This is a genomic window from Undibacterium sp. Ji22W, from assembly GCF_049340305.1.
GTDB lineage: Bacteria > Pseudomonadota > Gammaproteobacteria > Burkholderiales > Burkholderiaceae_D > Undibacterium.
Genome location: NZ_JBMPOU010000002.1, coordinates 1,032,549 through 1,090,219, shown reverse-complemented (window position 1 = coordinate 1,090,219; position 57,671 = coordinate 1,032,549). Strand labels below are relative to the sequence as shown.

Annotated in this window: 55 protein-coding genes (2 of these 55 cut by a window edge); 22 read left to right on the top strand and 33 right to left on the bottom strand. The window is 45.8% G+C overall.

Translation table 11 applies throughout. From position 1 onward, the window contains the following. From ACO0KW_RS11425 to ACO0KW_RS11405, 5 genes are all read right to left on the bottom strand, one after another. Positions 1-876 carry the 5' portion of a tryptophan halogenase family protein gene (locus ACO0KW_RS11425; protein WP_423053198.1) on the bottom strand. The gene continues 690 nt to the left of window position 1, outside the view, so 876 of the gene's 1,566 nt are visible here — the first part of the coding sequence; it begins with the start codon at positions 874-876; the stop codon falls past the left edge of the window. 9 nt (positions 877-885) lie between these two features. Beyond that, entirely contained in the window at positions 886-1,986 is a 1,101-nt protein-coding gene (locus ACO0KW_RS11420) for an ABC transporter ATP-binding protein (protein WP_423053197.1), read from the bottom strand. Between the two features lie 93 nt (positions 1,987-2,079). Further along, the gene (locus ACO0KW_RS11415; protein WP_423053196.1) at positions 2,080-2,994 is read right to left on the bottom strand and encodes a carbohydrate ABC transporter permease; all 915 of its coding nucleotides are present in this window, start codon (positions 2,992-2,994) and stop codon (positions 2,080-2,082) included. Then, positions 2,994-3,869, bottom strand: coding sequence for a carbohydrate ABC transporter permease (locus ACO0KW_RS11410; protein ID WP_423053195.1), 876 nt, complete (start codon positions 3,867-3,869; stop codon positions 2,994-2,996). Before ACO0KW_RS11410 ends, ACO0KW_RS11415 begins: the two co-directional genes overlap by 1 nt. A 15-nt stretch (positions 3,870-3,884) precedes the next feature. After that, positions 3,885-5,177, bottom strand: a complete 1,293-nt coding sequence (locus tag ACO0KW_RS11405) for an ABC transporter substrate-binding protein (protein WP_423053194.1) — start codon at positions 5,175-5,177, stop codon at positions 3,885-3,887. A gap of 412 nt (positions 5,178-5,589) precedes the next feature. On the opposite strand from ACO0KW_RS11405, the gene ACO0KW_RS11400 reads away from it, so the two are divergent. Together ACO0KW_RS11400 and ACO0KW_RS11395 are read left to right on the top strand one after the other, a co-directional pair. Further along, the gene (locus tag ACO0KW_RS11400; RefSeq protein ID WP_423053193.1) at positions 5,590-6,552 is read left to right on the top strand and encodes a glycoside hydrolase family 16 protein; all 963 of its coding nucleotides are present in this window, start codon (positions 5,590-5,592) and stop codon (positions 6,550-6,552) included. A gap of 22 nt (positions 6,553-6,574) precedes the next feature. Beyond that, a complete protein-coding gene (locus ACO0KW_RS11395; protein ID WP_423053192.1) occupies positions 6,575-7,336 on the top strand; it encodes a DUF6445 family protein in 762 nt (253 codons plus the stop codon). 559 nt (positions 7,337-7,895) lie between these two features. On the opposite strand, the gene nhaR is transcribed toward ACO0KW_RS11395, so the two are convergent. From nhaR to ACO0KW_RS11280, 23 genes are all read right to left on the bottom strand, one after another. After that, entirely contained in the window at positions 7,896-8,795 is a 900-nt protein-coding gene (gene nhaR / locus ACO0KW_RS11390) for a transcriptional activator NhaR (protein WP_423053191.1), read from the bottom strand. 68 nt (positions 8,796-8,863) lie between these two features. Then, positions 8,864-9,442, bottom strand: coding sequence for a DUF2062 domain-containing protein (locus ACO0KW_RS11385; protein ID WP_423053190.1), 579 nt, complete (start codon positions 9,440-9,442; stop codon positions 8,864-8,866). A gap of 87 nt (positions 9,443-9,529) precedes the next feature. Then, entirely contained in the window at positions 9,530-10,045 is a 516-nt protein-coding gene (locus tag ACO0KW_RS11380) for a TerB family tellurite resistance protein (RefSeq protein ID WP_423053189.1), read from the bottom strand. 65 nt (positions 10,046-10,110) lie between these two features. Beyond that, positions 10,111-10,476, bottom strand: a complete 366-nt coding sequence (locus tag ACO0KW_RS11375; RefSeq protein ID WP_423053188.1) for an HPF/RaiA family ribosome-associated protein — start codon at positions 10,474-10,476, stop codon at positions 10,111-10,113. A 313-nt stretch (positions 10,477-10,789) separates the two neighbouring features. Next, positions 10,790-12,304 (bottom strand): tryptophan halogenase family protein, encoded by a 1,515-nt coding sequence (locus ACO0KW_RS11370; RefSeq protein WP_423053187.1) that lies wholly within the window; start codon positions 12,302-12,304, stop codon positions 10,790-10,792. Positions 12,305-12,444: 140 nt separating this feature from the next. Next, positions 12,445-15,147, bottom strand: coding sequence for a TonB-dependent receptor (locus ACO0KW_RS11365; protein WP_423053186.1), 2,703 nt, complete (start codon positions 15,145-15,147; stop codon positions 12,445-12,447). A gap of 1,152 nt (positions 15,148-16,299) precedes the next feature. Continuing rightward, positions 16,300-17,109, bottom strand: coding sequence for a PPK2 family polyphosphate kinase (locus ACO0KW_RS11360; protein WP_423053185.1), 810 nt, complete (start codon positions 17,107-17,109; stop codon positions 16,300-16,302). Between the two features lie 20 nt (positions 17,110-17,129). After that, entirely contained in the window at positions 17,130-17,558 is a 429-nt protein-coding gene (locus ACO0KW_RS11355; RefSeq protein ID WP_423053184.1) for a CoA-binding protein, read from the bottom strand. Positions 17,559-17,677: 119 nt separating this feature from the next. Further along, positions 17,678-18,100, bottom strand: a complete 423-nt coding sequence (locus ACO0KW_RS11350) for a F0F1 ATP synthase subunit epsilon (RefSeq protein ID WP_314858594.1) — start codon at positions 18,098-18,100, stop codon at positions 17,678-17,680. A 122-nt stretch (positions 18,101-18,222) separates the two neighbouring features. After that, the gene (gene atpD / locus ACO0KW_RS11345) at positions 18,223-19,626 is read right to left on the bottom strand and encodes a F0F1 ATP synthase subunit beta (RefSeq protein WP_315472396.1); all 1,404 of its coding nucleotides are present in this window, start codon (positions 19,624-19,626) and stop codon (positions 18,223-18,225) included. 30 nt (positions 19,627-19,656) lie between these two features. Beyond that, complete coding sequence (gene atpG, locus ACO0KW_RS11340; protein ID WP_186922772.1) at positions 19,657-20,526, bottom strand: F0F1 ATP synthase subunit gamma; 870 nt, start codon at positions 20,524-20,526, stop codon at positions 19,657-19,659. Between the two features lie 39 nt (positions 20,527-20,565). Next, complete coding sequence (gene atpA / locus ACO0KW_RS11335) at positions 20,566-22,107, bottom strand: F0F1 ATP synthase subunit alpha (protein ID WP_315472397.1); 1,542 nt, start codon at positions 22,105-22,107, stop codon at positions 20,566-20,568. A gap of 48 nt (positions 22,108-22,155) precedes the next feature. Continuing rightward, positions 22,156-22,689 carry a F0F1 ATP synthase subunit delta gene (locus ACO0KW_RS11330; RefSeq protein WP_423053183.1) on the bottom strand — a complete coding sequence of 178 codons (534 nt, stop codon included), beginning with the start codon at positions 22,687-22,689 and terminating at the stop codon, positions 22,156-22,158. Between the two features lie 2 nt (positions 22,690-22,691). Continuing rightward, the gene (locus tag ACO0KW_RS11325; RefSeq protein ID WP_423053182.1) at positions 22,692-23,162 is read right to left on the bottom strand and encodes a F0F1 ATP synthase subunit B; all 471 of its coding nucleotides are present in this window, start codon (positions 23,160-23,162) and stop codon (positions 22,692-22,694) included. Positions 23,163-23,239: 77 nt separating this feature from the next. After that, positions 23,240-23,482 carry a F0F1 ATP synthase subunit C gene (gene atpE / locus ACO0KW_RS11320; protein WP_186917574.1) on the bottom strand — a complete coding sequence of 81 codons (243 nt, stop codon included), beginning with the start codon at positions 23,480-23,482 and terminating at the stop codon, positions 23,240-23,242. Between the two features lie 117 nt (positions 23,483-23,599). Continuing rightward, positions 23,600-24,424: a F0F1 ATP synthase subunit A gene (gene atpB, locus ACO0KW_RS11315; protein WP_423053181.1), complete on the bottom strand. Its 825-nt coding sequence runs from the start codon at positions 24,422-24,424 to the stop codon at positions 23,600-23,602. Between the two features lie 2 nt (positions 24,425-24,426). Continuing rightward, the gene (locus ACO0KW_RS11310) at positions 24,427-24,765 is read right to left on the bottom strand and encodes an ATP synthase subunit I (RefSeq protein ID WP_423053180.1); all 339 of its coding nucleotides are present in this window, start codon (positions 24,763-24,765) and stop codon (positions 24,427-24,429) included. Between the two features lie 344 nt (positions 24,766-25,109). Further along, a complete protein-coding gene (locus ACO0KW_RS11305) occupies positions 25,110-26,003 on the bottom strand; it encodes a ParB/RepB/Spo0J family partition protein (protein ID WP_186941567.1) in 894 nt (297 codons plus the stop codon). A 7-nt stretch (positions 26,004-26,010) separates the two neighbouring features. Then, positions 26,011-26,790 carry a ParA family protein gene (locus tag ACO0KW_RS11300; RefSeq protein ID WP_423053179.1) on the bottom strand — a complete coding sequence of 260 codons (780 nt, stop codon included), beginning with the start codon at positions 26,788-26,790 and terminating at the stop codon, positions 26,011-26,013. 62 nt (positions 26,791-26,852) lie between these two features. Beyond that, the gene (gene rsmG / locus ACO0KW_RS11295; RefSeq protein WP_423053178.1) at positions 26,853-27,509 is read right to left on the bottom strand and encodes a 16S rRNA (guanine(527)-N(7))-methyltransferase RsmG; all 657 of its coding nucleotides are present in this window, start codon (positions 27,507-27,509) and stop codon (positions 26,853-26,855) included. 3 nt (positions 27,510-27,512) lie between these two features. Then, complete coding sequence (gene mnmG, locus ACO0KW_RS11290) at positions 27,513-29,471, bottom strand: tRNA uridine-5-carboxymethylaminomethyl(34) synthesis enzyme MnmG (protein WP_423053177.1); 1,959 nt, start codon at positions 29,469-29,471, stop codon at positions 27,513-27,515. A 145-nt stretch (positions 29,472-29,616) separates the two neighbouring features. Then, entirely contained in the window at positions 29,617-30,282 is a 666-nt protein-coding gene (locus ACO0KW_RS11285; RefSeq protein ID WP_423053176.1) for a hypothetical protein, read from the bottom strand. A gap of 48 nt (positions 30,283-30,330) precedes the next feature. Further along, positions 30,331-31,092, bottom strand: coding sequence for a TSUP family transporter (locus ACO0KW_RS11280; RefSeq protein ID WP_423053175.1), 762 nt, complete (start codon positions 31,090-31,092; stop codon positions 30,331-30,333). Positions 31,093-31,442: 350 nt separating this feature from the next. Here ACO0KW_RS11280 and ACO0KW_RS11275 point away from each other — a divergent pair, with 350 nt between their 5' ends. Beyond that, on the top strand, positions 31,443-34,334 hold the full coding sequence (locus ACO0KW_RS11275; RefSeq protein WP_423053174.1) for a TonB-dependent receptor domain-containing protein: 2,892 nt from the start codon (positions 31,443-31,445) through the stop codon (positions 34,332-34,334). Positions 34,335-34,501: 167 nt separating this feature from the next. Then, entirely contained in the window at positions 34,502-35,230 is a 729-nt protein-coding gene (locus ACO0KW_RS11270; RefSeq protein ID WP_423053173.1) for a chitinase, read from the top strand. Positions 35,231-35,317: 87 nt separating this feature from the next. Here the strand turns inward: ACO0KW_RS11270 and ACO0KW_RS11265 are convergent, their stop codons facing one another. Continuing rightward, entirely contained in the window at positions 35,318-36,817 is a 1,500-nt protein-coding gene (locus ACO0KW_RS11265) for a CoA-acylating methylmalonate-semialdehyde dehydrogenase (protein ID WP_423053467.1), read from the bottom strand. A gap of 144 nt (positions 36,818-36,961) precedes the next feature. On the opposite strand from ACO0KW_RS11265, the gene ACO0KW_RS11260 reads away from it, so the two are divergent. The 5 genes from ACO0KW_RS11260 to ACO0KW_RS11240 all read left to right on the top strand — a co-directional run bounded on the left by ACO0KW_RS11260 (position 36,962) and on the right by ACO0KW_RS11240 (position 40,825). After that, positions 36,962-37,219, top strand: a complete 258-nt coding sequence (locus ACO0KW_RS11260; protein WP_423053172.1) for a hypothetical protein — start codon at positions 36,962-36,964, stop codon at positions 37,217-37,219. A 61-nt stretch (positions 37,220-37,280) separates the two neighbouring features. Next, entirely contained in the window at positions 37,281-38,129 is an 849-nt protein-coding gene (locus tag ACO0KW_RS11255) for an FKBP-type peptidyl-prolyl cis-trans isomerase (RefSeq protein ID WP_423053171.1), read from the top strand. 25 nt (positions 38,130-38,154) lie between these two features. Continuing rightward, entirely contained in the window at positions 38,155-38,709 is a 555-nt protein-coding gene (locus ACO0KW_RS11250) for a YgjP-like metallopeptidase domain-containing protein (RefSeq protein ID WP_423053170.1), read from the top strand. A 49-nt stretch (positions 38,710-38,758) separates the two neighbouring features. Next, positions 38,759-40,228: a glycerol kinase GlpK gene (gene glpK, locus ACO0KW_RS11245; RefSeq protein WP_423053169.1), complete on the top strand. Its 1,470-nt coding sequence runs from the start codon at positions 38,759-38,761 to the stop codon at positions 40,226-40,228. A gap of 57 nt (positions 40,229-40,285) precedes the next feature. Continuing rightward, complete coding sequence (locus ACO0KW_RS11240; RefSeq protein WP_423053168.1) at positions 40,286-40,825, top strand: SRPBCC family protein; 540 nt, start codon at positions 40,286-40,288, stop codon at positions 40,823-40,825. A 78-nt stretch (positions 40,826-40,903) separates the two neighbouring features. Here ACO0KW_RS11240 and putP read toward each other — a convergent pair whose 3' ends face one another. Then, positions 40,904-42,385 (bottom strand): sodium/proline symporter PutP, encoded by a 1,482-nt coding sequence (putP, locus tag ACO0KW_RS11235; RefSeq protein ID WP_423053167.1) that lies wholly within the window; start codon positions 42,383-42,385, stop codon positions 40,904-40,906. Positions 42,386-42,895: 510 nt separating this feature from the next. Between putP and ACO0KW_RS11230 the strand changes: the two genes are divergently transcribed. From ACO0KW_RS11230 to ACO0KW_RS11220, 3 genes are all read left to right on the top strand, one after another. Further along, the gene (locus ACO0KW_RS11230) at positions 42,896-43,519 is read left to right on the top strand and encodes a hypothetical protein (RefSeq protein ID WP_423053166.1); all 624 of its coding nucleotides are present in this window, start codon (positions 42,896-42,898) and stop codon (positions 43,517-43,519) included. A gap of 108 nt (positions 43,520-43,627) precedes the next feature. Beyond that, positions 43,628-44,869 carry a DUF3419 family protein gene (locus tag ACO0KW_RS11225; RefSeq protein WP_423053165.1) on the top strand — a complete coding sequence of 414 codons (1,242 nt, stop codon included), beginning with the start codon at positions 43,628-43,630 and terminating at the stop codon, positions 44,867-44,869. 298 nt (positions 44,870-45,167) lie between these two features. Further along, positions 45,168-45,941: a 5'-methylthioadenosine/adenosylhomocysteine nucleosidase gene (locus ACO0KW_RS11220; protein ID WP_423053164.1), complete on the top strand. Its 774-nt coding sequence runs from the start codon at positions 45,168-45,170 to the stop codon at positions 45,939-45,941. A gap of 316 nt (positions 45,942-46,257) precedes the next feature. Here ACO0KW_RS11220 and ACO0KW_RS11215 read toward each other — a convergent pair whose 3' ends face one another. From ACO0KW_RS11215 to ACO0KW_RS11205, 3 genes are read right to left on the bottom strand one after another with little or no spacing between them, the layout of a single operon-like run. After that, on the bottom strand, positions 46,258-47,085 hold the full coding sequence (locus ACO0KW_RS11215) for a LytR/AlgR family response regulator transcription factor (protein ID WP_423053163.1): 828 nt from the start codon (positions 47,083-47,085) through the stop codon (positions 46,258-46,260). Between the two features lie 56 nt (positions 47,086-47,141). Next, positions 47,142-48,020: a sensor histidine kinase gene (locus ACO0KW_RS11210; protein ID WP_423053162.1), complete on the bottom strand. Its 879-nt coding sequence runs from the start codon at positions 48,018-48,020 to the stop codon at positions 47,142-47,144. 1 nt (position 48,021) lies between these two features. After that, complete coding sequence (locus ACO0KW_RS11205; protein WP_423053161.1) at positions 48,022-48,435, bottom strand: hypothetical protein; 414 nt, start codon at positions 48,433-48,435, stop codon at positions 48,022-48,024. Between the two features lie 356 nt (positions 48,436-48,791). Here ACO0KW_RS11205 and ACO0KW_RS11200 point away from each other — a divergent pair, with 356 nt between their 5' ends. The 10 genes from ACO0KW_RS11200 to ACO0KW_RS11155 all read left to right on the top strand — a co-directional run. Continuing rightward, the gene (locus tag ACO0KW_RS11200) at positions 48,792-49,325 is read left to right on the top strand and encodes a hypothetical protein (RefSeq protein ID WP_423053160.1); all 534 of its coding nucleotides are present in this window, start codon (positions 48,792-48,794) and stop codon (positions 49,323-49,325) included. 72 nt (positions 49,326-49,397) lie between these two features. Further along, positions 49,398-49,730: a DUF1840 domain-containing protein gene (locus ACO0KW_RS11195; RefSeq protein ID WP_423053159.1), complete on the top strand. Its 333-nt coding sequence runs from the start codon at positions 49,398-49,400 to the stop codon at positions 49,728-49,730. Between the two features lie 4 nt (positions 49,731-49,734). Then, on the top strand, positions 49,735-50,631 hold the full coding sequence (locus tag ACO0KW_RS11190) for a lysophospholipase (protein WP_423053158.1): 897 nt from the start codon (positions 49,735-49,737) through the stop codon (positions 50,629-50,631). Positions 50,632-50,689: 58 nt separating this feature from the next. After that, positions 50,690-52,120, top strand: a complete 1,431-nt coding sequence (rsmB, locus tag ACO0KW_RS11185; protein WP_423053157.1) for a 16S rRNA (cytosine(967)-C(5))-methyltransferase RsmB — start codon at positions 50,690-50,692, stop codon at positions 52,118-52,120. 308 nt (positions 52,121-52,428) lie between these two features. After that, positions 52,429-52,953, top strand: a complete 525-nt coding sequence (locus ACO0KW_RS11180) for a DUF4390 domain-containing protein (protein WP_423053156.1) — start codon at positions 52,429-52,431, stop codon at positions 52,951-52,953. Positions 52,954-52,994: 41 nt separating this feature from the next. Further along, a complete protein-coding gene (locus ACO0KW_RS11175) occupies positions 52,995-55,313 on the top strand; it encodes an ATP-binding protein (protein ID WP_423053155.1) in 2,319 nt (772 codons plus the stop codon). Between the two features lie 88 nt (positions 55,314-55,401). Then, the gene (locus ACO0KW_RS11170; RefSeq protein ID WP_423053154.1) at positions 55,402-56,124 is read left to right on the top strand and encodes a response regulator; all 723 of its coding nucleotides are present in this window, start codon (positions 55,402-55,404) and stop codon (positions 56,122-56,124) included. Then, a complete protein-coding gene (locus ACO0KW_RS11165; RefSeq protein WP_423053153.1) occupies positions 56,105-56,494 on the top strand; it encodes a GTPase in 390 nt (129 codons plus the stop codon). Before ACO0KW_RS11170 ends, ACO0KW_RS11165 begins: the two co-directional genes overlap by 20 nt. 129 nt (positions 56,495-56,623) lie before the next feature. Further along, positions 56,624-56,881 (top strand): BTH_I0359 family protein, encoded by a 258-nt coding sequence (locus tag ACO0KW_RS11160; protein WP_423053152.1) that lies wholly within the window; start codon positions 56,624-56,626, stop codon positions 56,879-56,881. Between the two features lie 372 nt (positions 56,882-57,253). After that, positions 57,254-57,671, top strand: the start of a protein-coding gene (locus tag ACO0KW_RS11155) for a M20 aminoacylase family protein (RefSeq protein WP_423053151.1). 776 nt of this gene lie beyond the right edge of the window; 418 of the gene's 1,194 nt are visible here — the first part of the coding sequence; the start codon lies at positions 57,254-57,256; its stop codon lies beyond the right edge, outside the window.

The window sequence follows — 57,671 nt, the reverse complement described above, 5'->3', positions numbered from 1 at the left end:
GCAAAACACATGGCCATTGCCAGTTCTGTGTTGCAGCGGAATCCGCCATTGCCAGCCAGCTTGATGCGCGGTTGAGCGGGTATAGGGTAGCAGCGGCCCGCTCGAAGCACAAGGCACCGCAATCGCGCTATCCGCAGGGAGCCAATGACTCCAATCTTCAAAGCCTGTGTGCAGCGTTTTTTCTATCAATAGTGCCGACAAGCCTGAACAATCAATGAACAAATCGCCGTCGATATGTTCACCGTTTTCCATCTGTAGGCTGGCGATGTGACCGTTCGCCGGATTCGTCTTCACTTCGACGATACGCCCTTCGGTGCGCAGTACGCCCTGACGCTCAGCGATGCCACGCAAATAGCGTGCATACAAACCAGCATCAAAGTGAAACGCATACGAAATATCTGACAGTGGCGAATTCGGCATGTCTTTCGGTGGACGCATAAACTTCGCCTGACGCGGTGCCACGGTATTGATAGAAAATGCTTCGAGATCGGGCGCTTTACCGGCCTGATACATCTTCAGCCAATATTGATAAAATTTAGCAACCACTTGGTCGCGACCAATCTGCCCAAAGCCGTGAATATAAGAGTCGCCCTGCTTTCCCCAATTCACAAACTCGATGCCCAGCTTAAAAGTCGCTTGAGTTGCACGTATGAATTCGTCTTCGTCTAAATTCAATAATTGATTAAAGGCGCGGATGCTAGGAATCGTCGCTTCACCGACGCCGATCGTCGAAATTTGATCCGATTCGACTAAGCGCACACGTTTTCCCTGCGGCAGCATGCGTGACAGCGCCGCGGCCGTCATCCAGCCTGCAGTGCCGCCACCAACGATGACGATTTCTCGCACGGCTTTGTCTGTTTCAGAAACGATATTCATAGGCTTAGCTTATAGTCGTTGTTCGGTTTTCGGATCAAACAAGGAAATCTTGCGGGTATCAATGCTGTACAACACGGTCTGACCGATGGCAAACGGGCGTTGCTCATTCACGATGCAAGAAATTGTCTGCGCTCCGGCTTGTAGCCACACCACTTGATGATTACCCATCGGTTCAACCAAGACCACCGAACCAACAAATTGACCATCTTCGCGAATTTGTATCTGTTCTGGGCGTACGCCCAGCGTTACTTCCGAACTTGCTTCCGAATTTCCTTCCGTATTCGTTCCTGTGGAATCAGGCCGCGGTAAAGAAAAGGTATAAGCCGATAAATCCATATTCAAGGAATTCGAAATAAAGCGTTTTTGCGCATCCAATTGACCACCGATGAAGTTCATTGCTGGCGCACCTAAAAAACCAGCGACAAACAAATTAACCGGACGTTCATACACACATTCTGGCGTACCGATTTGTTGAATTTTTCCGCCTTGCATGACGACGATGCGCGTCGCTAAGGTCATCGCTTCCACTTGATCATGCGTCACATAAATCATGGTGGACTGCAATTGTTGATGCAAAAGTTTAAGCTCGCGCCGTAAATTGGTACGGAGTTTGGCATCCAAATTAGAGAGGGGTTCGTCAAACAAAAATACTTCAGCTTCGCGCACCAAAGCCCGCCCGATAGCCACACGTTGACGCTGTCCACCCGAGAGTGCAGCCGGTTTGCGTTTCAGTAAAGGCGTCAGATGCAACATCTCGGCCACCTTCTGAATACGGCGCGCGATTTCATCTTTAGGTGTGCCATTGATACGCAAGCCAAACGACATGTTTTTTTCCACCGTCATGGTGGGATACAGCGCATAGGATTGAAACACCATCCCGATTTGCCGCTCGCTGGGATCAGCCCAGGTCATATCTTGCCCGGCAATTTCGACCGTGCCTGCGCTAACATCAATCAAGCCTGCAATGGCGTGCAACAAAGTCGATTTGCCACAACCAGAAGGGCCGAGCAACACCAGGAACTCACCCGCTTCGACCGCGAGGTTGAGTTCGGAAATGATCTGATTTCCGCCCAGATTGATGCCCAAGTTTTGCAAACTAACATTCGCCACGCTGTTTCCTCTGATTCTCTCAATTTTTGCTACGACTTCACTGTGTTTGATCTGGCGATCAGGCCATTTCTTTCAATACTTATCCCTCAATTCCTAACCTTTAACTGCACCTGCTGCAATACCCCGTACAAACCAGCGTCCTGATACGAAGTACAAAGTCAGCGGCACTAACGAGGTCAAGATGGTCGCTGCCATATTCACGTTATACAAACGGGTGCCGGTGGTCGTATTAATGACATTATTCAGTTGCACTGTCATCGGCAGATGCTCGCGCCCAGCAAACACTAGGCCGAGAATGTAATCGTTCCACACGCCAGTCAATTGCATAATCGCAGCGACGACGATAATCGGGGCCGACATCGGCAATACCAGCTGCACAAAGATGCGTACAAAACCACCACCATCTATCCGCGCAGCTTGAAATAATTCATGCGGAATCGTGCTGTAATAATTGCGAAATAAGAGGGTCATCACCGGCATACTAAACACCGTATGCACCAACACAATACCGGGTAGCGAACTGTACAAATCCACACTGGCCAGTATCCGCACCAAGGGGAAAATCATCACCTGCACCGGAATGAACGCGCCGACCATCAACATCCCAAACAAAATATTCGCGCCACGAGGCCGCCAGAAAGACAAGGCATACCCATTCAATGCGCCAAGAAAAATCGGAATAATGGTGCTCGGCACAGCAATCGCCACGGAATTCATAAAACCGCCGCGTATGCCTTCACATGCGATACCAGTACAGGCGCTGCTCCATGCCGTAATCCACGGTTCTATGGTGAATTGCATCGGTAAGGCGAAAATATTACCCAGCCGGATTTCATCCATGCTTTTCACGGATGTGACCAACATGATGTAGAGCGGCAGCAAAAAGAAGATTGCGGCGCTCATCAAGAAAGCATAAATACCCAGTCGCGCCGGCGTTTTAAATTTTCGTCCGCGCGATGATTTCGCGGAGTTCTTTTGCGATGCCTCTTGGCGCAGGGGAATTGACATCAATGCTTCCTCCGGCTACGGGCATACACGTATGGCGCCAAGATCACGATCACCGGGACTAATAGCATCACCGCTCCGGCGGAGGCCAGCGCGATATTGGCGCGGCCAAATAAATGGTCCATGATAAATTTGGCAGGGACTTCACTGGCCGTCCCGGGACCGCCTTGGGTCATCGCGACCACAGAATCGAAAAGCTTGATCGAAGCCGTTGAAAGCAACAAAAAAACCGTCGCGATGGCTGGTGCTAGCATAGGAATGACAATAGACACATAGACGCGCCAGACAGGAATACCGTCCAAGCGCGCAGCTTTCCAGATCTCTTCATCAATACCGCGTAGAGCTGCGAGTAACAGTGCCATCACCAATCCAGCGGTTTGCCAAACCGTGGCAATCACAATCGTGTAGATCACCTTATCTTGATCGATAATCCAATCAAAAGTGAAGTCGGGAAATCCCATTTGTCGGACTGCATATTCAATGCCTATGCCGGGCGTGAGCATCCATTGCCAAATCAAACCGGTCGCCACGAACGACATCGCATACGGGTACAGAAATACCGTGCGTAACACCCCTTCCGCCATGACTTTCTGATCGATAAAGACGGCAAGTAAAAATCCCAGCAGCATACTAATCAAAATGAAGAGAACAGTGTAAATCGCGATATTTTCTATCGACAGCATCCAGCGGTCGTTTTCGAACAATTTTACGTATTGCGCAATGCCGACAAAAGTATCGGTTGGCATCGTGCGAGAATTAGAGAATGAGACCTTAATTGACCACAAGGTCGCGCCTAAATAGGCGACCAAGGTCACCAACGCCATTGGCACAATAGCGGCGATGGGTGACAAGCGGCGAGTCAGGCGTTTAAGTTTCATTCCCGCGAAATCCTTTTAGTCCTTGAGAGCATTGGCGATACTTTTTTGCACTTTTTCTACCGGCACACGCGTATTCCAAAACGCGGTCAAGATGTCTTGTAAGGCACCGTTTTGATCCGGCGTTAAAAAGATTTCGCTGATACCGACTTGACGTGATTTATCTTTCATAATCGCAACACCGGCTTGTGCGCAAATATCCATGCTAGAAGTATCAACGTCACTGCGGATCGGAATCGATCCTTTCAGTTTGTTAAAATCTAGCTGCGTGTTTGGTGCCAGCAGAACTTTTGCGAGCAACTTTTGCGCTTGCACCGTGCCCGGATTATTCGTGCGTGGAAAGACGAAGGCATCGCCCTGAATCAGATATGGCGTATTCGGCGTCAATCCCGCGATACACCCAAAATCTTTACCCGCCACTTGTTTTGCTGCAGCGAATTCACCTTTGACCCAGTCACCCATGATCTGCACACCGGCTTTGCCACTGATCAGGAGTGCCGTGGCATCGTTCCAATTGCGCCCCGGTGAACCCGGATCGATATAGCTTTGCATGCGCTTAAACGCCATCAACACTTTTTTGAAAGCCTCGGAGTTAATCGCTTTTTGGTCGCGATCGCGGATCACGCTCAGGTACAGATCTTTGCCACCGACATTCGTCAGCATCGCTTGAAACACGATCGTTTCTTGCCAAGCTTGGCCGCCATGTGCGAGCGGAATGATGCCGACTGCTTTGAGCTTATCCATTGCAGCAAACATCTCATCCATGCTGGTAGGTTCTTTGGCGATGCCGGCTTTTTTGAAGGCTGCCTTGGAATACCAAAACCAAGTTTGCATGTGGATATTGACTGGCACTGCGTAGTAATGTCCTTTGATACGAATCACATTGAGGACAGGCTCGGGCAGAATTTTTTCCCAGCCTTCGCTCTTGGCGACATCATCGACATTATTCAACATGTCTTGTTCGACCAGATCGAGAAATTGTTTGGTGGTGTTAAATTGCGCTGCGGTCGGCGGATTGCTGCCAACGATGCGATTGATCGCGACCGCACGCGCCTGATCGGCTCCGGCGATCGCGGTGTCAACCCAGATCCCACCTGCTTTACGATAATTGTCGGCGATCAACTTGGCCGCGGCAGATTCACTATTCGAAGTCCACCAATGAATCACTTCGGCTTTTTCGGCGGGCAGCGGTTTAGCAGCCTGCGGCGCGGCCTTCACTGGTCCTGCCGCATGACTTAAGGGGCTAGCCGCCCACGTCGCCAAGCTTAGTGCTAGTCCTAGCGCGCGTCTTGTGCTCGGTAGTAATAACATTTTGTCTCCTATCAATGCAGATACTTTGTCTGCACTATACATTTTCATAGCCCAGCTTACGATTGCGAATGTTTCTCCGCATATCATCAGCCTTGTGTTTTTTTGAAGCGCCTAAGAGCCGGACGTCTTGAACGCCCACACATTGGAAACGTTCCCAAATTCAATGCACTATAGCATTCTTCATTTTTTACTGTCAAACAATTCGATACTGCAATAACACTTCAGCTCGCATCTGCAATGCACCGCTTTCGCTGCATCAGAATTGTGTGTTTCGAACAGCCTGAAGTGGGTTTTCAGTTGACATTCAAAAATGAATAATGCCATACTTCGCAACAAATTGGAAACGATTCCACATTTTTCCACTTGGATGCAACAAAAGTCTAAAAATCAACCCAGTCACGGAGATATCTGCATGCACTTTCTCGATGCCCTACGTAGCACATCCCAAACCACGCTGATTGCTGTTGTGCACAAGTGTTCGCAGTATAGCCGCGTATTTGTTGCGGTCAGTGTGCTGAGTACCGTTAGCGCCTGCGGTGGCGGTGCAGCGAGTGCAACCGCATCGCCAAGCACTCCAGTCAGCAGCGGCAATTCGACGCCCGTGGTCAGCGCTCCTGCTTTACCTAGCGCTGGCATACCTGCTAACTGGAAACTGGTTTGGTCCGATGAATTTGATCATGCCGGATTGCCTGACGCATCGAAATGGATGTTTGACACCGAGCGCAATAAAGCAGGTTGGTACAACAACGAAGCGCAATACTACGCGAAAGACCGTCTAGAAAATGCGCAGGTGGGAAACGGCCTCCTCACAATTACGGCACGCAAGGAGCAACTCAGCTCCGCGCCAGATTTTGGTGGCCAAGCCTATACGTCAGCACGTTTGTTGACACGCGGCAAAGCCAGCTGGACCTATGGCTATTTCGAAATTCGCGCGAAACTACCGTGCGGGCTCGGTACCTGGCCAGCCATCTGGACCTTAGGCAGCAAAGGCGTGTGGCCTGATGACGGCGAGATTGACATCATGGAACACGTCGGTAAAAACAAGGGAAAAATCTTGGGCAGCGCTTATTCTGCGTTCTACAACTGGCCAAGCGGTACCGGCAACACTAAAGAAACCGTCGTCAATGATGCCTGCGATACTTTCCATATCTACCAACTTTTTTGGAATCAAGAACAAGTCGCCATCGGCGTCGATAACAAGTATTACTTCCAGTTCGTGAATCCCAAAAATGGTGATTACAAAAAATGGCCGTTCGACCAGCCGCAATATCTGATTTTAAATTTAGCCATCGGTGGTGACCTCGGCGGGACTGTGGATGACAGCATTTTTCCCAGCAAATTTGACATCGATTATGTGCGTGTCTATCAACAATAATTCAACAATAATGTCACCGCATATGACTCTATCCCTTGGTGATGCGGCAGCTTATGTCGTCAACAATCCATCCACCCTATTTAATCCGCATGCGGTAGTACAACGCCTGCCCTTATTTGATGGGCATTATTGTTTGGTGATTGATGATTTTTTACGCGAGCCGCAGGCACTCGTCGACTTTGCGCAACGGCATCGTCCCGCATTTCGCTACGACAGCGATAACTATTTTCCGGGCGTGGAAATCAATATGGGACGCCAGTTTGCGCTCGCGTTGGAACAATTTTTCATGTTGCAATTGCGACCGTATTTCCAGGCCCGACGCCAACTCGGCGTTGCTTGTCGTATGTCGATGACGACCTTGCAGCCTCCCCAGCTGCACCCCTTACAGCGGCTCTGCCATCGCGATGCGGAAAGTTCTTCTCCGGGTCTAGGCATCGCCGCAGCGGTAGTTTATTTGTTTGACCGCCCCGAGCTAGGCGGCACCAGTTTTTATCAACCCAAGTTCAGCGTCGACGAGACACGTCAATTGCTCACGGAACTACAACACGCCTCGGCCCAGGTCTGCAACGAGAAACTACAAGCACAACCCGCCTATCTACACACCAGTAATGCCTATTTTGACTTGATGCACACGATAGAAGCCAAATGGAATCGCGCTCTGTTCTATGAGGGAACAATTTTTCACGCCGCACAAATTGCGCAGCCGGAACTATTAGAAGATGATCCAGCGACCGCTCGCCTTGCTTTGAATGGTTTTTTGAAGTTTAAGAAGCAGGCATTTTGATCATTGATCATGCAGCCTGCTACCAGACTATTTGCTTCGATTTATCCACTGATCTAAAAATCGATATTTCATGAACAGCAAGCCAGCACTCAGCAGAGATGCAAAAAATAATAGCGAGAACGGGGTTCCTGTGCTACGCCATAGATAAGTGATCGCGATGAATCCCAGTAACCACGCCAGCCCATATCTGACTGCAGCACGTTCCCGAAAAAATTGGAGACGCTCGAATCTAGATTCAAAGATAATCGCAAACACAAACATTAATGCGCTACATTCGGCTATGTGGATCATTTACTTAACATAATAGACTCATGCTCAACTCTGGAATACCTTACCGCTCATATGCGGTTATCCGCTAAGCGTAGGCGAATTACCTGCCTCGAATTGCGCTGAGGCGACCACACTTACACTCAAAAACGCAACACGAATATGGCGCGCGATGACGCTCAAAGGACACTTGTACATGAAGTCTCTCAGAATAGCTCAAAGTGACATACAAGAAAATAATGCAAGTACATTTGCTCCAAGAAAGCTTGACAAGTTCCTTCGACGTCTAGTCTTATGCAAAGATGTCGTGCTTGGCTGCCTGGCTAATTGCAAGGATAGCGGGGTCATTCAGGCGACGCTCTATCGTAATCAGGTAAATTTCCTCAACAATGTTGGGAACATCGCCAATGGCCACGACATTATGTTGTGAACAGATTTCCTTCTTCATTGCAGTCGGCGCTAGAAAGAAGCCAGCGCCAGCACGACCAAAGGCTTTCATTAATGCGCCATCGTCAAACTCACCAACGATGATAGGATGCAATTCCCACTCTTCCATCCAACGTAGAATCTTGGCTTGCACCGCAACATCTTCACCAGGTATTAAGAAGGGTGCATGTTGCAAGCATGCTGGAAAACTACCCTTGTATTTCTTTGCTAATGTCGATGTTCCAAACACGGTTAAGCCACATTTCCCAAGCAAGTGGTTGTAAGCGCGAATACTGGTCTGAGTTCCCATCGGTCTATCGGCAATAATGACATCCAACCGATGCAAGGCCAATTCAGCCAACAAGAGATCAAGGCGGCCTTCGCGGCAGTTTAAGCGAACCGGCTCTTCTAGTTCGATCGCAGGCTGCAGTAAGCGGTAAGCAATGACCTTGGGGACAGTATCGGCGATACCCACACGAAATGTGCGACGACGCGCTTGTAAGTGATCACGTAAGGCATCCAGTAGCTGGTCGCCAGAATTGAAAATATCGTCGGCATAAACCAAGATACGCCGACCGGCATCAGTCAACTCGATATTACGGCCATTTTTTTTGAATAACTCCACACCAAGACTATGCTCGAATTCGTTGATCTGACCACTGACCGCATGTGCAGTCAAATGCAGCTTTTCAGCCGCCTTAGTGATGCTACCGGTCTTGGCGACCGTCCAATAATATCGGAGGTGCTTGAAGTTCAATGCTGGCAAGTTGGAATCCTCTATCTTTAACTTTACGCTACGACCATGTGTAACTAATGCGCTGGGTATTTTTTATTCTACATGATGGCTTTGTTTATCTGTGTGATTCGATTGCGCCTTTGCACTCGCACGCAGCGCAAACTCCAAAAGCGACAACCTCGCCAGATCAACTGCACCCAGCAATAACTAATTGCCGCCAAAGATAGCGATAGAATCAACATACCCAACAGCCATGGCGTGCCAAGGGAAGCCACCCAGGCTGACCATGCGTGCAGACTCTCAGTAAGCTGGGTCCAGTCTGTCACCGGCATCGCTGGTAGTTCATGCCACTGTGAGGCTCCATTTAGACTCTGCCCGATCCCATAGGCCAACATGTAGATAGGCACAATCGTAATAGGATTCGTGAGAAACGTCCCAATTAGCGCCATAGGCAAATTCACTCGTAGCAAGCAGGCCAAAGTCACTGCCGCGATCATCTGCAAAGGGCCTGGAATCATACCGCACAAGACACCCACCGCTAAACCTATGGCCACCGGCTCGCGCGCAACATCCCACAGACCCGGTCGATCAAGCCGATTGGTAAAGCGGCGACTAATCGGAATGCGTTCTATCGTCTCCCGACTTGGGAGCACCCTTCTTAAGAATTTTTTTGGCATACGTTTCACTTCACAACAACTGCATTTCACCACTCACATTGGCCATCCGGCCTCATCGAGCAATCTCATCTAAGATCGCTACAAAGTTTAATAGTGCGTTTCTATAATTGAGGCTTTGTTCACCGAGGAGTAATCTCGACAATGCGCTTGCCGAGATGATGGAGGATTGTCAAAAGTCGCCAAATTAGCTTCAAGAAGTTTGTCGCTAATCGACACCAAATCTAGTGTCCAACATTGCAATGCGCGTTCGATCAACACTGCTTCACCATCACTCAACCTATCGTCTGCGTCGACGATGGCGACCATAATGCGCAATAGCTGCTTACGTAATTGCGGATCTTTGATTTCATCGAGAATACTGTCTATGGCTGAATTGGAAATCTCAATTTGTCCATAATGAGCACCATCAGCACACTGCAGCATGTCCTCACAAAGGTGGTGCACTATCTTTTCGAATTCATCGTCACTCAATCCTAAACGTTGGACGATGCCGTAACGACTAACGACGTCCAATTCTGATTGGTCCAGGCCGCCATCGACCAACATTGATAAGGCGACGATACGCGCCATCGATTCAGGACTATTTACACGGTAAGTTCTCATAACATGTCTCTCATCAATAAAATGGTATTTTCTTGTAGGCATCAGTGCTCGTGCTACTTTAAGCTTTACTTAGAAATCAAGTCCTCCTCGTCGTCATAGGCCAAATGATGCACTTTGACGTGGGCATGTTCTTTGATACGACCTATGCGCTTCGCAAGCAATTGCTCAGCTCGATTAATTGCTTTATCGATCGCGATATACAAGTCAGCTTCGGTGTCTTGAATCACTATTTGCTGTTTTTTCGCCATAGGTATTTGAATCAAACAACGCTTGTCCTCACCACCACGCGGGCCGTTTATATCTGAAAGGCGGACTTTGATTGTTTTCACATCATCCATTGCCCAGTCGGTGGCAAATTTGAGACGACGGTAGGTGTGTTCACGGAGGCCTTCAGTCAACTCAAAACCTCGTGCCTGTATATCGATGTTCATTACGTTTCTCCATTTGTTTAGGTAGTGGACTTAGTGTAAGGACGAGTGGAGTTAGATTCAAATCGATTATTTGAATCTCATTGCTCGAAAAAATCGATGCTTTATTGAATTAGAAAAACGCCCACGGCGAACATTGAGATCAAACTAGTGTCATCCCTGCGTAGGCAGGGGTCAGTCATCTTTAAGTTTTTATGCCAAGATATTCCCGCCCCCGACTCAAACATTTGAAGGCGGGCTCTTCGCTAGAATGACAAAACACGAGAAAGGGCTAAACCGGACGGCATTGCCGTCCCAAGCGAAGCATTTAGAATGATTAGGCGATTTTTCTTGTCGCGCAGTTGGTGCGAATATAGTCCAAATGCGTAGGCATAGCATCCACACACTTACGGATCACGGCCTGCGTATTGTGCAAGAAGCCGGCGATTTCCTCTTTGCTGCGTTGGTCAACCACCGGATTGTAACGGCGTGGTCGCATACCTTGCCCGTGCATGACTTGTAACCAACTGTCTTCGGGAAATAGCTCTTCGTTCTCGCGCAAAATGCGTCCATGGCTGGCGAAGAGGTCCAGTTTGATTTGCAGACTTTCTGGCACATCCATTTCACGGCAATAGCGCCAAAATTCTGAATCGTCACGTTGATTCACTTTGTAATGCAAAATTAAGAAGTCGCGTATCTGTGCATACTCTTTGTCAGTCAGACGATTGTAGTTATCAATATCAACCTGATCGAAATCCTTATCTGGGAAGAAGGTGATCAAACGCATCAAACCCGTTTTGACCATGTGAATGCTGGTCGATTCGAGTGGCTCCATGAATCCGCCTGATAAACCAATCGCGATACAGTTTTTGTTCCAAGCTTTTTTACGTTTACCAGTGATGAACTTGATTTGACGCGGTTCTGCCAGCGCTTTGCCGTCCAAATTATTCATCAGGATATTTTGCGCAGTGTCGTAGTCCATAAACTTACTGGAAAAGACGTGACCGTTACCGATCCGATGCTGCAAGGGAATGCGCCACTGCCAACCCGCGCTGTGGGCGGTGGAACGCGTATGTGCTTGTGCCGAGCCAGCCAGTTCACATGGTACGGCGATAGCAGTATCACAGGGCAACCAATGCGACCAATCATCGTAGCCGGTCTGTAATGCTTTCTCAATCAATAGCCCGACCATGCCAGAGCAATCAATAAAGAAATCGCCGTGGATTTTTTCGCCATTTTCCATGAGCAGTGCATCGATATAGCCATCACTCTCGCGCAGCAAGGTTTGTACGATGCGGCCTTCAGTACGTTTAACGCCACGTTGTTCAGCGTAGGTGCGTAAATATTTGGCGTAAAGCCCCGCATCAAAATGATAGGCATACGATAAATCGGATAATGGTGAGTTGGGTAAATCTGGGCGCCCTACGCTGAATTTTCCTAGCGTGCTGGCGACCGTATTGATGGAGTATGGCTCAAGTCCACCTGCCATGCCTAGCTGATTAAGTTTGAGCCAATAATGATAAAAGTTAGCGGTAGGCTGATCGCGTCCCACCGAGCCGAAACCATGAAAATATTTACTATTGTTGATGCCCCAGTTAACGAACTCAATACCAAGCTTAAAAGTACCTTGCGTATTTCGGATGAAATCATTTTCATCTATTCCAAGATGCATATTGAAATTACGAATACTGGGTATGGTCGCCTCCCCTACACCGATGGTGGAGATTTGATCTGACTCCACCAAACGATAGTTGTATCCGTTCGGCAGTAATTGCGCTAAAGCCGCAGCGCTCATCCAACCAGCGGTACCGCCTCCAACGATCACGATATCTTTTATACGACGATCTGTCATTTGATTTCCAAGATTTATGTTTTGTTCTGATGCAGCATGGATGACATTGTCAGGCAGGATGAAAAAAGAGTCTATGACGTGTAATCACTCCGATCACACCTCATAGACTCAAACACCCCAGGAATACTCAATAAGGTTTATTAGTAATTGAAGCCAAAGCGGATGCCGAACATGCGCGGTTCTACTGGAGCCGAGTTCATTTGCGCCCCAACCCCGGCACCTCGCCAGTACACGGCTTTGCTGTCGCTCGCATTACGGACAAACAATTCTGCGTGCCATTGATCTTCCGGTGCATCTAGGCGTACCGAGGCATCGACCAGCGCATACGCTTTTTGATAACGACCGATGTGTTTAAACTCATCGTTACGCACGTCGAAGTAAGCCTTATCGCGCCAATTCGACTTGATGTACGGCGTTATGCTGTAACCGCTAGGTAAGTCAAACTTCTGTGAGAAATGCAACATGAATGTACGTTTCGGCGCATTTGGCAAGCTGTTATTAGTGACGTCGTACAAGCGTTTGCCATTATCTGGTCCTAAACCAGCGTAAGGCGCAGGGCATGGTGCATCACCGAACTCAACCCGTGCATCACAGTTGTAATCGTCACTGTAGGAACCGTAGTCATGAATCTTGGTATCCAACAAAGTGAATGCACCGCCAATTTTCGCGCCAGGCCATGGTTTGTAATCCCATTCGACTTCTAAGCCGCGGATCTTGGTGTTACCGACGTTAATCGTACGCCAAGTTTCATAGACGTCGCACTTAGGTTGATCGGAAGTACAAGGTACAGGCGTGATGTATTTGCTGACAAAATAGGTATTAGTTAACTGCTGATCCTTATAGTTCATCGCAAAGGCAACCGCGGACAAACTCAAGGTATTGTCCAGGAATTTTCCTTTGTAGCCCAATTCAAAGTTGGTCACCAACTCTGGTTTGTAAGGCAGGAAAGTTTCTGTATTAGGCTTACCATCCGCACACTTACGCTGCACTGGATCAGTTGCACTACCACCGCAGGCTAAAGTACGATCACCGAAACCACCTGCTTTGTAACCTGTCGCCAATGCGGCGTAGGCCATTTGGTTTTCATTGATCTGCGTTTGCAAACCTAAGCGCCATGTCATCTTGCGCCATGAATCGGTGTGATCGTTCTTACTTGGTGTACCGTAACCAGCGTAGGCTGCAGCACTGCCACCCGGACCATAGTTCAGGTCATTACCTTGTGGCAGATGGTAGCCAGGCGTGCCTGGTGTGCCCGGATCAAAGCCACCATTGTAGAACTCTTTTTGTCCCCACCAGCCGCCAAGATTCAAACCATCTTTATCGGTCTTCTTATCCACACTGTAACGCAGACCTGCGGTGGCAGTCCAAGTTGGTGCGAACTTCCAATCGGCTTGGGCGAATACCGCTTTTGCGTCGACTTGACGATCCGGTTGTGCATAGAATGCGCCAGATGCAAGACCGACTGGAGCGCGATACAAATCGACTACTTCATAGTTAATTTGATTCTTCTCATGCATCCAGAACAGCCCAGCCACATATTGCAGATCGCCTAAACGTTGCTTCAACTGCAGCTCGTGCACCGTGGACACATATTTGGAATCGACTGTCTGTTGATACTGATCGGCCAGTGGCCACGTGCCCCAGTTATTACCACCTGCAATGCGCGGATGATCCTGTGTGATCTGGAATGGCAAGGCAGTTTGATTGCCTTTGTCGTTGTCATATAACTGGCTCCGACGTTGATCTGCGAGGGCGAAGTTGTAGTCTAAGCTGGCATCGTTACTGATATTCCAGTTTGAACCGGCGCGCAAAGTGCGGATCTTCATGTCGGTCATACCAGGCACGTTGATTTTTAAATCAAAACGTCCCCAACCAGTTGGACAAGCGTAACGTGTACCTTTGGTCGATTCGCAATCTTTGAACGCGGTGCCGCCAGCACTGGAATCTTGAAACTCTTCATAGGTTGCATGCAGTTTCCAGTCCTTGTTCACTTTGTACAAAGCGGACAAACGAGCGGCCCATTCATTTTGGTTTGTGTAATAGTCACTCGGATCTACTTTACGATTCCAACGTTGGATATTGTCTGGGATGCCGTCAGGGATCCAACCTTTTGAGGGAAAGTTGGCTTCACTAAAATCTTGCATTTGATTCGCATAGCCATCACGCGTCACTTTCATGATTGCGGCACGTATCGCCAGGTCATTATTGATTTTGATATTTTGTATCGCGTGCACCTGACGCTTATTGTAGTTGCCCAATTCTACTTCTGCGCTACCGTAGTTGCCGCTAAAGTCTGGTTTGGCAGAGATCACATTGATCGTACCGCCGGTGGAGTTACGACCAAACAAGGTACCTTGTGGGCCGCGCAATACTTCTACCTGCGCAACGTCAAACATCAAGGCTTGTGCGCCTTGTGGACGTGGGGAATACATGCCATCTACGTGGAAGCCGACCGCTGGATCACCAATTTCTGTCGTGTTGCTGGAAGTGATACCGCGGATGGTGACCTGAATCGCTGAATCATTTGATTGGACGATCGTGACGTTAGGAATTTCGTTCGCTAAGTCTTTGGCGCTGGTGACTCCCATACGCCCCAGACTCTCTTGATTGAAAGCGGTAACGGCCAGTGGTGTGCGTAGTAATGAAGTCGAATAGCGGGTCGCAGTCACATTCACTTCTTGTATCTTATCGGCGTCTTTGCTATCTGCTTTTTTGCCGCTGACCGGTTCATTGGTTTTACTCTGCTCGGTTGCTTGCTGTGCTTGCGCATGTGCAGTCATCAATCCACAGGCACCAGCGACCGCTACGCTCATGAGTGTTCGTTTTGTTTTCAGATGAAACATTTTGTCTCCTTGTTGAGATAGGCATTGCGCGCTACCTGCTTTTATTCACTATTATCAGGCGATGTATTCGCCATTTCTTGGCTTGCTTTTCATTGATTCAATTGCTTTTTGGCTTTACGTGATTATTTTCTAGCGATACATTGCCTAACTTCACGACGGCCTTTCTTGCTTCTACTTTCTGCTATGTCTGGTCAAACTCGTGTTCGTAACTACGCGGTTCATTGACGACGCCAATTTCTCACTAACGTCGATCTCACAACAGGTTGAATGCTAAATAGTTTGATACACAAACTTCTATTCCTTGCGGCTAAATTAAGCGCTTCTTTGCGTCCTCAATGTGAGCGTCTGACTCATTTGCTGATCGGCAGATTCGGAAAATAAGATCAATTGCCCGAATCTTGCGCTTTAAGTGGAATCGTTTCCATTTGTGATTTGGAATATAGCACTCATTAAAAATTAGTGTCAAGATTTTTTTGGAAACGTTCCCAATGTGTGTTTTTTTGCGACATTTTGGTATGCCTTCTTGCTTATTGAGGTTGGTTCAAATAGTTCGTCATCTGAAATTGGCAGGTACTTTGTATATGCCTTGCAGCACCACCTCGTGGATTGCTTTTTTTGCGAATTCCTCTGGGCGCTTGGTAGCATTGCTAAGCTTCTATTTCATTGACGCGTAAACCCTGACTTACCGTTTCAAATTGCAGAGCAAGCAGTGGTTCACCCCACAGATTAAGCAGAATGCGTAGGGTCATTGCTGTGACGCACTTTGCCAAAGGGCTCAGAGGATCTGACCAGACCCATCGCTTCACGGTGTTTTGAAGAAACAAGGTCATATTCTCGGTCTAACCGCGGATTGATTGCGATCATTGGTATCCAACAAAAGCTGAGGAAGAGGGAAATAATGAAACAAATATCCAACTAATCAACACAACGACCATGTTGAAACTCCTGTGGATAACTTTGTGGGTAATTAATGAATAATTTAATGCGCCAAGGCATGAAGACAGAGATCAAATTAATTTAGGCTCATAAGCCATTGAAAATAAACAGATTTATTTATGTTATTTTTTTACAAAATAATTTCTCGAGATAAATATCTCTTATTTTTTTGTGGATAAAGATATTTCCCTGGCAAATAGTTGCTACTTTTTTCAGCTATTCAACTTTGATTTTAAAGTAGTCAGGATGCGGTTCTGGGTAGCTGAGATTCAGGCTCGCCAGCTTTTCGGCAACAATGCTGGCGATGATCAGATTGCGTTGGCTTTTGGAGTTTGCCGGAATAATATGCCATGGTGCGTACTCCGTATGCGTGGCATTTATCGCTGTTTGGTAGGCATCTTGGTAGTCTTCCCACGACACCCGCTCGGTCAAATCTTTGGGATCAAATTTCCAGTGTTTATGTGGATCGCTGAGACGTTCTTCCAAGCGCTCTTTCTGCTCATCTTTGGAAATGTGTAAAAAGAATTTTAGGATTGTCGTGCCAGTTTCGCTCAGCATGCGCTCAAAGGCATTGATGTGAGAGAGTCGCCGTTTGACTTCTTCGTCGGTGATCCAGCCATGTACGCGCGTGATCAACACGTCTTCATAATGACTGCGGTTAAAAATGACCAATTCGCCGACTGCAGGCACTTGTTGATGGATACGCCATAAATAATCGTGCGCCAATTCGACACTACTGGGTGCTTTAAAACTGACGCTGCGGATTCCTGCTGGATTCGAGGCGCCAAACACAACTCTCACGGTGCCGTCTTTGCCTGAAGTGTCCATCCCTTGCAAGACAATCAGGAGTTTATGTTTTTGTTGTGCATACAAGATGTTTTGAAATTCCGCTATTTGTGCACTGAGCTCCAGCGTTTTTTCTTTCATCAGGGTTTTATTGCCAGCAGAAGCTAAAGCTCGCAGTGCTGCGTCTTTTTCCTGTAGGACTGTCTTGCCTGATGCCAAAAACTGCGCTGAGATATTCATGCCTATCCACCCCGGTTAATTTATTCGACGATATTGTGCAGTCGCTTATGTTCTATCTTAGTACATTTATCCATCACCACTTCTAATCCCGCAGCACGTGCCTCAATTGCCGCAGTTTCATTGGAGATGCCTAACTGCATCCAGAGTGCTGCAGCTTTAACGGCCATTGCGTCGGTTAGTATGGCAGGGATATCTTCAGATTTACGGAAACAATCGACGATATCGATGCTTAGTCCCGTTTCTTGTTGCGCGACTGCCAAGGTCGGATAGCACTGCAAGCCAAGTATAGAATTTCCTGCTTGCAGTGGATTCACCGCCAAAATGCGGTAGCCATGCTTTTGTAGGTATTCCGCCACTTTATAACTATCACGCTCAGGTTTATTCGAGATGCCGACGATGGCGATGGTTTTCGCCGTGTTCAACAGGTGATCAATCAAGACATCTGACATGTGTCAACTCCATACAAAAATCATGTGAAAAAAGAAAAAGGCAGCCGTAGCTGCCTCTTCCTTGATAAAACTTATATCGTAAAACTGTTACTGCATCTGTAAAGTAAAACTTTGCAGAATTAACGCTTAGAACGCAATTTCTGAATCGCTGCCAACTGTGCAATCGCAGATTGCAATTCAGCTTGTGCTTGCGCGTAGTCGATGCCTGATTCGCGATTGACCAAAGCTTCTTCCGCTAATTTCTTAGCTTCTGCTGCTTTCGCCTCATCCAGATCATGACCACGGATCGCTGTATCAGCAAGAACAGTAACGCTATCAGGTTGAACTTCCAGGATACCACCAGCGACGAATACAAATTCGTCTTCAGCTTGACCTGCAACCTTAATACGTACCGCGCCTGGCTTAATACGTGTGATCAGTGGCGTGTGTTTTGGATAAATACCCAATTCACCTGATTCACCCGGCAACGCGACGAATTCAGCTTCACCAGAAAAGATCATCTCTTCTGCAGAAACTACGTCAACGTGAATAGTATGTGCCATGTGCTAACCTTTTCTTTCGTCTAAGTACGCTTGCGCGCACCACGAAAAGTCTACCTTCTTGCTTGGCTTGCTTTGAGTCGTTTCGCTTTCACGTTACGACTCAAGCAAACGCATCCGCAATATTAGGCAGCCATTTTCTTCGCTTTTTCGATCGCTTCGTCGATAGTACCTACCATGTAGAACGCTTGTTCTGGCAAGTGATCGAGTTCACCGGATGCAATCATCTTGAAGCCTTTGATTGTATCTTTGAGTGAAACGTATTTACCTGGAGAACCAGTAAATACCTCAGCAACGTGGAAAGGCTGAGACAAGAAACGTTGCATCTTACGTGCACGAGCAACCAATAACTTATCTTCTGGTGCCAACTCGTCCATACCCAAAATCGCGATAATGTCACGCAATTCTTTGTAGCGTTGCAGAGTACCTTGAACAGCACGAGCCGTTTCATAGTGTTCCAAACCAACCACTTGTGGATCCAACTGACGTGATGTCGAATCGAGTGGATCAACCGCTGGGTAAATACCCAGAGAAGCGATGTCACGAGACAAAACAACGGTGGAGTCCAAATGGGCAAACGTAGTTGCTGGAGATGGATCAGTCAAATCATCCGCTGGAACATAAACCGCTTGAATCGACGTAATAGAACCAGTCTTAGTGGAAGTAATACGCTCTTGCAAACGGCCCATTTCTTCAGCCAATGTTGGTTGGTAACCTACCGCGGAAGGCATACGGCCCAACAACGCAGAAACTTCAGTACCAGCCAATGTGTAACGATAGATATTATCGACGAAGAACAACACGTCTTTACCTTCGTCACGGAAACCTTCAGCGATTGTCAAACCAGTCAAAGCAACGCGCAAACGGTTACCTGGTGGTTCATTCATCTGACCGTACACCATCGCAACTTTGGATTTTTCTGGCTCTTCCAAGTTCACAACGTTAGCGTCAGCCATTTCGTGATAGAAGTCATTACCTTCACGAGTACGTTCACCAACACCAGCAAACACGGACAAACCGCTGTGTGCTTTAGCAATGTTGTTGATCAACTCCATCATGTTAACGGTTTTACCAACACCGGCACCACCGAACAAACCAACTTTACCACCCTTCGCAAATGGGCAAACCAGATCAATAACTTTGATACCGGTTTCCAACAATTCTTGCGATGGAGAGAGTTCGTCGTAAGCAGGTGCTTTACGGTGAATCGATGCTTGTGTTTCACGGCTAACCGGACCACATTCATCAATCGGGTTACCCAATACGTCCATAATACGGCCCAGTGTTGCTTTGCCGGTTGGAACCATAATTGGATTACCAGTGTTACTAACCATCAAGCCGCGACGCAGACCATCAGATGTACCCAGCGCGATGCAACGGACAATACCGTCACCCAATTGCTGTTGCACTTCTAACGTCAGGTCAGAGCCTTCCATTTTTAAGGCATCGTAAATTTTAGGCATCGCATTGCGTGGAAATTCAACGTCCACAACAGCGCCGATACACTGAACGATTTTGCCATTAGCCATGTTCGTTCCTTCAATAATTATAAATTCAGTTTAGACCGCTGCCGCGCCGGCGACGATCTCGGAAAGCTCTTTGGTAATAGCGGCTTGACGAGTTTTGTTATAAATCAATTTCAACTCACCAATCACACTACCTGCGTTATCACTTGCTGACTTCATCGCCACCATACGTGCCGATTGTTCAGACGCCATGTTTTCTGCAACCGCTTGATAAATCAAGGCTTCAACATAACGAATCAACAATTCATCGATCACCGCAGCCGCATCTGGTTCGTAAATATAGTCCCAAGAATGTTGAGCTTTATTTGTTTCCAGCTTGTCCGCTGTCAGAGGCAATAATTGCTCTAACACTGGCTCTTGCTTCATGGTGTTAATGAATTTCGTGTAGCTTAAGTAAACCGCATCGATTTTGCCTTCCTGATACGCATCCAATAACAACTTCACTGGACCAATCAATTTATCGAGGTGGGGTGTATCACCCAATTGCGTCGCATGCGCCACAACTTTTGCACCTACTCGATTCAGGAAACCAAGACCTTTATTACCAATTGCGACCGCTTCAATTTTTGAACCCTGACCTTCAAGTTCACGCATTTTGTTGGTGACCAAACGTAAAACGTTGGTGTTCAAGCCACCACACAAACCCTTATCTGTCGTTACAACAACCAATCCAACTTTCTTGGATTGGTCTTGTTGAACCATGAAAGGATGCGTGTACTCTGGGTTAGCCTGTGACAAGTTAGCTGTGATCGTACGAATCTTTTCACTGTACGGACGAGCCGCACGCATTCTTTCCTGCGCTTTACGCATTTTAGAAGCAGCGACCATTTCCATCGCTTTCGTGATCTTCTTCGTATTCTCTACGCTTTTGATCTTGCCACGTATCTCTTTACCTACTGCCATGAGTGAACTCCTTCAAGCTAAAAGTAAGTTTCAACTCAATTAAAATGCGCCGGATTTTTTGAAATCAGCGATCGCGGCAGCCATGGCAGCTTCGCCATCTTTGTCCAATTGCTTAGTCTCTTCAATCTTTTGCAACAAGGCTGCATGGCTAGTTTTCATAAAATTATGCACGCCAGCTTCGAAAGCCAAAACTTTCTTCACAGGTACATCATCCAAGAAGCCTTTGTTCACTGCGAACAAAGTCACTGCCATCAGAGAAATCGACAATGGTGCGTACTGAGCTTGTTTCAACAATTCAGTTACACGTGCACCACGATCCAATTGCTTACGTGTTGCTTCATCCAAGTCAGACGCGAACTGCGCAAACGCAGCCAATTCACGATACTGTGCCAAGTCAGTACGAATACCACCGGACAAGTTTTTGATAACTTTAGTTTGCGCAGCACCACCAACGCGTGACACGGAAATACCCGCGTTAATCGCTGGACGAATACCTGCGTTAAACAATGAAGTTTCCAAGAAGATCTGACCGTCAGTAATCGAAATTACGTTGGTTGGAACGAAAGCAGAAACGTCACCAGCTTGTGTTTCAATGATAGGCAATGCTGTCAATGAACCTGTCTTACCTTTAACTTCACCTTTAGTGAATGCTTCAACGTAGTCAGGGTTAACACGTGCTGCGCGCTCTAACAAACGTGAGTGCAAATAGAACACGTCACCTGGATATGCTTCACGACCTGGTGGACGGCGCAACAACAGGGAAACTTGACGGTACGCTACCGCTTGCTTAGACAAATCATCATAAACGATCAATGCATCTTCGCCGCGATCACGGAAGTATTCACCCATCGCGCAACCAGAGTATGCGGATACGTATTGCATCGCTGCAGATTCAGCTGCAGTTGCCGCAACAACGATAGTGTATTCCATCGCGCCGTGTGCTTCTAAAGCACGCACAACGTTTTTAACAGAAGACGCTTTTTGACCAATCGCTACATAGATACATGTAACGTCTTGACCTTTTTGGTTAATGATCGCGTCAATCGCTACCGCTGTTTTACCAGTTTGACGATCACCAATGATCAATTCACGCTGACCACGACCAACTGGAACCATAGAGTCGATAGACTTCAAGCCAGTTTGCAATGGTTGAGAAACGGATTGACGTGCAATAACGCCTGGAGCAATCTTTTCGATTGGCGCAGACAATTTTGCATTGATAGGACCTTTGCCATCGATTGGTTGACCCAATGCGTTGACAACACGGCCGCGCAATTCTGGACCGATAGGAACTTCCAAAATACGACCAGTACATTTTACTGTGTCGCCTTCAGAAATGTGCTCGTAGTCACCGAGAATAACGGCACCAACGGAATCACGTTCCAAGTTCAAAGCCAGACCAAATGTATTGCCTGGGAATTCCAACATCTCGCCTTGCATCGCATCGGACAAACCGTGGATGCGGCAGATGCCGTCGGTAACGGAAATAACCGTACCTTGATTACGAATCTCAGCACCGTCGCCAAGGCCTTGAATACGGCTCTTGATCAACTCGCTGATTTCTGATGGGTTGAGTTGCATACTAACTCCTAAAATTGTTTCAGTACTTGAACAGCATTAAGCAACAGCTTAAGCGGTCAAAGCGTTGTGCATCTGTTGCAGCTTGGCGCGAACCGAAGTATCTAGCACTTGATCACCAACCACGATACGCACACCACCGATCAGGGATGAATCCACTGTCACAGTTGGGTGCAGTTTGCGACCAAATTTCTTTTCCAGTGTTGCGGCCAAATCTTTAACCTGTGCGTCAGTCATTTCAAATGCGCTGGTGATTTCAGCATCTGCAGAGCCAGCGTCGGCGTTTTGCAAAGCATGAAATTGCACAGCGATTTCTGGCAATGTGGTTAAACGGTCATATTCAGTCAATGTAAGCACGAAGTTTTTCGCTTCAGCATTTACAGGTGACTTCAACACGGACAAGAAAGCCTCAGCAGTTTGCGCTGCGGAGACTTTGGGGTTGTGTGCAAGAGCTACTACATCGGGATGCGCTGCGGCTTGCGCCATCTCAGCAACCAGTTCCGACCAGGCGGACAGGTTGCCGGACTTAGCAACGCGATACAACGCTTCTGCGTATGGACGAGCGATCGTTGCGAGTTCTGCCATGATTACAGCTCAGTCTTCAATTGGTTCAACAAATCTGCGTGAGCAGAAGCGTTAACCTCACGTTTCAGAATTTGCTCTGCACCTTTGACTGCCAATACAGCAACCTGGTCGCGCAATTCTTCGCGTGCTTTTGTGACTTGATTTGCAGCTTCCGCTTGAGCGGCAGCGATGATACGCGCAGCTTCAGCATTAGCAGCATTCTTAGCTTCTTCTACGATCAATTGACCACGCTTTTCAGCGTTAGCAATTTGTGTCATACCTTTGTCATGAGCGGCTGCCAATTCAAGCTGAATCTTTTTCTCAGCTTCTTTCATGGCGGCTTGCCCTTGATCCGCAGCGGACAAGCCATCTGCGATTTTTTTCATACGTGCATCGATGGCACCAATCAATGGTGGCCAAACGAATTTCATGGTAAACAAAGCCAGGATGAAGAACACCCCTGCTTGGTACCACATGGTTTGATTAAGATTCATCGTCGTTTCCTTGTGTGAATTATCGTTCCGCTAGCGCTGATCCTGTGACCAGCACCGCGGTAGAAAAGGAAATTAAATTAACCTTTGAATGGGTTCGCAGTTGCGAAGAACATCGCGATACCAACACCGATAATGAACGCAGCATCGATCAAACCAGCCAACAACAACATTTTACCTTGCAACTTGTCCATCAATTCTGGTTGACGAGCAGACGCTTCCAAATATTTACCACCCATCATAGCGATACCGATACATGCACCCAAAGCGCCCAAACCGATAATCAAACCACAAGCCAAAGCTACAAATGCGACGTTAGTCATGAGAGAACTCCCTAAAAGTTAAAAAATTAAAATACCAAAACCAAAAACTAAAACCAAAAACCTGAAAACTTAAATCTGATTCAATTCAAAACCGATATTACTGAACTACCGAACTGATTAATGCGCCTCGTGAGATTGACCCATGTACACCAAAGTCAACATCATGAAAATAAAGGCTTGCAAGAATACGATCAAAATATGGAAGATAGCCCAGACCGAACCAGCAATGATTTGTCCAACGCCGCCGAAGTGGCTGTAAGCACCTAACAAAGCGATCAACAAGAACAACAATTCACCAGCAAACATGTTACCGAACAGTCGCATACCGAGTGAGAAAGTTTTCGCTGCGTATTCGACTACGTTCAAAGCAATATTCGCTGGGAACATCATTGGGCCAAACGGTGCTGTACACAATTCTTTAAGAAAGCCGCCAGCGCCTTTGATTTTGATGGAGTAGTACATCATCAGGGCAAACACGCCTACAGAGATACCCAAAGTACCATTCAAATCAGCAGTAGGAACCACGCGGTGATGCATTTCTGGGTCTAAACCCAATAATGGGAATAACCAAACAGAGAACAAATCGACAGGCAAAAAGTCCATCGCGTTCATTAATGAAACCCACACAAAAATCGTCAATGCCATCGGTGCAATGAAAGACACATTGCCGTGCACGATGCTCTTGGCTTGGTCATTGACCATTTCTACGACCATCTCAACTGCACATTGAAAACGGCCAGGAACACCAGAAGTCGCCTTGCGTGATGCCAAGTACATTAACAAAATCGCAGCCAGACCGCAAAATACGGACCAAATAATGGTGTCGTAGTTGATGTAAGACATATCCACGAGGGCTGTCTGCTGTTCATGGGAATTGGCTAAGTGACCGAGATGATGGCCGATGTATTCCGACGGGGTTGGGGCGTGCTCAGTTGCGCTCATAATCAATGCCTAAAGAGTAGTATTAAATAACTTTTCATTACCACGATGAATGCAGCGAGAAACGCCAGCCAGTTCAATTCGGGGTAAAACATAACCACCGCTCCCATGAGAGCAAAGGTCAGTGCAATTTTTATAAACTCGCCGACGAAAAAGTTCATCGGGTTGGCACCGCCGGGTTTTCGCACGCTACTGAGTAAGCGCAAAGCAAAAAACGCGTTCGGGAGCGCGCAACATAGACCGCCGAGTAGAGCGGAAATACCAGAGGAGAGACCAGACACTAACAACGCCACCAGCGCCGCGATGAAAGCTGCTGCAAATTGCAACAGGATGATGCGCGCCATGCCACTCCCCAGTTTTACAACAAATGTTCGTTTTCGACCAATGCGCTTTATACGTTTTTCTTCTTTTTATAGACTAAGTTTGTCCTTAGTCTGCGCTACATTAGTGCTATGTATGTTCTATTTTAGTGCTGCAACTGTGTCATTTCAGTGCAATTTTCGACGACAAGTAGGCAGATTTTCCAAAGCCACGGAATTATACGTGCATGTATAAGCAAGGTCAAACGTTTGATGCAACGCAACAAATTTCGTTTTGCAAGCGATCTGCCCAATTGTCTTCGACTAATTAACAAGTTTGCCGAGGATTATCGGCAAACTTGTTAAGTTGACTCCATTTTGACGAGGAATTACTGACCACGAATTTTTAAGATCACGCCATCTAAAGAATCCAGATCCGCAAAATCAATCAACATTTGTCCACGGCCTTTGCTGCCCATCTTCAAAGTCACTTGAGTCGCTAGCAAATCTGACAACTCTTCTTCCAAACGGGTGATGTCACGCGATTTTTCGGCTTTATCTTTTTGCTTTGCCGGCGTTGCCAATTCAGCCGTGGTCTTAGTGACCAGCTTTTCCGTATCACGAACCGACATTCGTTTTGCCACAACCTGATTCGCCAGTTGAATCTGCGTTGCCGCATCGACAGCCAACAAGGCACGGGCATGGCCCATGTCGATATCGCCCGCCATCAGCATGGTTTGCACAGGACGCGCCAAATTTAACAGGCGCAACAAGTTTGAAACCGCGCTGCGTGAGCGCCCTACCGCATTCGCTGCTTGCTCATGGGTAAAGGTAAAATCGGAAATCAGGCGATGTATACCCTGCGCTTCCTCCAAAGGATTTAAGTCTTCGCGCTGGATATTTTCGATCAGAGCCATCGCAGCCGCGGCTTGGTCATCGACATCTTTCACCAACACAGCGACTTCTGTCAAACCTGCCATCTGAGAGGCTCGGAAACGACGCTCACCGGCGATGATCTCATATTTGGTTACACCATTAGCCTGGCCGATAGGACGCACCAGGATAGGCTGCATCAAGCCCTGAGCTTTAATCGATGCTGCCAGCTCAGCTAAGGCGCCCTCGTCCATGCGAGTCCGTGGCTGGTATTTACCGGCTTGCATTTGCGTGACCGGCAAACTGGTTGGCGCGCCAACCACAGTTGGTACTGCTTCTGCGAAATCGCCAGCACCATCTAATAAAGCGTCTAAGCCACGCCCCAGGCCTTTTTGTTTTTTAGTTGCCATAGTCATCTTACTTTTTATCCAATAACTTAATTCTTTCCACCATCTCCGCGCCGAAGGCTATGTAGGCTTGCGCACCTTTAGAGGAGGGGTCAAACACCACGCCCGGGATACCGTAGGATGGCGCTTCGGCTAATCGCACATTACGCGGGATCACAGTCTTAAATACTTTGTCGCCAAAATGTTGTTCCAGCTGGTCGGAGACTTGTTGCGACAAGGTCATGCGTGGATCAAACATCACGCGTAACAACCCCACGATTTTCAAATCAGGATTCAGGTTAGCGGAGACTTTCTTGATCGTATTCGCCAAATCCGACAAGCCTTCCAGAGCATAGTATTCACACTGCATAGGAATAATCACGCCATTCGCTGCGCATAAACCATTCAGCGTCAACATCGATAGAGCAGGTGGACAATCGATCAAAATGAAGTCGTAGTCAGCGCCCACTTGGTGTAAGGCTGAGCGTAGACGCTTGTCTCGATTTTCGAGTTCGACCATTTCGACTTCGGCACCAGCCAATTCGCGGTTGGCTGGAAGGATATCAAATTTACCAGATTCTGATCTGACCACGGCCGATTTCACATCTGCCATTCCCAGCAATACTTGATAAACAGACAACTCCAGCTTGGCTTTATTAACGCCAGCGCCCATCGTGGCATTTCCTTGTGGATCCAAATCGACAAGTAAGACACGCTGATCAAGCTTCGCCAGACCTGCCGCCAAGTTGACAGTTGTAGTAGTTTTTCCTACACCACCCTTTTGATTGGCAACGCAAAAAATTTTAGCCATAGACACTTTTTAGAATAATTGCGGTTAAAAGAAAATCCCGGAACTGCTGTTTCACGTGTAACTTAATTTGCTGAAGCGAGTTTCTTCACATGCACCAGATGTCTTTCAACATCTAGACCTGGCACTTGCAAAGGTTCAATACTTTCCACTTCCCAACCATCCGGCAGACGCTCAATTTCTTGCGTTGGCGACACACCCTTCATCGCAAGGAAACGACCATTTTCGGCCAGCAAATGATGTGACCAGTTGATGAAGTTATTGAGTTCGGAAAATGCACGCGACGTAATGACGTCGAATTGATGTTCAACTTTTAGAAGCTCAACACGCCCGGTATGTACCGTGACGTTTTTGAGTTTGAGCTCAGCTTTCACTTGTGTCAGGAACGCGGTCTTCTTATTGACGATATCAATCATCGTCACTGAAGCCGTTGGAAAAACAATCGCCAAGACGATGCCTGGCAAACCACCGCCAGAACCGACATCAAGAATATTCTTCGCTTGGGTAAAAGCATGCACCGCCGACAAAGAGTCGAGCAAATGTTGTTTGACCATATCATGCGGATCGCGGATGGAAGTCAAGTTATAGACCGAATTCCACTTGACCAATAAAGCCAAGTAAGCCAGCATCTTTTCGACTTGATCTTCATTCAATGGTAAACCTAAGGAGGCAATACCGTCCCGCAGCTCATTTCCCAGAGCTTCTTTATCAAAACGACTCATAAACTATTCACCCACCACTTTGACATTCAGATCTTCATCATTGGCAGGTGCTGCATTGGCAAAACCTTTAAAGCCACGTTTTTTTAAATGCACCAGCAACAAGGACAAAGCCGCAGGCGTCACGCCAGAGATGCGACCACACTGTCCTAAAGTTTCTGGTTTTTGTGCATTCAGTTTTTGCTTCACTTCAATTGATAAGCCATTTACTTCCAGATAATCAAAGTCGCTTGGCATTTTCAAATTCTCATAGTGCGCCTGACGTTCGACCTCTTTGGCCTGACGTCCGATATAGCCGGAATATTTGATTTGAATTTCTATCTGTTCTTTGACCGCTGGATCGACAATATTTTCGCCCGCTAAGGACTGCCCTTCTTTGCCTTTGAGCGTCATTAAGTGATCGTAAGTCACTTGCGGACGACGCAATAAATCAGCCAATGAATATTCGCGCTCCAATGCTTTACCGACGACACGCTCGGCTTCGGCATCATCAACAATGCGTGGATTGACCCAAGTTGATTTCAATCTTTCCATTTCACGTGAAACTGCTTCACGCTTTTCTTCGAACATTTGCCATTGCTTATCGCTCACACAACCAAGCTTGCGACCGATTTCCGTCAGACGCATGTCGGCATTATCTTCGCGCAAACTCAGACGGAATTCGGCACGACTAGTGAACATGCGGTAAGGTTCTTGCACGCCTTTCGTCACCAGATCATCCACCAACACACCCAGATAAGCTTCATCGCGACGCGGCACCCAGGCTTCTCTGCCCTGGGTTTGTAAGGCGGCATTTAGGCCTGCCAGCATACCTTGCGCCGCGGCTTCTTCGTATCCGGTTGTACCATTGATCTGCCCAGCAAAGAATAAACCTTGGATAGAGCGTGTTTCCAGCGAAGTTTTCAAACCACGCGGATCAAAATAATCGTATTCAATCGCATAGCCAGGACGCAGAATATAGGCGTTTTCCATACCACGCATGGAGCGTACCAACTCTAATTGCACGTCAAATGGCAGACTGGTAGAGATGCCATTTGGATAGAATTCATTCGTGGTCAAGCCTTCTGGCTCCAAGAAAATCTGGTGCGAATCCTTGCCCGAGAAACGATGAATCTTGTCTTCTATTGATGGACAATAACGCGGCCCAACCCCTTCAATTACACCCGTGTACATAGGACTACGGTCTAATCCCGCACGGATAATGTCATGGGTTTTAGCATTGGTATGCGTAATCCAGCATGGCACTTGACGCGGATGCATTGCAACATTGCCCATGACCGAGAACACAGGAAGAGAATCGAGATCGCCCGGCTGCTCTTCCATTTGGGAAAAATCGATGCTGCGACCATCGATACGCGGTGGCGTACCAGTCTTCAAACGCCCTTGCGGCAGCGCTAATTCTTTCAAGCGACTAGACAAAGAGATCGCAGGCGGATCACCGGCACGACCTGCTGAGTAGCTATTAAGGCCAACATGAATCTTCCCATCAAGGAAAGTTCCTGCTGTCAACACCACCGCACGCGCCTTAAATTTCAGACCAACTTGGGTCACCGCACCAACGACTCTATCGCCTTCAACCAACAAATCATCCACGGCTTGCTGGAATATCCACAGGTTTTCTTGGTTCTCTAGGCGGCTACGGATCGCCTGCTTGTACAAAATACGGTCAGCCTGAGCACGGGTTGCCCGCACTGCAGGCCCCTTAGATGAATTCAAAATACGAAATTGTATGCCCGCCTCATCAGTCGCAATCGCCATCGCACCACCCATGGCATCGACTTCTTTCACCAGATGTCCTTTACCAATTCCACCGATTGATGGATTGCAAGACATCTGACCTAAGGTCTCAATATTATGGGTCAACAATAGCGTTTTTTGGCCCATGCGTGCGGAAGCCAAAGCGGCTTCTGTACCGGCATGACCGCCGCCAACGACGATGACATCGAATTCATTTGGATAAAACATGTGGATAGCTCAAGGAGGAATTGCTTGGTGACGATAGAGTAAAACTAATACGAGGCACGATTATAGTTGCTTTTTGCGTCGCAAAACCTTAATCACATCCCAAAAAGACTAAAAATTCAGTAAAACTGTTTCACGTGAAACAGTTTTACATTTTCACGACTAAGGCAATCAGCACCAACAATAAGCCTAGCCCTGTCAATCCTATGTAAATCCGCATAGTCCACTTATTTATCGGGGGGGCCTTAGGGCGCTTGGACCGCCTGCGCTTCTTGGTTTTTTCTGGCACAGGAAATACTTGCACCAACTTACTCTTACGCATTTCCTTCTTCAACTTCAGATTAGTATCCAATTCAAGGGACAACGGAATATCTACGTCATAGACGCTTTGCTGTTTCTTCTTTTTTAGGTTAACCGAGCGCATAGTATTAGTGCCCGTATCGACAACCAACCCTGATCCACTATGCAAAGGATCTAAGGAAGACGAAAAAAACTCATCAGAATCGAAACTTTCAATATGCGCTGACATCAAGTCAGAATTATCAATCAACAAAGGAGTATATTCTTCAGCGACGGTGACGTCCTCGACAATTAAATCCTTCACCAATAACTCATCAACAGAAAGCTCAACTTCAGCGACACTTTCATCCGCGAACTCCCTGAGCAATTCCGCGTAGGTTGTTTCGCCGTCAATCGACAGCAAAATCACTTGCGCAAGCTTGGGCAACCCAAGACTACGCTGCTTAATCTCCGCCTCACCCTTTTCCGTGCGGCGAATCTTTTTATCTGTATCACTAACTCGAGATTGACTCACAATTACCCCCAAACATTTTTTAGAATTTTTGTTTCACGTGAAACAAACCTACTTCAAAAATGCATCATAAGAAGTTTTCACTACCAATAAGCTAACCACCAAAAGGAACAAAGACCGGACAAAGGTACTGCCATACTTTATCGCCATCTTGCTTCCTGCAATCGACCCCAATACACCACACACAGCCATGGCGCTGCCCAATATCCACATGACATGACCACTATAGCCAAACCAAATCAATGCCGCAGCATTACAAGCAACGTTCAACACTTTAGCAGAGGCAGACGCCCGTAGAAAATCATAGCCGAAAACACGCACGAAAATGAAAATAAAGAAGCTTCCAGTACCAGGCCCAAAAAATCCATCATAAAATCCGACCACCCCACCAACCAATACAGCCAAGATCAATTCTTTACGTCCGGAATGAAGTCGCTTAGATTGTGCGCCGAGATCCTTTTTCCAAAAGGTATAAATCGCAATTGCCACCAAGATAAACGGTAATGCTTTACGTAAATAAGTCGGAGGTATATGCGTCACTGTCATTGCACCGGCAAACGACAAAATAAAAGCCATTACTCCAGCAGGGATAATAATATGCCATTGCAGACGCACGGCTTTAACATAATTCACCGCTGCCACCGAGGTTCCCCAGATACCCGCAAATTTACTGGTTCCCAACAAGCTTGCCGGTGCCGTGGTAGAGAACACCGAGAACAAAGCTGGCAGCTGAATCAATCCACCACCACCGACCACCGCATCGACAAAACCCGCACAAAAAGCTGCCATCCCCAAGATTAAGTAATCCGCCACATCTCATCCAATTAATAAGCAAAAATGAAGGATAACAAGTCCTTTCACGAAAGTCGCAGAAAATCAAGTACATTTCCACAAGACAACATCAAATACAACGAACTTGATTTTGAATGAGAAATTTTCGTTGTATCTCTCTGACAGTAAAAGAACTTTCATTGACATTGTCTTGGGGAAAATGCTTTGATGTCATCTGTATCAATTATTCCCCAATAGTTGACAAGTCAGACACGCAATTAAAAAAAACGTGCATACAAAGGATGAAGATTCCTGAGGGATTTGTAACTCTAAAAGCTAGCCACAATGGTGTACTTTTATAAAAACCATTATTTCCAACAAAGGAGTACTAAATGATTGAGAAAGTTCTATCACGCTCAATGCGCTTGATGTTTACAGGTAGTGTCGTGGCAAGTATGGGCGTCATGGCTTTGCCAGCAATGGCACAAGAAAAGAAAGTTGAATCGGTCGTCGTTACTGGTACACGCATTACTTCACCTGGCGCAACTTCCAACAGCCCTATTGGCTCGATTACTGCTGAAGAAATCAAATCTTCTCAGCCAGTAGCTGTAGAAGAATTTTTTAAAGGCTTGCCAGCCGCAGTTCCAGCAATCGGCCCTGGCACGAATAACGGTACCGGCGGTGCAGCAACAATTGATTTGCGTGGCTTGGGCTCAAACCGTACCTTGGTATTGGTCAATGGTCGCCGTCTGGTTCCTTATGACCTCGGTGGTACAGTCGATACTAACTCTATCCCTATCGCCCTATTAAGCCGCGTTGACTTGGTCACTGGCGGTGCATCTGTGGTCTATGGTGCCGACGCTGTTTCTGGTGTTGCCAACTTTAATCTGAAAAAGAATTTCCAAGGTTTTGAAGTCAATACTTCTTACGGCGGTACCAGCAAAGCTGACGCAAAGCGCTATCGTACGGATGTCACGATGGGTGCGACACTAGACGAAGGCCGCGGCAATGTCGTATTAAGCTTAGGTCGTACTAAATCTGATCCATTAACGCAAGGTACTCGTAGCTATGGCTTAAGCGCCTTAAACTCTGTATCTGGTGCGCCAGACGGCTCTGGCACAACAATACCAGCCGCGATGTCCACCACAAAGGGTACGGGCGGAACTGATGCCTTGTCAGGCACATGGCAAATTGATCCAGCAACTGGTAAATTAGTACAGCCAGTTAATCTGTATAACTTCAATCCATTGAATTACTACGTCACTGGCCTAGATCGCTCACAAGCGACATCTTTAGCTAACTACAAGATCAATGACAATTTTGAAGTGTATGGTGAGATGTTCTACACTGCGAGCAAAGTAGCCTCTACTTTGGCTGAGTCAGGTACATTCAACAATACCTTCAACGTGCCTATCGGCAATCCGTTTATCCCGGCTGCGACACGTGACCAATTATGCCAACGCCGTGGTATCGCAGCGGCAGACTGCGTAGTTGGTAACACGACTATCGTACCGTTAACAATTGGCCGTCGCATCACAGAAATGGGTCCTCGTTTCAATGATTTCGATAACAAAACATTGCAATATACGTTAGGTACAAAAGGTGAAATTGCTGGCTCTTGGAACTACGATGCGTATTGGAGCCGTGGAACTGCAGACCAAACACAGATCCGTAAAAACTGGGGTTCTTTGGCGAAAGTTAAACAAGCTCTGAACTCTGTAGCAACAGGCAAGTGCGTCGATACATCAAACGGTTGCGTACCTTTGAACGTGTGGGGCGCTGCTGGCTCTATCACACCTGAGCAAGTCGCTTTTATTAACCAAAGTGCGATCTTGATGCAAGGTGTAGAGCAAGACGTTGCTGCAGTATCCACATCCGGCGATTTGGGCAACATCCAAAGCCCATGGGCAAAGCAGCCAATTAGTGTTTCTGTGAGTGGCGAACAACGTAAATTGACGGCTTACACCAAGTCTGATGCGGCATCGCAATTGCAAGGCGAAGTACTCGGTACAGGTGCGCCAACGCCTGATCGTACTGGTACGTTCAAGCTGAAAGAATACGCAGTTGAAGCAGCGATTCCTTTGATCAAAGATTTGCCATTTATCCGTACTTTGAATGCAGAGATTGGTTACCGTCAAACGAACTTCGAAACAGCGAAGAAATCACAAGACTATGGCAGCTACAAATATGGTGGCGAGTGGGAACCAGTGAAATCCTTACGTTTCCGCGGTATGGTGCAACTGGCGACACGCGCACCTAACGTCAACGAATTGTTTGCGCCACAAACAACTGGCTTGAGCAATCTTGCAACGGATCCATGCCAATTGAATCTGATCAATGCTGGCGAAGCAAACACTGCTGGCACCTTATCTAACTTATGCCGTTTGACTGGTGTACCAAGCAGCGTTATCGGTTCTTTGGATAAACCATCTGCTGGACAGATTAATCGCCAAAGCGGTGGTAACCCTAACCTCGGACCTGAAGAAGCAAAAACCAAAACTATCGGTTTCGTACTCGAGCCATTGCCAAAATTATTGGTCAGCCTCGATTACTACAAGATCGATATTACTAAGGCGATTTCCTCTCCAACAACCACTGACGTACTGGATGGCTGCTACTCAAGCAAGTTCAACCCAGGCTTAACTTTGAATGCTTCCTGCGCGCTGGTCTTCCGTAGTACAGCCAATGGTAGTTTCAATGGTACAGACTCTAAAGGTGTGGTCACAACCTTGTCTAACCTTGGTACACAAAGCACAGCAGGTTTCGACTTGAGCGTGAAATACCAAGTGCCATTAGCGAATTTGGGCGTCGATGCGAAATATGGCCGTTTGGATTTGGGCTTCGATATGAACAAAACAACGTCATATCATGCACAACCAACTCCAGCATCTGTGGATCGTGATTGCCTAGGTTACTACTCTGTTGCTTGCGGTGGCCCAACATACAAAAACAAATTTACTCAACGTACAGCATGGACGTTTGGTGAATTCGTATTCGGCTACAACTGGCGTCATGTTAGCGGTGTGATCGAGGAACCAGGTGGTACGAACTTCTTGCCAGCGTATGCATCAATCAAAGCCTATGACTACTTTGATTTGAGCGCAGTATGGAACTTCAACAAACATATCCGCTTGAACATCAGCATCAACAACGCTGCGAACAAGTTGCCTCCGATCGTAGGTTCTACAATTGGTTCAACTGGTACTAACAGCGGTAACACCTTCCCACAATACTACGATGCAGTCGGTCGTTATTTCAGTGTAGGTGCGACGATCAAGTTCTAATTTGATTAGCTCTTGCTTATAAAAATGGCGAACTTCGGTTCGCCATTTTTTTTACCGTTTCCTTTTAAAATTCAATACCACTTCTTTGCATTCAATCGCAACTTTGTTTAAGCTGCAAACTCCTATTAGTCACCGCAAATTTACCGCGAATCTTTCCGAGAGCTTTGATGAAAATTCTTCCCCATATCGGTGCAAGCTGCCTGGCACTGGCACTTAGTGCCTGTGGAACAGCACCTGAATTACGCGCCGCAAGTCATTCAAGCGGCAAAGCTTACATGATTAGCGAAGCACAATTCGAACAGCTATTTCCCCAACGGATTCCGTTTTATACCTACGCAGGCTTACTCGCTGCGATCAAAACCTACCCTGAGTTTGGCAACTTTGGAAGTACTGCTGACAACCAACGTGAAGTCGCTGCCTTTCTCGCCAACATCATGCATGAGTCGCACGAATTACGCGCCATCACCGAAGTCGATACCAGCACCCACGATCACTATTGCAACGATAAGCAAGACGTGCCTTGTGCCAAGGGTAAGCAATACTTTGGTCGTGGCCCAATTCAACTCAGCTGGAATTTTAATTACGCCTTAGCAGGAAAAGCACTAGGCTTAGATCTCTTGAATGATCCGGATCTAGTATCACGAGATGCCACGGTCGCTTGGAAAACTGCGCTCTGGTATTGGATGGAAATTAAGGGATCAGGCCCACTACCAAGCCATGTCGCCATCAAGCAAAACTTAGGCTTCGGTGAAACCGTGCGCAGTATTAATGGCGATTTAGAATGTAGTAAGCCACCAACGAATATCGGCTATCAACAGCAGCAAATGCGGATCCAGAATTATTTGAAAATCACCCGCTTAATCGGTGTGGAACCTGGCAAACATCAAGCCTGTTAACCGGAATAAGCACGCGATGTAAGCAATCGGAAAATGGACGAAGAAAACCGCTCTACATTTTCCGATCAATGCAATGAAACTAGCAATTTACTTCGCCACCGGCATCGTAAATTCAGCGCCCTTCGCAATACTGTCTGGCCAACGCTGCATAATCGATTTATAGCGTGTATAGAAGCGAATTCCTTCTTCGCCATAGGCATGCATATCCCCAAACAAAGAACGCTTCCAACCGCCAAATGAGTGCCATGCCATCGGTACTGGAATCGGTACATTAATACCCACCATGCCAACTTCCACCCGGCGTGAAAATTCTCGCGCCGTATTGCCATCGGCCGTGAACAAAGAGACGCCGTTGCCAAACTCGTGGCGATTGATCAAATCGAGTGCCGCACTAAAATCTGACGCCCGCACGACGCACAACACAGGTCCGAAAATTTCTTCACTATGAATCCGCATTCCTTCTTGTACATGATCAAACAAAGAGCCACCGATAAAGTAGCCTTGCTCTTGTCCGCTTACCTGTAAGCCGCGTCCATCCACCACTAACTTTGCACCCTGCTCAACACCACTGGCAATCAAGGTCTCGATTCTAGAGCGATGCGCGGCGCTGATTACCGGTCCCATTTCGACCTCCGCCGCCATCCCATCACCGACCTTCAAAGCACGTACGCGTGGTGCCAACTTGGCGACTAATTCATCCGCGATATCACCCACGGCGACTGCCACCGAAATTGCCATGCAGCGCTCACCCGCCGAACCGTAAGCAGCGCCCATTAAGGCATCTACCGCCTGTTCTAGGTTTGCATCCGGCATCACGACTAAATGATTTTTCGCGCCACCCAAAGCTTGCACCCGCTTACCATGACGGCTGCCTTCACTATGAATGTATTCTGCAATCGGCGTCGAACCGACAAAGGAAATCGCTGCCACATCGGGATGCGCTAACAAGGCGTCGACTGCAAATTTATCGCCTTGCACCACATTGAAAACGCCATCCGGCAATCCTGCTTGTTGGAATAATTCTGCGATCAGCAAAGACGCCGAAGGATCACGTTCTGAGGGTTTCAAAATAAAAGTATTGCCACAAGCAATCGCCAACGGCGCCATCCACATTGGCACCATGAAAGGAAAATTAAAGGGCGTAATCCCTACGGTGACACCCAATGATTGCCGGATATTCCAATTATCAATACCGCCACCGATATTATCGGAAAACTGGGTCTTCAACAGCTGCGGTAAGCCGCAGGCAAACTCCACCACTTCAATGCCGCGCGTGACTTCACCCATCGCATCCGACAAAATTTTGCCGTGCTCACGCGTAATGATGCCTGCCAATTTAACGTGATTCTGTTCCAGTAATTCTTTGAACTTGAACATCACACGCGCCCGTCGCAGCGGCGCGGTTTCTGACCACACGGGCCAAGCTGCCTTGGCAGCAGCCACCGCCTGCTGCACCTGATGTGGATCAGCTAAGCCTACTTGCGCGATTTCTGTTCCAGTTGCAGGATTAAAGACGACTTGCGTACGAGCGCTTTTTTCTGTAGTCACGCTACCATTGATGAAATGAGGGATGTAATGTAAAGCCATAGACATATTAAACCTTCTGCGATTTTGCTATTCTCCTGAGCCAGCGACTAGATTATCATGTTGCAGCATCGCGCTACCAGTATCAGATAGACGATATGGGCGTTATAGACGATTTTCCTCAGCAGTTTTCTTATAAAGGTTTTTATGGCACGTTCAACCAAAGCCAGTAATGCGGTACTACGATTGCAACAACGCAGCGCGAATGCCCCTTACTCTATGGTGACAACCGCCAGTAGCCACTTTTATCTGGTGCTGGGACATGATCCGGACACGCAGGAAAAACTCTGCGAGCCGCTAGAAATCGATGACTTTGTCCGCTTCGTCAATAACGTGAAAAAAGAGGCTCCACGCAAAGCCAGCAAACTTGACATCGCGTTTGAAGCCAAATTGAAACGCAACTAAGTTTGAAACTAAGTATAAAAAACGCACTTTAATTCAACTAATCCAACCAGGAATTCACTTCATGAAATTAGCTCTGTTTATCAGCCTCGCACTCGCTAGCCATTTCTGCGTCAATCAGGTATCCGCACAAGATCAAAAACCTGCGCAAGAAGTCGCGGCCAGTGCCGCTAGTACACCTGCAACTGTAGCGACAGTGCCGCCGTTCGCCACTCTAGAAAAAATCGATAGCGTCGTCGGTACGGGTACCGAAGCTGTCGTAGGGAAAACCGTTGTCGTGCATTACACCGGTTGGTTGCGTGATCCACAAGGCGAGAACCAACATGGTAAAGCCTTTGATAGCTCGGTCGGTCGTGGCCCTTTCAGCTTCAACTTAGGAGAAGGGCGCGTGATTCGCGGCTGGGAACAAGGCGTACAAGGTATGAAAGTAGGCGGCAAACGCACTCTACAGATTCCATCAACACTGGCCTATGGTCCCCGCGGTGCAGGTCGTGGCGTGATACCACCAGACGCTGATTTGATCTTCGATATCGAATTACTTGATGTCATCAATATGCCAGAAGTCGAAAAAATCGACAGTAAAATTGGTAAAGGAGACGAAGCGAAAAGCGGTAACACAGTCACCGTACATTACACCGGCTGGTTACGTGATCCGAAAGCCAAGGGCCAAAAAGGTAAAGAATTTGACAGCTCACGCAAGCGCGAAGCTTTCAGTTTTACAGTCAATGGCGGTGAGGTGATTCGCGGTTGGGATCTGGGTGTACAGGGCATGAAAATTGGTGGCAAGCGTACTTTGATTATTCCTGCCGCACTCGCGTATGGTGCGCGTGAAGTAGGGAATGGTTTAATTCCTGCCAATTCTGATCTGGTGTTTGACGTTGAATTATTAAAGGTAAAAGTTAACGCGAAATAAGCACAACAAACTAAGCAAAAATCCTGTGGATATAGCATCACAAAAACTGACTTACCTGACTGCCTACCCTGCGCATTTACAAGCCCAGGTGAGGCAGCTACTCGCGCAAAACCAACTCGCCGTCCATTTGCGCAACAAGTATCCACAGGTACACAAAATACGCACCGACAAAGCGCTCTATCAATATGTGCAAGACTTGAAAAATGCGACCTTAAGAAATGGCGATCAGATCAGTAAAGTCGTCTACGACAATAAATTGCATGTGATCAAAAATGCGCTTGGCACACACACTTATGTCTCACGAGTACAGGGCAGTAAACTCAAAACCAAAAATGAAATTCGTATAGCTAGTCTGTTTAAATCAGTGCCAGAAGAATTTCTGAAAATGATTACGGTTCATGAACTCGCTCATCTAAAAGAAAAAGAACACGACAAAGCCTTCTATCAACTTTGCACTTACATGGAAGCAAATTATCACCAATACGAACTCGATTGCCGCTTGTATCTGACACAAATCGATTTGCTTGGTGAAGAAGTATGGAATACTGAAATAATCGCCCCAAACCCATCCTCCAATTAACGCGTAATTTATTTGCAGTGCTCCAATAACCTGGTCAGCGGAGATACACATGGCTTACCTACTTGCACTTGATCAAGGCACTTCCAGTTCACGATCGATCATTTTCGATCAGCACGGCAATCTCATTAGTACAGCGCAACAGGAATTCACGCAACTTTTCCCGCAAGCGGGTTGGGTTGAACATGATGCGATGGAAATTTGGCATAGCCAGCGCGCCACCATACTTCAAGTCCTACAGCAAAGTGGCCTCAAGGCACAACAAATCTCGGCGATCGGCATCACCAATCAGCGTGAAACCACGATACTCTGGAATCGTAAAACCGGACTCCCCCTGGGCCCTGCCATCGTTTGGCAAGACCGTCGCACTGCACGAGAATGTGAAAATTTGCGCGAACAAGGCTACGCCAAATTAATCCAAGAAAAAACCGGTTTAATCCTCGATCCGTATTTCTCTGCCAGCAAAATTGCGTGGATTTTGCAACATGTTCCAGAAGCGCGAGCACAAGCAATGCGCGGTGAATTAGCCTTCGGCACCGTCGATACTTGGTTGGCATTCCAGCTCAGTGGCCAACAATTACATGTCACGGACGTGACGAATGCCTCGCGAACGATGCTGTGGAATATTCATACGCGCGCATGGGATGAAGAATTACTCAGCTTATTTGATATTCCACGCAGCCTGTTACCTGAGGTTTATCCTTCTAGTTATCATTTTGGTGACTGCCATCTATTTGGTAGCGCGATTCCGATTGCGGGAATCGCCGGTGATCAACAAGCAGCCTTATTCGGGCAAGCCTGTTTCTCCTCAGGGATGGCGAAAAACACTTACGGCACTGGCTGTTTCGCCCTATTACAAACGGGTGTTTTTTGTAGTTATTCACAACATGGCTTAATCAGCACCGCGGCCTGCCAAATTGATCAACATCCGCAATATGCTTTAGAGGGTAGTGTCTTTATCGGTGGCGCCGTAGTGCAATGGTTACGCGACTACTTACACCTAGCGCCAAGTGCAGGCGACATCGATGCACTGGCGAGTAGCGTTCCCGACAGCGACGGCGTCATTTTTGTACCTGCATTTACCGGCCTGGGTGCGCCCTATTGGGATGCCAATGCACGAGGAGCGATTCTAGGATTACATCGCGGCAGCAGCAGCGCCCACATCGCCCGCGCTGCGATAGAAGCGATTGCTTTTCAGACCGCTGAACTACTGATGGCAATGCAAAAAGACAGCCCGACACCCATTCTTGAATTGCGGGTTGATGGCGGTGCTGCAACCAACACCACACTATTACAATTTCAAGCCGATCTGTTAGGCATTCCAGTGGTACGCCCTCGGGTGTTGGAAACCACCGCTTTAGGTGCGGCGTATCTGGCGGGATTACAGACTGGGGTCTATAGTACCCCCGAAGAATGCAGTGCATTGTGGCAAGAACAACAGCGCTTTTTACCACAAATTAGCCGTACCCAAGCCGACTATCGTCTGCAAATCTGGAAAAACGCTGTCACCCGCTTGCTTTAACCCAAGCTAGCCATGCACAATGAAAAGATAATCAAAAACACACACTCTGGAGTAATTATGCGCATCTTAAAACGTATTCTGATCGGCCTGCTTTTCTTCATCGTCGTAATAATAGGATTGGCCTACCTGATGCCCAATCACTACGGTGTGATGCGCAGTATTCATATCAATACCAGTCCCGATAAAATTTACCCCTTAATTGCCGCCCCTAAAGAATGGAAGAAATGGTCGGTCTGGAACCAACGTGATCCGCAAATGGAAATGTTATTTGCCGGACCTGAAACTGGTATGGGTGCCAGCTGGGATTGGAAGAGTAAAAGCCAGGGTAATGGTGGTATGAAATTTACCCGCGTCGCACCAAATCAAGTCATCAATTATGAATTGAGTTTCGAGGGTATGGGGAAACCATCGAGTGGCGCACTGACCTTAGAGCCCGAAGGCGGATCGACCAAAGTCACTTGGTCTATGGTCGGTAGCAGCGAAGGAAACTTCATGATGAAATTATTCGCGCCCTTCATGGACAAAATGGTGGGACCTGATTTTGAAGATGGGTTAAAGAATCTGAAATCCGTCGCAGAAAAATTACCACAAAATTAGCTCTGGTAGACGCAAAAAAAATGGCGGGAAAGTTTTCACTTTCCCGCCATTTTCTGTTTACTATTGACGATCAGATAATCATGAATGCGTTTGCGCACGCATAGTCGCAAATGCCGCTTTCATCTTTTCTGAAGCAGGTGCACCAAATTTGCTGCCTATCCATACTGCTAAGCAACCAAGGAAGAAACCTGGCACCAGTTCATACAAACCAAACCATTTGAATTCACCCCACACCAACACCGTCAAAGCACCCACAAACATGCCTGCCAAGGCACCATTGCGGTTCATAGCAGGCCAGACTAGGGAAAGCAAGACCACTGGTCCAAATGCGGCACCAAAACCTGCCCAAGCGTTGCTGACCAAACCTAGCACACTACTACTTGGATTGGCCGCGATCGAAATCGCAATCACAGCCACCAGTAACACCATCATGCGACCAAACCAGACTAGTTCAGTCTGCGAGGCATTTGGACGGAAAAACGGTTTATAAAAATCTTCTGTCAACGCCGAAGAACACACTAACAACTGACAGGACAAAGTACTCATTACCGCAGCTAAAATTGCGGATAATAAAATACCGGCGATCCATGGATTAAATAAAATTTGCGATAAAGAAATGAAGACTGTTTCTTTATTCGCTGTCACAGCACCGGCTTGATCTGGGTGCATCGCGAAATACGCGATACCAAAGAAACCCACAGAAATCGCACCAAGCAGACACAAAATCATCCAAGTCATGCCGATACGACGCGCCTTTTTGATCGTGCCAAAGTTTTCCGCTGCCATGAAACGCGCCAGAATATGTGGCTGCCCCATATAACCCAAGCCCCACGCCAATAAAGAAATTATCCCAATGAAAGAAGTACCGCTGAATAAATCGGTGTACTTAGGATTGATATTCTGAATCACCGTAATCGCTTCACTAAAACCACCAACGTGCATAATCACCATGACTGGTGCTAACAATAAAGCAAAAATCATTAAAGTCGCTTGCACCGTATCAGTCCAGCTCACCGCCAAGAAGCCACCGATAAATACATAAATAATCGTTGCAGCTGCACCCGCCCACAAAGACACGTTATAGCTCATACCAAATGTTTCCTGAAACAAGCGTGCACCCGCCACCATGCCAGAAGCACAGTAAATCGTAAAAAACACCAAGATCACGATTGCAGAAATTACCCGCAATAACTTGCTGGTATCTTCAAATCGATGGGTAAAATAATCTGGCAAAGTTAGCGCATTATTCGTCAATTCGGTATACACACGCAGACGTCCTGCCACCAAATGCCAGTTAAACCAGGCGCCCAATGTCAAACCGATCGCAATCCAACTTTCTGAAACACCAGAAAAATATAAAGCACCCGGTAAGCCCATCAGTAGCCAACCACTCATATCCGATGCACCCGCACTCATCGCCGTGACAAAAGCACCAAGGCTACGACCACCTAAAATGTAATCCGATAAATTATTCGTAAAACGCCAGGCGGCAAAGCCTATGCCTAACATCGCTAATATGTAAATAATGAAGGTGATGCTGGTAGGGTTACTAAAATCCATCTCCGTATTGCCTTTCTTTTTAATAGTTTTGTGTATTCTAGGACATCGATGCTAAATCATTGATAGACGGTCACCGAAAGAGAATTACAGGGGTAAAGAAGAACGCAGTATCGCTCAAGCCTGCTAATCTAACAAGGATAGAAAACCCTGAAATTGCCCGCAAACTAAGACTACAGTTTCAAGCGGCAGTTCCAACATTGATTAAGCAAAAAGATAAGTAAATACAAAGTCTTAGTCACGCGCAAAAATAACAACTATTCTTCTTAATTTCTTCTAAAAAGTATCTGGTAATTTTGAAAGAATGATTTAAGTAAATTATTTTTTAGAACTTTATGACAATAAATCACTCTAATACACACTTAAAATAAATTGCTCCGCCTTCTAACGATTTGATGTATCTATACAAAACTTCACACTGAGTTTCAAATTCAAACGCAATAAATAAGCAAACAGCTCAAGAACTACTTTAATAAATACGTCAGCGATAAATTTCACAATATTCAAAATTCTATGCAAATAAATCGCTTTGACCGACTCCTTACTCTATTTATCATTCTGCTCGCCCATAGTGCCCTGATCGTGGTGTGGCAAAGCACAAAATCAACTTTCGACAACGTGCGCAATACCGACAAAATATTACTGTTCATCGCTATCCCAAAAATCAGCTCTGTTGCAATAGTCAGTTCAGCACAGCCAGTAAAAAAAGCCTTATCACGGTCCCCTGTTAAAGCTACAAATATAGAAAAACCTCGTACCTCAGCAGCAATTACTAGTGCACATCAAACAAGTACGAACTATTCTGCGCCCGAGATAAACTCTCCGGTGGCGCCCTTACAAAAAGATATCCGAGACTTAAGTATGAGTTTGAAAGACGATTTCGTAAGACAAGAAAAGAACTTTCGGCCAGAACAAAAGAGCTTGAATGAAAACATGAAAAAATTTTCTAATGCGATGTCTGATGCTGCCCAAATCCCGAGAGAAGGCGTCATTATTGAAAAGAAATTTGCCTATGATGGCCGGCCAGTCAGTAAAGTTAAGACGCCGTATGGCACCTATTGTGTACGGCATCCTAAAGCGGGAGAAAAATTAGAACTATCGCCACCACCACTTCCTGTAACTTGCGGACAACTATAAAAAGACATAGAAATAAACAGCACCCAAGGGTTAACAATTGTTGTCATAAACCTGTCACTTGATCAGCCTAGAGTAGTCCTATTTTCAGCAAACTCTCAGGTGCTCTTCATGAATGCTAAAGCTTTCTTCCATAGCAAAACTAATCTTAACGCATTCAAGACATCCTACTTAGATGCCTTTTTAGCGCGACAATTTTTTTCCAGTTCCAAGAAAAAAAATACGCTGATTCAATCCCAAACTTGGGCTGATAGTCATATTGATTTGCTGGCGCTCGACCTCAAACCTACTGCGAATATTGTCACCATCGCTGCTGGTGCCTGTCATGCCTTGGCCTATCTCAGTAGCAAACCAGCCGCGATTCATTGTATCGATGAAAACTCTGCGCAATTGGCTCTACTAGAAATCAAAGCCAAGGCCTTAATTCATTTACCTGATTACGATGCCGTCCTCAAATTCTTGGCACAGCCACATCAAAGCGACAATCTAAAGCGTTATCAACGTCACTTGCGCGCCAATTTATCTGATTCAGCTAGTCATTACTGGCAAAAACGTAATCTGCTTGGACGCCCACGCTACTATGCCTTCAGTAAAAATTTACAAGAACATGGTTACTACAACACCAGTTTACGTGCCTTACGATTTCTCTTAATCCAATTAGGTGCACGCTTTGATCGATTGCGGCAAGCAAGTGATTTAGCACAACAAAACTACCTCTTTGAACAAGATATTTTGCCCGCACTGCAAAACAAAGGTTTTCTATTCCTGATGCGTCGTCGTTTCATATTGAATCAACTGGGCTTTAATCCAAATCAAATCAATAAACTTAAAAATACAAAACAACAAGCCAATCAAGCTGAATTGTCGCAGCTCTTAATACAAAGATTACGACGCTTACTTTGTGATTTCAACATTACTGAAAACCATTTCGCACAGCAAGTGATAGGAACAACTTACAAAATCCAACAACAACAAAGCTTGCCTCTATATTTGCAAAGAGATGTTTTTCCACAATTGCGCCAATACGCACACCGAATTTATCCACATCAAAATCGCTTGATCGATTTCCTGCAACAACAAAGCCCTCAATCAGTTGATGCATTTGTCCTACAAGATCATCTCGACTATTTAGGCTCAGAAGACATACAGAACCTATGGCAACAGATTAATCGCTGCGCTGCACCTGGAGCGAAGGTATTAATACGCAGCCTGGGTACACAACTGCCCTTACCCCAAATCGTCTTTCAATCTGAATACGCGAGTTGGCAAACGAATTCGCTGCGTAATAAAGAATTACAAAGCAAAGATCGATGCGCCCTGTATGGCTCCTTATTTGTTTTAGAAAGAAAATAAAAATAAAAACAGAATATAAAAACACTACAAAAGTCTGTGGATAAGTCTTTGTATATCTTGAGGAAGGTATGTGCAAAACAACCTGAGCTTTCCACAGCCAAAATCTTATGCAGAATCTATTCTTTTTCTGTACAAGCATTGTCCTAGACTTTATCCTTGGCCTAAACCTTTGATTTCATTTTAGTAAACGTAGTTATCCACAAAAATCAGCGACGTTAACTACTACTACTATGTATATATATACCTTATGTATACAAAACAAAGCTGCTTTCTTTATTCTTCATTTTTTTAAAAGCACATGTCTATTTCAATCAAACCTAACACCACAGGCTTAATCTTCGCTATGCGCGAAGAACAAGAAGGATTGCAAGCTTTAATCACTGACCAAGAACTTCATCACTTTGCTAAACGGACATTCATACAAGGCAATTTATGGGGGCATCCCGTAGTCATGGTCTTAGCCGGTATAGGAAAAGTTGCTGCTGCCAGCACAACCAATCTCTTAATCCATCATTTTCACGTGGCTCAACTGCTTCTAAGCGGCGTTGCAGGCGCTGCTGATGCAAGATTAAAGGTGGGAGACATCGTGATTGCTCAAGAGCTGCTACAACACGATATGGATGCATCCCCCCTGTTTCCGCGTTTTGAAATTCCCTTAAGCGGGAAATCACGTTTCTTAGCCCCACCAGATTTATACCTAGAGCTACAAAATGCGACTCAAGCGTTTATCGAGGAAATACAGCAGCATTTCTCTCCACAACAAATTCAAGAGTTTCAATTACAAAAAGTACAGATGCACACTGGCCTAATAGGCAGTGGTGATCAATTTATTCACGACAAGCAAGTATTGGGTAATTTAAAACGGGTGCTGCCTGACTTACTCGCTGTAGAAATGGAAGGCGCAGCAATTGCCCAGGTATGTGAAGAACACGCACTGGCGTTTGGTATCTTAAGAACAATTTCGGATAGTGCAGATGAAACCGCGCACATCGATTTTCAAAGTTTTGTAAAAAACGTTGCTGCGCCGTATACCTTGGGAATTTTGAAAAAGTATTTTGAAAATAAGAACTAATAAAGCAAATCCACAACAAACGAAGAATAAATATTAAATTATTTTTTGTGGATAAAGCTGTGGATAAGCTTTGCAGATTATGTGTAAAACCATCTCACTTATTCAAGTCAGAAAACTTATACAAAAATTGTTGAGTTCTCATACAAAGATTTTCCGCCTACTTATGTTTTTTCTAAAGCCTTGATTTTAGTGTGTAATTTAGGCTTATCCACAAAATTCTTTACCGTTAACAACTACTACTATTCATATATATAAACTTATTCAATTAAAGGAAAAAAACATATTTTATCGACTTTAAAAAAGCTGCTGAAATAATTCACATTTGTTGAAATAAATGGGTATGATTGCGGCTCACTTCGAGTTTTTCAGGAGAACCTTTTAAACCTAGCATCTGTCGACCACGAAAATCACGCGTCACTTCGGCGATAGCACTAACCCGCACCAAAGTCGATCGATGGATACGCCAAAATTCTTTAGGATCTAATTCATCCTCTAATTCTTTTAACGTTTTACGAATTAAAAATTCAGTTTGTTCTGTTTGTACCAAGGTATATTTTTCATCAGACTTAAAAAATAAAATTTCTTTGGTGCTGATCATGCGCAAACTATTGCCCACACTAGCTTGTATCCAACGTAGATATTCTCTCTGTTGAGCTTGTTGCTGTTGCATTAATTGCGTTAATAATTGTTCGACTTGTTGTGATTGTTTGAGATCTTTTGCTTGTTCTGATGGCGGTACAGCAGGTTCAGCTAATGCAAAATATTCAGAATTTTTTTCGGTTAATCTTTGTTGCAGACGTAGGCAAGTTTGTTGTAATCGCTCGATATCAATAGGTTTTAATAAATAATCCATCGCACCACGTTCAAAAGCTTGGATCGCATATTCATCGTAAGCAGTAACAAAAATAATAAGCGCTTTTTGAGCCAATTGACTAGCTGCCTCAATCCCATTTTTTCCAGGCATACGAATATCCAGAAAAATAATATGTGGATGATGTAGTTCTGTTTCTTCAATCGCCAAAATGCCATTTGCGGCTTCAGCGACAATGTTAAGTTCCGGCCAAACTTGTTTCAATTTACTACGCAAATGTGCACGCATCGGTGCTTCATCATCAACAATCATGGCGGTAATAGGGGTCATCATTTTGTTTTTTTAGTCGAATTAATTTGATAAAAATAATGCCATTGAGCTTACTTAAGCTACTGAACGTCAGGAATATGCAAAGTCAATTTAGCGCCACCAGTTTCTGGTACTTCAATGATTAAACTCGCTTTGACGCCATACAATACTTTTAAGCGTTCACGAATATTGCTAAGACCAATTCCATCGTCCGCATGCAAATCAAAACCGATGCCGTTATCACAAACTTCCACTTGAATTTCACCTTCACCTTGACGCGCAAGGATACTGATATGGCCGCCATCGGTTTTAGGTTCTAGACCATGTTTGATTGAATTTTCCACTAAGGTTTGTATCATCATGGATGGGAATGCAGCATGTTCAAGTGCTACTGGGCATTCAATTTGATACGTTAAACGCTCTTGCATACGCGCTTGCATAATATTCAAATAAGCACGCGATAACGCCAATTGTTGTCCAAGTTTTCCACCACCTTGTTCGCGGATTTGCGGCAATGCTGCACGTAAATATTTGATTAAATGTGTATGTACGATGGAAGCCTGATGTGGATCAGTTTCAATCAACTGACCAATTAACGCTAAGGTATTAAATAAAAAATGGGGTTCGATCTGGGCTTGTAAAGTTGCCATTTCAGCTTCCAATACACGACGTTCTAAAGCTTCAACATCGGCTCTGGTGGAAGCATCGCTAGCAGCAATTTCAGCGCGACGCTTACCGCCGGCCAAACTCTTGATCATGATGGAGGCAAATACCAATAAAGGTAATAAACTTCCTAAACCTAAAATACCACCGATGATCATCGCCAACACAGAAACAAATACGAGGTAGCTCCAAGAGATCACCGCTAACCAGTCAAAAAATCTCCACCAAAATTCTTTGCCCGTTTCTGCTACATCCAGCATGAATAAGAGAACTTTATTTTTATCGCCCGCATCCATCTTAGCTCTCCTCATCCGGTTTTTTTTCTGCTGTTTTTTCTGCAAATTGCTCTGTCGTTTGTTTCATCGTTTGTGCTTGGGTAACGTGATCTTCTTTACCGATAAAGCATTTCAATAATAAAGAACCAATCACCAACCAGTTTGCAAGTGCGTGTACCGATAAAAGTCCGCCAATGATTAAAGTCAATAAGCAGGCAAGAAACAATTTTCCCCATGAGACATCGATAATCCATTCAACATAGTGTTGCCAAATGTATTTGGCAGTTTCTGTTACGTTCAAAACGAATTCGAGGACAGGGTTTTTGGTCGTTGAGTTCATGGTCTTGCTCCTTGTATGTGATGAATTTTCTGCCGTGTTTTCTGTAAAATTTGTCGTACTCGTATCCAATGAGATTTGTTTTTCTTGATCTGACATTTCGTTCTCCTCTCGGTGCTGTTTAAGTGTGATTCGGATTTGAATTGCTGTTTGTATGGATACACAGTAGCACCGAGAAAAAAACAGCTCTAGCGGTCTGCGATTAAGCGCATAAACGTATAGCTCAAAGGTAATTTCACGCGATAAGTGGCGGCCGAAATGTTCACTCTTCATTAAGAAAGCCTGTTTTTGTGCTTTTCTAGTGATAAATGCAGATTGCGCGGGATTTTGATATGAGTTAGCAGCGGGCTTGACCTACAATGGAGCCTAACCATGAAATTGAGCTTTGTGCCTAGATAAATGTCTGCAGAAATGTCAGCAGTAGTATTTATACAAATAGTAGAAAGAAATAGGGAATGAAGAAGTATTTTAGATATTTACTGATACTGATTACTTTATTGGGGATCAATGCCTGCACACCTAAATTCGATTGGCGCGAATTTAGAAGCCAGGATGCGCCCATCATCGCCCTTTTTCCAGGTAAACCTGCCAGCCATGTCAGAGAAGTTGATTTGGATGGTATCAAGGTGAATTTACATATGACCGCGGCGGACGTGAATCAAATTAGTTTTGCGATTGCCTATGCCAAAATTGAAGATAAATCTGTAGATCAACCCATGTTGTTGGCGCAACAACAACGAGCATTAAGTGCCATGCAAGCTGGAATGCTAAAAAATATTCAAGCTACGATCACGCAGCCAACACCGACGGATGCGCCTAAAAATACGATTACGGCCATTGGAAAATCGCAAAATGGGCAAGCCATAAAATTAGTCGCCCGTTTTACGCAACATGGGCCTTGGATTGTTCAAGCGGTCATGCTTGGTAATGACAAAGCGTTTACACCTGAAGTCATGGATATGTTTTTTGGTTCACTGAAATTCAATTAAGTACCACTCTAAAAATTGTGAGTGCTGTATAAATTGTGAAAACTATTTAGTCTGTTTTTTTAATGAGTGATTATGTTAATTATTTTTAAATCCAAAGCTGCTGCTGAAGTCATTATGTATAAAGAACATATTGCTGTGGTATTAGAACTTCTAGAAAAAAAAGTGGACAGGGGAGTCATTACAGCTTCCGAGATTCCGGGCGCGATTGCGCAGATAGAAAAGCTGATAGAAGAAGATAAGAACCAAAGAAAACTTCAGGAAAAAAAAGAAGAAGATGATGACTTGGATGAATTTGAAAAGAAAAAGAAATTGGATACTGTGACTTTATCAGCGCGTCTATTCCCATTGCTAGAGATGCTTAAGGCGGCGAGTAAAGAGCAAACTGACATTTTGTGGGGTGTATAAGACTATGACTGCGCACGTAGAGCATACGGAGGAATTCTTTTTAGAAACCCAAGATGGTACCTCTCTGTTTGTTCGTGATTGGCCAGTGCAAATTTCACTGCATGATTCTAGGGATTCATCAGCGAACGTACCTGGTATCGTGATCATGCATGGTTTAGGTGAGCATTCCGGACGTTACGTTCACATTGCCAGATTTTTTAATGCTTTAGGTTTTAAGGTTAGAAGTTTCGATCAGCGTGGACATGGGCAATCATCTGGTGGGCGCGGTGATATTCCCGATTCGGATGCAATTTTGCGCGATACACGTTTAGTAATCGCTGATTTTTCTAAGCAATTGCAACAGCCGCCATTTGTTTTAGCACATAGTATGGGCGGTTTATTTGCTACTCGTTTTGCTTTAGAGGGACTCACACCATTAAGTGGTTTGATTTTGTCGTCCCCAGCGTTTTCCGTTCGCACCAGTTGGCTAGAAAAGTTCCTCTTTAAAATCAGTCGAAAAATAATCCCGCATCTAGGGGTTGGGCATGGTACCAACGGACGCTATTTATCGCATGACAGTGAAGTTGTCGCTGCTTATCAAAATGACCCTTTAGTGCATGCTCGGATTAGCGCTAGTCTATTTCAAAGCATGCTAGATGCGATGCAATATGTAAAAGCGCACACGACAGAATTAAAAACACCTACACTTTTGTTGATAGCAGATGGCGATTTGGTTGTGAATCCCCAAGGCACAAAGAATTTTTCGACAAAATTAAATGCGAGTTCTCATGGGCATTATCTGAAAACCCAAATTTATCCTGGTTTCTATCATGAAGTCTTTAACGAATTGGAAGCCTTACAGGTTTTTGAAGACGTTAGAATTTGGTTAGAAGAAAATGATTTTATGCCAGCGCCGCAGTAATCAGTGATAACTAATCAGTGACAATAATAAATAAGTAAATTAAGTATCGGAAATTGAGATGGTTGAATCTAGTAGAAAAATTTTGACGCGGCCTGAACTCAAAAAAGCTAAGTCCGGTGTCAATAAAAATCAGTCCAGAGTGCACACCAAAGAATCTGTAAAACCTAAAGCACCCGACCCAGAAACCTTAACAATCAAAGCAGATTCATTAGCGTTTAGTTTGGTGGGTGCAGCACAAGCGGTTGCCTATGTATTGGAAGGTGTCGCATTACCGCAAGCGCTATCTAGAGTATTTACGCAGATGGATGCCAGCCCTCAGGCTAGAGGGGCGATGCAAGACATCGCTTATCGAACCATGCGTCAAGTTGGACGCGTCGATGCCTTAATCGCATTGATGACCAGCAAACCACCAGAACCGCCACTGCTCTACGGTTTAATGTGTTGCACACTTACTTTGTTAGCGACAGAAAATGTCGATGAAGCGCCGTATGACGATTTTGTGGTGGTCGATCAAGCTGTGAATGCCGCCGCATCCTCACCGAATATGGTGTTTGCGAAAGGCATGGTTAATGCGGTGTTACGCCGCTTTCTGCGTGAAAAATCAGAATTATTACCCGTCGTTTTAAAACAGGCTGCAGCACGTTGGAATTATCCACAATGGTGGGTTGATCAATGCAAAACGGCTTATCCACAAAATTGGCAAGAAATTTTAGCGGCGGCTGATACGCCGCCACCGATGACTTTACGCGTGAATCAGCGCTTAAGTACTGTCGAAAATTATATACAGCTATTGCAACAAGAACAAATTGAAGCGAGTCAAATAGGACCGTTTGCCCTACGTTTGCATAAACCGGTGCCAGTCCAGAATATCCCTGGGTTTTCTAGTGGCGTGGTATCAGTACAAGACGCTGCAGCGCAACTTGCTGCGGTTTTATTGGATGTACAAGATGGACATAAGGTGTTAGACGCCTGCGCCGCGCCAGGCGGTAAAACCAGCCATATCTTGGAGTTGGCTAAAGTCGACTTATTGGCGCTGGATGTTGATGCTAAACGTTTAGAGAAAATTCATGAGAATTTGGCGCGTTTACAATTATTCGCGACAATTAAAGAAGGCGATGCTAGTTGGTCAAACTGGTGGGATGGACAACAATTCGATCGCATTCTCGCTGACGTCCCTTGTACGGCTTCTGGCGTGGTTCGTCGTCATCCTGATATCCGTTGGTTACGCCGTAAGACTGATGCAGCACAATTAGCAGTTACGTCCAGTAAGATTTTGGATAATTTGTGGCGTATGTTAAAACCTGGTGGAAAATTATTATTAGTAACCTGTTCAATCTGGCCCATTGAATCAGAAAAGCAAGCACAAGACTTTGTGGCGAAACATGGTGCAATCCGCCTGGATGCCCCGGGTCAATTATTACCAACGTCGGATATCAACAACGAACATGATGGTTTGTTTTATGCCTTATTCCAAAAACCAGCGGCGTGAACTTTGTTTCAAGTTATGATGTCAACAACATAGGATTTATGCAAAAAAGTTGCTGACGTCGGGGTGTTCGCATAGCCTTACTGTCTTCAGCTCTACGCCTAGCTTGCGCAATTTTGCGTAGATCCTATGACACTCGTGTCGAGTGTCTTTTTCTATTGCTTGGGTTGCGGAAGTAATAAAAATTGATACAGTTTACATGTGGTTTATCTTGGTTGATTGAGGACTCTCTAGTATTTTAAATGTTCATCCGTTTGATCCACTTTTCGCGATCGTTATTCTTTGCATGGGCGCTGATGTGTTTTGCGCCCATGCTGTTTTCATCCGCCCCTGCACAAGCGAATGGGGTGGAGGTGATGAATGCGAAATTAGAAAGCACCGATGAAGGTTATCGTGTTTTCGTGTCGTTTTCGTTTGAACTTGGACCCGATTTAAAGAGCGCAATTAACGAAGGCATACCGGTTTCATTTACTGCCGAAGTTGAAATTAATCGTCCGCGTTGGTATTGGTTTGATGAAAAAACTATACGCTCATCGCAAACCGTTAAAATTCAATATGACCTCTGGCGTCGCCAATATACGGCGGCTGTGAATGGGGGTCTAAAACAAAATTTTAATAGCCTAGAAGAAGCCATGGCTCTGGTTTGGCGTCCACGCCGGTGGTTGGTCGCTGAAAAAAATGTCTTGAATCCAGGTGCCATTTATAACGTCGGGGTACGTTTGAAGTTAGATAGTAATCAGTTATCAAAACCGATGTTAATTACGTCGTTTAGCAATAGTGACTGGCGTTTGGCCTCCGATTGGAAACGATTTACCTTCAAGGCTGACGACAAGTGACGAGATTTTTGCGGCAAGGTTTAGTCGTTGGCGGCGTTCTGATGAGCGTCCTTTTATTTATCTTGATGACGGCGACTGAAAACTCCAGTCGCTTTCGCGCCATCAATGAAAATCTTCCCTTACTGTTAATGGCGAATGCGGTGGTTGCGTTTGGCCTGTTGGCGATGGTCACCGCCCTGCTATGGCAACTTATACGTCGTTATCGTCAACGTGAATTTGGTTCGCGGATTATGACGCGCTTGGTGATTTTATTTGCCTTAACTGGCATATTGCCTGGTGCACTCATTTATCTCGTGTCAGTGCAGTTTGTGACGCGTTCAATAGACTCTTGGTTCATCGTTAAACTTGATCCCTTACTGAATTCGGGCGTTAATCTTGGGCACACAGCTTTGGATTACACCTTGAAAGACCTAGAAGGTAAAGCCCGCAGTATGGCGAATCAGCTGGCGGATGTGGCAGATAGTGCGATGTCCTCTTCATTGCCAATCCGATTGTCACGCTTACGCGAGCAAATGCAAGTTAAAGAAGCGACCATCGTGAGTAATCGCGGCCGGGTCGTCGCGACGACCAATGAATTTCCAGGGGTATTAGTGCCTGAATTGCCCACCGCTGGAATGATACAAACCGCGCGGGCTGAAGGTAAATATTCTCAATTTAGCAGTCATGTTGACCACACTGGTGAGGATGCTACACGTAATTTGTTCACCGAAGCGCATCAGAACACCAATCCTGAAAACGGCAGTCAAGAATTTTTACGGGTCATTATTCCTTTGCAATCGACGGGCGTCGATTCTCGTTTTCAAAAGGAAAGTCATTATTTGCAGGTGATTCAGCCAGTACCAGATTTATTAGATACGCAGGCGAAAGTATTTACGAATGCGATTGCTGAACATCGCGAGCGTTCGTCTAGTCGTAACGGTTTAAAGAACATGTATCTGGTGACGCTAACCCTTCTTTTGTTGTTCGCCATCTTCGGTGCAATTACGGCAGCGTTCTTTATTTCCGGTGAACTTGCCCGTCCCTTGTTGTTATTGGCAGAAGGTACCAAAGCGGTGGCAGAAGGTAATTTATCCCCGCGTCCAATAACGACCACCTCGGACGAATTAGGAAGTCTCACGCAATCGTTCAACACGATGACGCATCAACTATTTGAAGCCCGTTCTGCGGTTGAACAAAACCGCAATGAGCTTGAAAATGCGAAAGCCTACCTAGAATCAGTTTTGGGCAATATGTCAGCAGGTGTGATGGTGTTAGATCAGAATGCGTGTTTGGTCAGTTGCAATCATTCGGTAGGGCGAATTTTACGTCGTGAGTTGGAGAAAGAAATTGGCCGGCCGATTTCCGAGATTCAGGGATTACAAGTTTTTGCCGCCGCTATCGACAAGGCCTTTTCCGAGCAGCATGCGCAATCTGCTGGTGGACCAGAGCAGGAACATTGGCAACAACAGATCGAATTGCCTAGTTCGGTATTTGAAGGCATAGGCGAAGCTAGTCACATCGGCTTTAACACTGAGGAAGATAAGGGAGTGACCTTATTGGCGCGTGGCTCACATTTGCCCGTCGACTCACAGGTTGGTTTTGTCATCGTGTTTGATGATATTACAAATATTATTTCTGCACAGCGTTCGATTGCCTGGGGTGAAGTCGCGCGACGACTGGCCCACGAAATTAAAAATCCGCTGACGCCAATTCAATTATCTGCTGAGCGCTTGCAAATGAAGCTGGTGGATAAATTAAATGAAGTAGATGCACAGTTTCTCAATAAGAGCACAACTACGATAGTAAATCAGGTGACTTCGATGAAGCGCATGGTCGATGATTTCCGGGACTATGCAAAAATTCCGCAAGCAGTTTTATCAAAGATCAATCTGACAGCCTTAATTGATGATGTTTTGCATTTATACTTATCCGGCGATGGGCGCGATATTATTCATTTGCAGATTGAATCTGATTTACCTTTAATTATGGGGGACGCGACGCAGTTACGTCAGGTCATACATAATTTATTACAGAATGCGCAGGACGCAGTGAGTGAGCATGTAAGAGCGGGTCAGGCGCCACGGATTGATGTGATTGCCGAGATTGTGCATTATATTGGTGCCGATAAAACTGAACGATTGGCGGTACGTTTGTCAGTGATTGATAATGGCCCTGGATTTTCAAATAAAATATTGGCACGAGCCTTTGAGCCATACGCCACGTCAAAGCCTCGCGGCACTGGTTTAGGCTTGGCGATGGTGAAGAAAATAGTTGATGAGCACGGTGGTAAGATCGATATTCAGAATCGAACTGATTCAAACGGTGCCAAAGTTTCGATTTTGCTGTTAAAGTTAGCACCGGATGTAAATACCCCAGTATGATTCGGGGTTTTATCTCATCAAGATCAAGAGCTTCCTTAGAGAAGAATGACATCACGTATATATCGGAGTAGGGGTTTAGGGTAGATTTATGGCAAACATATTAGTCGTCGATGACGAGATGGGAATTCGAGAGCTACTCTCGGAAATTTTGGGCGATGAGGGACACGTCGTTCAATTAGCAGAAAATGCACAACAAGCACGTGAAGCTAGAGCGCAATCGCGTCCAGATTTAGTTTTACTCGATATCTGGATGCCAGATACCGATGGTGTGACCTTATTAAAAGAATGGCAGCGTGATGGTTTATTGACGATGCCCGTGATTATGATGTCCGGTCACGCTACGATTGACACCGCGGTCGAAGCGACACGTATCGGTGCTTTAAACTTCCTTGAAAAACCAATTGCCTTGCAAAAGCTATTAAAGGCGGTACAGCAAGGCTTGACCCGTAATGTGGAAGTGCCGCGCCCCGTCGTCCCAGTAGCCCGAATAAATGTGTCTGAAACAACGTCAAACCTTGTATCCAGCGCTCCCTTTACAGCTAATTCTGGTAACTATGAAAGTCGTGATTTTTCAATGGGAAATCACATGCTGCAGAATAATCAGCATTCCTTCAATAATTTATCGTTTGATCTGCCTTTACGTGAAGCGAGAGATGCGTTTGAACGGATTTATTTCGAATATCATCTGCATCGCGAGGGGGGCAGCATGACGCGTGTTGCCGAAAAAACCGGTTTAGAACGCACTCACTTGTATCGCAAGTTGAAGCAACTTGGGGTCGAGTCGGTCAAATATGGTAAGCGCGGCGAATAATTTTACCGGGCTAATTCTAGTTGCGGGCGGTAGCTATACAGAACGTGAAGTCTGGATAGCTACCGCCTTAGCCGATCACTCACCAGCGCAACCGAATAAAAAATCGGGGGTATTGCTAGAAGGTCTACCAAGCGGGCAACTAATACTAGAAAATTCAAGTCTCTTAAGCGTAGAACGTATAGCTCCAGGTTGTTTTTGTTGTATTGGACAAATAGCCATGCGTGTGACTTTCCAACGTCTGTTACGTCTACGTCTTGCTCATTTATACATTGCGATTAACGATGCGCAGCATTTGTCATCGCTAAAAAGTATATTTTCTCAAGCTCAGTATGCGCAATTAGTGAAATGTGAAAATGAAATAATCCTTTGAGCTAAAGTTCAACCCTTTCCATGCCGTAACTATTCATATGGGCTTGTTGTTATTGAGAGCCCTGACAATGATCAAAAGCACCTGATTTGTTCTTGAATATAAATTGCGACGAGATTGAGGAAGAACAAAATGAATATTATCTATAATAGCGACCAATATAGTGTGGTCGAATTTGGTGCTCAAACAGATCATGAAACATTGCGCTTTGGTGGCTATGAAATTACCGATAAGTCCGTGCGTCGTGAATGTTTTATTGGCGGCATACAGGCTGAAGCCTTCCGGCAGGATGTGCAAGAATTGATTTCCAACGAGCCTAGCATAGAGGAAATAGATGATTTTCTAGCAAAATTTGATTCCTATATGGGACAGTCAGTTTTATTGCATTGATATAAAAGAGAATTGCCAATCACTCATAAAAACAGCGCTGACAGCGCTGTTTTTTTTCGTAAATAGACCAAGTGACAAAGTATTTAGACAAAAAAAACCCGCTAGCCTAAGCTGCGGGTTAAGTCCAAACCTTAGTAGGTGTTGGAGGAGACAGGTGTAACTTTATCGCAGTGCAGCAAATAAGTCTTCTTGCATTTTCGTATACCAGATATAAAGCAAATATATATCTTGGAGCGCCTTGAAAAACACTCTCGTCGCTAAAAAATCCAGCGCCATGAATCCCGTAAAGCGGCAATACTTTACTCAGGACTTAGTCTATGGAAATGATTTACACTCTAACTCTGATGTAGTTAGTGCCGTTTGGAGACAAGTATGAAACTATTAGATCCCATTTTAGAATTTCACCAAGAGATTCAAGCAATTCGTCGAGATATCCATGCACATCCAGAATTATGTTTTGAAGAGTTCCGGACTGCCGAGCTTGTCGCTAAAAAATTAGAGGAATGGGGAATTCCCATAATTCAGGGCTTAGCCGGCACTGGTGTCGTCGGTGTAATCAAGCGTGGCAATAGTCCAAAGGCACTGGGTTTACGGGCAGATATGGATGCCTTGCCAATGCAAGAAATCAATCAATTCTCCCACACCTCTCAAAGCGCCGGAAAAATGCATGCTTGTGGGCATGATGGCCATACAGCGATGTTATTAGGTGCAGCGCGCTACCTATCGCAAGCAAAAGATTTTGATGGCACTGTTTATCTGATATTTCAACCAGCAGAAGAAGGTGGTGGTG

Coding starts and splice junctions, on each gene's coding strand:
- ACO0KW_RS11415 (WP_423053196.1), bottom strand. CDS start 2,994: ATGTCAATTCCCCTGCGCCAAGAGGCATCGCAAAAGAACTCCGCGAAA.
- ACO0KW_RS11410 (WP_423053195.1), bottom strand. CDS start 3,869: ATGAAACTTAAACGCCTGACTCGCCGCTTGTCACCCATCGCCGCTATT.
- ACO0KW_RS11405 (WP_423053194.1), bottom strand. CDS start 5,177: ATGTTATTACTACCGAGCACAAGACGCGCGCTAGGACTAGCACTAAGC.
- ACO0KW_RS11400 (WP_423053193.1), top strand. CDS start 5,590: ATGCACTTTCTCGATGCCCTACGTAGCACATCCCAAACCACGCTGATT.
- ACO0KW_RS11395 (WP_423053192.1), top strand. CDS start 6,575: ATGACTCTATCCCTTGGTGATGCGGCAGCTTATGTCGTCAACAATCCA.
- ACO0KW_RS11385 (WP_423053190.1), bottom strand. CDS start 9,442: ATGCCAAAAAAATTCTTAAGAAGGGTGCTCCCAAGTCGGGAGACGATA.
- ACO0KW_RS11380 (WP_423053189.1), bottom strand. CDS start 10,045: ATGAGAACTTACCGTGTAAATAGTCCTGAATCGATGGCGCGTATCGTC.
- ACO0KW_RS11375 (WP_423053188.1), bottom strand. CDS start 10,476: ATGAACATCGATATACAGGCACGAGGTTTTGAGTTGACTGAAGGCCTC.
- ACO0KW_RS11370 (WP_423053187.1), bottom strand. CDS start 12,304: ATGACAGATCGTCGTATAAAAGATATCGTGATCGTTGGAGGCGGTACC.
- ACO0KW_RS11365 (WP_423053186.1), bottom strand. CDS start 15,147: ATGTTTCATCTGAAAACAAAACGAACACTCATGAGCGTAGCGGTCGCT.
- ACO0KW_RS11360 (WP_423053185.1), bottom strand. CDS start 17,109: ATGAATATCTCAGCGCAGTTTTTGGCATCAGGCAAGACAGTCCTACAG.
- ACO0KW_RS11355 (WP_423053184.1), bottom strand. CDS start 17,558: ATGTCAGATGTCTTGATTGATCACCTGTTGAACACGGCGAAAACCATC.
- ACO0KW_RS11350 (WP_314858594.1), bottom strand. CDS start 18,100: ATGGCACATACTATTCACGTTGACGTAGTTTCTGCAGAAGAGATGATC.
- atpD (WP_315472396.1), bottom strand. CDS start 19,626: ATGGCTAATGGCAAAATCGTTCAGTGTATCGGCGCTGTTGTGGACGTT.
- atpG (WP_186922772.1), bottom strand. CDS start 20,526: ATGGCAGTAGGTAAAGAGATACGTGGCAAGATCAAAAGCGTAGAGAAT.
- atpA (WP_315472397.1), bottom strand. CDS start 22,107: ATGCAACTCAACCCATCAGAAATCAGCGAGTTGATCAAGAGCCGTATT.
- ACO0KW_RS11330 (WP_423053183.1), bottom strand. CDS start 22,689: ATGGCAGAACTCGCAACGATCGCTCGTCCATACGCAGAAGCGTTGTAT.
- ACO0KW_RS11325 (WP_423053182.1), bottom strand. CDS start 23,162: ATGAATCTTAATCAAACCATGTGGTACCAAGCAGGGGTGTTCTTCATC.
- atpE (WP_186917574.1), bottom strand. CDS start 23,482: ATGACTAACGTCGCATTTGTAGCTTTGGCTTGTGGTTTGATTATCGGT.
- atpB (WP_423053181.1), bottom strand. CDS start 24,424: ATGAGCGCAACTGAGCACGCCCCAACCCCGTCGGAATACATCGGCCAT.
- ACO0KW_RS11310 (WP_423053180.1), bottom strand. CDS start 24,765: ATGGCGCGCATCATCCTGTTGCAATTTGCAGCAGCTTTCATCGCGGCG.
- ACO0KW_RS11305 (WP_186941567.1), bottom strand. CDS start 26,003: ATGGCAACTAAAAAACAAAAAGGCCTGGGGCGTGGCTTAGACGCTTTA.
- ACO0KW_RS11300 (WP_423053179.1), bottom strand. CDS start 26,790: ATGGCTAAAATTTTTTGCGTTGCCAATCAAAAGGGTGGTGTAGGAAAA.
- rsmG (WP_423053178.1), bottom strand. CDS start 27,509: ATGAGTCGTTTTGATAAAGAAGCTCTGGGAAATGAGCTGCGGGACGGT.
- mnmG (WP_423053177.1), bottom strand. CDS start 29,471: ATGTTTTATCCAAATGAATTCGATGTCATCGTCGTTGGCGGCGGTCAT.
- ACO0KW_RS11275 (WP_423053174.1), top strand. CDS start 31,443: ATGATTGAGAAAGTTCTATCACGCTCAATGCGCTTGATGTTTACAGGT.
- ACO0KW_RS11270 (WP_423053173.1), top strand. CDS start 34,502: ATGAAAATTCTTCCCCATATCGGTGCAAGCTGCCTGGCACTGGCACTT.
- ACO0KW_RS11265 (WP_423053467.1), bottom strand. CDS start 36,817: ATGGCTTTACATTACATCCCTCATTTCATCAATGGTAGCGTGACTACA.
- ACO0KW_RS11260 (WP_423053172.1), top strand. CDS start 36,962: ATGGCACGTTCAACCAAAGCCAGTAATGCGGTACTACGATTGCAACAA.
- ACO0KW_RS11255 (WP_423053171.1), top strand. CDS start 37,281: ATGAAATTAGCTCTGTTTATCAGCCTCGCACTCGCTAGCCATTTCTGC.
- glpK (WP_423053169.1), top strand. CDS start 38,759: ATGGCTTACCTACTTGCACTTGATCAAGGCACTTCCAGTTCACGATCG.
- ACO0KW_RS11240 (WP_423053168.1), top strand. CDS start 40,286: ATGCGCATCTTAAAACGTATTCTGATCGGCCTGCTTTTCTTCATCGTC.
- putP (WP_423053167.1), bottom strand. CDS start 42,385: ATGGATTTTAGTAACCCTACCAGCATCACCTTCATTATTTACATATTA.
- ACO0KW_RS11230 (WP_423053166.1), top strand. CDS start 42,896: ATGCAAATAAATCGCTTTGACCGACTCCTTACTCTATTTATCATTCTG.
- ACO0KW_RS11225 (WP_423053165.1), top strand. CDS start 43,628: ATGAATGCTAAAGCTTTCTTCCATAGCAAAACTAATCTTAACGCATTC.
- ACO0KW_RS11220 (WP_423053164.1), top strand. CDS start 45,168: ATGTCTATTTCAATCAAACCTAACACCACAGGCTTAATCTTCGCTATG.
- ACO0KW_RS11215 (WP_423053163.1), bottom strand. CDS start 47,085: ATGATGACCCCTATTACCGCCATGATTGTTGATGATGAAGCACCGATG.
- ACO0KW_RS11210 (WP_423053162.1), bottom strand. CDS start 48,020: ATGGATGCGGGCGATAAAAATAAAGTTCTCTTATTCATGCTGGATGTA.
- ACO0KW_RS11205 (WP_423053161.1), bottom strand. CDS start 48,435: ATGTCAGATCAAGAAAAACAAATCTCATTGGATACGAGTACGACAAAT.
- ACO0KW_RS11200 (WP_423053160.1), top strand. CDS start 48,792: ATGAAGAAGTATTTTAGATATTTACTGATACTGATTACTTTATTGGGG.
- ACO0KW_RS11195 (WP_423053159.1), top strand. CDS start 49,398: ATGTTAATTATTTTTAAATCCAAAGCTGCTGCTGAAGTCATTATGTAT.
- ACO0KW_RS11190 (WP_423053158.1), top strand. CDS start 49,735: ATGACTGCGCACGTAGAGCATACGGAGGAATTCTTTTTAGAAACCCAA.
- rsmB (WP_423053157.1), top strand. CDS start 50,690: ATGGTTGAATCTAGTAGAAAAATTTTGACGCGGCCTGAACTCAAAAAA.
- ACO0KW_RS11180 (WP_423053156.1), top strand. CDS start 52,429: ATGCTGTTTTCATCCGCCCCTGCACAAGCGAATGGGGTGGAGGTGATG.
- ACO0KW_RS11175 (WP_423053155.1), top strand. CDS start 52,995: ATGAGCGTCCTTTTATTTATCTTGATGACGGCGACTGAAAACTCCAGT.
- ACO0KW_RS11170 (WP_423053154.1), top strand. CDS start 55,402: ATGGCAAACATATTAGTCGTCGATGACGAGATGGGAATTCGAGAGCTA.
- ACO0KW_RS11165 (WP_423053153.1), top strand. CDS start 56,105: ATGGTAAGCGCGGCGAATAATTTTACCGGGCTAATTCTAGTTGCGGGC.
- ACO0KW_RS11160 (WP_423053152.1), top strand. CDS start 56,624: ATGAATATTATCTATAATAGCGACCAATATAGTGTGGTCGAATTTGGT.